Source organism: Duganella hordei, assembly GCF_040369125.1.
Classification (GTDB): domain Bacteria; phylum Pseudomonadota; class Gammaproteobacteria; order Burkholderiales; family Burkholderiaceae_D; genus Rugamonas; species Rugamonas hordei.
Genome location: NZ_BPWI01000008.1, coordinates 57,672 through 112,926, shown reverse-complemented (window position 1 = coordinate 112,926; position 55,255 = coordinate 57,672). Strand labels below are relative to the sequence as shown.

General features: G+C 63.0%; 54 protein-coding genes and 1 tRNA gene (2 of these 55 only partly in view). 24 read left to right on the top strand and 31 right to left on the bottom strand.

The annotated features are described in order from the left end of the window. From ABWW33_RS19225 to ABWW33_RS19200, 6 genes are all read left to right on the top strand, one after another. Positions 1-799 carry the 3' portion of a branched-chain amino acid ABC transporter permease gene (locus tag ABWW33_RS19225; protein WP_176654102.1) on the top strand. Its footprint begins 131 nt before the window's first position, so 799 of the gene's 930 nt are visible here — the last part of the coding sequence; the start codon falls outside the window, past its left edge; it ends in the stop codon at positions 797-799. Between the two features lie 12 nt (positions 800-811). Then, positions 812-2,029 carry an ABC transporter permease subunit gene (locus ABWW33_RS19220; protein WP_353403264.1) on the top strand — a complete coding sequence of 406 codons (1,218 nt, stop codon included), beginning with the start codon at positions 812-814 and terminating at the stop codon, positions 2,027-2,029. A gap of 11 nt (positions 2,030-2,040) precedes the next feature. Continuing rightward, entirely contained in the window at positions 2,041-2,811 is a 771-nt protein-coding gene (locus ABWW33_RS19215) for an ABC transporter ATP-binding protein (protein ID WP_176654104.1), read from the top strand. Then, positions 2,811-3,533 (top strand): ABC transporter ATP-binding protein, encoded by a 723-nt coding sequence (locus ABWW33_RS19210; protein WP_176654105.1) that lies wholly within the window; start codon positions 2,811-2,813, stop codon positions 3,531-3,533. The genes ABWW33_RS19215 and ABWW33_RS19210 overlap by 1 nt, the downstream gene beginning before the upstream one ends. Positions 3,534-3,675: 142 nt before the next feature. Beyond that, a complete protein-coding gene (locus tag ABWW33_RS19205) occupies positions 3,676-3,972 on the top strand; it encodes a type II toxin-antitoxin system MqsR family toxin (protein ID WP_353403263.1) in 297 nt (98 codons plus the stop codon). Then, a complete protein-coding gene (locus ABWW33_RS19200; protein ID WP_176654107.1) occupies positions 3,973-4,197 on the top strand; it encodes a type II toxin-antitoxin system MqsA family antitoxin in 225 nt (74 codons plus the stop codon). It abuts the gene before it with no gap. A gap of 53 nt (positions 4,198-4,250) precedes the next feature. Here ABWW33_RS19200 and ABWW33_RS19195 read toward each other — a convergent pair whose 3' ends face one another. Next, positions 4,251-4,811 (bottom strand): phasin family protein, encoded by a 561-nt coding sequence (locus tag ABWW33_RS19195; protein ID WP_176654108.1) that lies wholly within the window; start codon positions 4,809-4,811, stop codon positions 4,251-4,253. A 328-nt stretch (positions 4,812-5,139) separates the two neighbouring features. On the opposite strand from ABWW33_RS19195, the gene ABWW33_RS19190 reads away from it, so the two are divergent. From ABWW33_RS19190 to pbpG, 3 genes are all read left to right on the top strand, one after another. After that, positions 5,140-6,048 carry a DMT family transporter gene (locus ABWW33_RS19190; protein WP_176654109.1) on the top strand — a complete coding sequence of 303 codons (909 nt, stop codon included), beginning with the start codon at positions 5,140-5,142 and terminating at the stop codon, positions 6,046-6,048. Between the two features lie 10 nt (positions 6,049-6,058). Then, positions 6,059-6,754 carry a nitroreductase gene (locus ABWW33_RS19185; protein WP_176654110.1) on the top strand — a complete coding sequence of 232 codons (696 nt, stop codon included), beginning with the start codon at positions 6,059-6,061 and terminating at the stop codon, positions 6,752-6,754. A gap of 139 nt (positions 6,755-6,893) precedes the next feature. Beyond that, positions 6,894-7,958, top strand: coding sequence for a D-alanyl-D-alanine endopeptidase (pbpG, locus tag ABWW33_RS19180; RefSeq protein WP_176654111.1), 1,065 nt, complete (start codon positions 6,894-6,896; stop codon positions 7,956-7,958). Here pbpG and ABWW33_RS19175 read toward each other — a convergent pair. Then, on the bottom strand, positions 7,940-8,719 hold the full coding sequence (locus tag ABWW33_RS19175) for an IclR family transcriptional regulator (RefSeq protein WP_176654112.1): 780 nt from the start codon (positions 8,717-8,719) through the stop codon (positions 7,940-7,942). The two genes, pbpG and ABWW33_RS19175, sit on opposite strands and share 19 nt — an antisense overlap. 104 nt (positions 8,720-8,823) lie before the next feature. Between ABWW33_RS19175 and ABWW33_RS19170 the strand changes: the two genes are divergently transcribed. The 9 genes from ABWW33_RS19170 to ABWW33_RS19130 all read left to right on the top strand — a co-directional run bounded on the left by ABWW33_RS19170 (position 8,824) and on the right by ABWW33_RS19130 (position 16,299). Further along, on the top strand, positions 8,824-9,207 hold the full coding sequence (locus tag ABWW33_RS19170) for a diacylglycerol kinase (RefSeq protein WP_353403262.1): 384 nt from the start codon (positions 8,824-8,826) through the stop codon (positions 9,205-9,207). Positions 9,208-9,306: 99 nt separating this feature from the next. Continuing rightward, the gene (locus tag ABWW33_RS19165; protein ID WP_353403261.1) at positions 9,307-10,308 is read left to right on the top strand and encodes a sulfate ABC transporter substrate-binding protein; all 1,002 of its coding nucleotides are present in this window, start codon (positions 9,307-9,309) and stop codon (positions 10,306-10,308) included. 2 nt (positions 10,309-10,310) lie between these two features. Beyond that, a complete protein-coding gene (locus ABWW33_RS19160; protein ID WP_353403260.1) occupies positions 10,311-10,886 on the top strand; it encodes an RBBP9/YdeN family alpha/beta hydrolase in 576 nt (191 codons plus the stop codon). Positions 10,887-10,910: 24 nt separating this feature from the next. Next, the gene (locus ABWW33_RS19155; protein ID WP_353403259.1) at positions 10,911-11,549 is read left to right on the top strand and encodes a peroxiredoxin; all 639 of its coding nucleotides are present in this window, start codon (positions 10,911-10,913) and stop codon (positions 11,547-11,549) included. Positions 11,550-11,628: 79 nt separating this feature from the next. Next, positions 11,629-12,402: a sulfite exporter TauE/SafE family protein gene (locus tag ABWW33_RS19150; RefSeq protein WP_176654117.1), complete on the top strand. Its 774-nt coding sequence runs from the start codon at positions 11,629-11,631 to the stop codon at positions 12,400-12,402. Between the two features lie 187 nt (positions 12,403-12,589). Next, positions 12,590-13,399, top strand: a complete 810-nt coding sequence (gene cysT, locus ABWW33_RS19145) for a sulfate ABC transporter permease subunit CysT (protein ID WP_413448453.1) — start codon at positions 12,590-12,592, stop codon at positions 13,397-13,399. After that, positions 13,399-14,289, top strand: coding sequence for a sulfate ABC transporter permease subunit CysW (gene cysW, locus ABWW33_RS19140; RefSeq protein ID WP_353403257.1), 891 nt, complete (start codon positions 13,399-13,401; stop codon positions 14,287-14,289). The genes cysT and cysW overlap by 1 nt, the downstream gene beginning before the upstream one ends. A 4-nt stretch (positions 14,290-14,293) precedes the next feature. Further along, positions 14,294-15,364: a sulfate/molybdate ABC transporter ATP-binding protein gene (locus ABWW33_RS19135; protein ID WP_176654120.1), complete on the top strand. Its 1,071-nt coding sequence runs from the start codon at positions 14,294-14,296 to the stop codon at positions 15,362-15,364. Continuing rightward, a complete protein-coding gene (locus ABWW33_RS19130) occupies positions 15,361-16,299 on the top strand; it encodes a CysB family HTH-type transcriptional regulator (RefSeq protein ID WP_353403256.1) in 939 nt (312 codons plus the stop codon). Before ABWW33_RS19135 ends, ABWW33_RS19130 begins: the two co-directional genes overlap by 4 nt. Positions 16,300-16,350: 51 nt before the next feature. Here the strand turns inward: ABWW33_RS19130 and ABWW33_RS19125 are convergent, their stop codons facing one another. Beyond that, positions 16,351-18,717: a TonB-dependent receptor plug domain-containing protein gene (locus ABWW33_RS19125; protein ID WP_353403255.1), complete on the bottom strand. Its 2,367-nt coding sequence runs from the start codon at positions 18,715-18,717 to the stop codon at positions 16,351-16,353. A 116-nt stretch (positions 18,718-18,833) separates the two neighbouring features. Next, complete coding sequence (locus tag ABWW33_RS19120) at positions 18,834-19,727, bottom strand: LysR family transcriptional regulator (RefSeq protein WP_176654124.1); 894 nt, start codon at positions 19,725-19,727, stop codon at positions 18,834-18,836. Positions 19,728-19,847: 120 nt separating this feature from the next. On the opposite strand from ABWW33_RS19120, the gene ABWW33_RS19115 reads away from it, so the two are divergent. Continuing rightward, the gene (locus tag ABWW33_RS19115; protein WP_353403254.1) at positions 19,848-20,600 is read left to right on the top strand and encodes an SDR family NAD(P)-dependent oxidoreductase; all 753 of its coding nucleotides are present in this window, start codon (positions 19,848-19,850) and stop codon (positions 20,598-20,600) included. Between the two features lie 92 nt (positions 20,601-20,692). Here ABWW33_RS19115 and ABWW33_RS19110 read toward each other — a convergent pair whose 3' ends face one another. The 5 genes from ABWW33_RS19110 to ABWW33_RS19090 form a co-directional block, all read right to left on the bottom strand. Next, positions 20,693-21,739: an aldo/keto reductase gene (locus ABWW33_RS19110; RefSeq protein WP_353403253.1), complete on the bottom strand. Its 1,047-nt coding sequence runs from the start codon at positions 21,737-21,739 to the stop codon at positions 20,693-20,695. 9 nt (positions 21,740-21,748) lie between these two features. Beyond that, positions 21,749-22,789 (bottom strand): quinone-dependent dihydroorotate dehydrogenase, encoded by a 1,041-nt coding sequence (locus ABWW33_RS19105; RefSeq protein WP_353403252.1) that lies wholly within the window; start codon positions 22,787-22,789, stop codon positions 21,749-21,751. A gap of 33 nt (positions 22,790-22,822) precedes the next feature. Then, positions 22,823-23,551 (bottom strand): arginyltransferase, encoded by a 729-nt coding sequence (locus ABWW33_RS19100; RefSeq protein ID WP_176654128.1) that lies wholly within the window; start codon positions 23,549-23,551, stop codon positions 22,823-22,825. An 85-nt stretch (positions 23,552-23,636) separates the two neighbouring features. Further along, positions 23,637-24,365, bottom strand: coding sequence for a leucyl/phenylalanyl-tRNA--protein transferase (aat, locus tag ABWW33_RS19095; protein WP_176654129.1), 729 nt, complete (start codon positions 24,363-24,365; stop codon positions 23,637-23,639). A gap of 18 nt (positions 24,366-24,383) precedes the next feature. Then, positions 24,384-24,956 carry an NUDIX hydrolase gene (locus ABWW33_RS19090; protein ID WP_176654130.1) on the bottom strand — a complete coding sequence of 191 codons (573 nt, stop codon included), beginning with the start codon at positions 24,954-24,956 and terminating at the stop codon, positions 24,384-24,386. Positions 24,957-25,124: 168 nt separating this feature from the next. Between ABWW33_RS19090 and ABWW33_RS19085 the strand changes: the two genes are divergently transcribed. Beyond that, positions 25,125-25,201, top strand: a tRNA-Met gene (locus ABWW33_RS19085). Positions 25,202-25,309: 108 nt separating this feature from the next. Then, positions 25,310-25,969 carry an acyltransferase gene (locus tag ABWW33_RS19080; RefSeq protein WP_353403251.1) on the top strand — a complete coding sequence of 220 codons (660 nt, stop codon included), beginning with the start codon at positions 25,310-25,312 and terminating at the stop codon, positions 25,967-25,969. Between the two features lie 75 nt (positions 25,970-26,044). Here ABWW33_RS19080 and pepA read toward each other — a convergent pair whose 3' ends face one another. The 7 genes from pepA to ABWW33_RS19045 form a co-directional block, all read right to left on the bottom strand. Then, positions 26,045-26,938 carry a flocculation-associated PEP-CTERM protein PepA gene (gene pepA, locus ABWW33_RS19075; RefSeq protein WP_176654132.1) on the bottom strand — a complete coding sequence of 298 codons (894 nt, stop codon included), beginning with the start codon at positions 26,936-26,938 and terminating at the stop codon, positions 26,045-26,047. A 226-nt stretch (positions 26,939-27,164) separates the two neighbouring features. Further along, positions 27,165-29,912 (bottom strand): XrtA/PEP-CTERM system TPR-repeat protein PrsT, encoded by a 2,748-nt coding sequence (gene prsT / locus ABWW33_RS19070; RefSeq protein WP_353403250.1) that lies wholly within the window; start codon positions 29,910-29,912, stop codon positions 27,165-27,167. A 105-nt stretch (positions 29,913-30,017) separates the two neighbouring features. Continuing rightward, positions 30,018-31,046 (bottom strand): MerR family transcriptional regulator, encoded by a 1,029-nt coding sequence (locus ABWW33_RS19065; protein ID WP_353403249.1) that lies wholly within the window; start codon positions 31,044-31,046, stop codon positions 30,018-30,020. A 15-nt stretch (positions 31,047-31,061) separates the two neighbouring features. Continuing rightward, on the bottom strand, positions 31,062-31,913 hold the full coding sequence (locus ABWW33_RS19060) for a class I SAM-dependent methyltransferase (protein WP_353403248.1): 852 nt from the start codon (positions 31,911-31,913) through the stop codon (positions 31,062-31,064). Between the two features lie 66 nt (positions 31,914-31,979). Further along, positions 31,980-32,885 (bottom strand): DNA-3-methyladenine glycosylase 2, encoded by a 906-nt coding sequence (locus ABWW33_RS19055; protein ID WP_353403247.1) that lies wholly within the window; start codon positions 32,883-32,885, stop codon positions 31,980-31,982. Next, positions 32,882-33,772 carry a DMT family transporter gene (locus tag ABWW33_RS19050; protein WP_176654137.1) on the bottom strand — a complete coding sequence of 297 codons (891 nt, stop codon included), beginning with the start codon at positions 33,770-33,772 and terminating at the stop codon, positions 32,882-32,884. The genes ABWW33_RS19055 and ABWW33_RS19050 overlap by 4 nt, the downstream gene beginning before the upstream one ends. 112 nt (positions 33,773-33,884) lie before the next feature. After that, positions 33,885-34,907 (bottom strand): XdhC family protein, encoded by a 1,023-nt coding sequence (locus ABWW33_RS19045; protein WP_176654138.1) that lies wholly within the window; start codon positions 34,905-34,907, stop codon positions 33,885-33,887. Between the two features lie 45 nt (positions 34,908-34,952). On the opposite strand from ABWW33_RS19045, the gene ABWW33_RS19040 reads away from it, so the two are divergent. Next, a complete protein-coding gene (locus ABWW33_RS19040) occupies positions 34,953-35,084 on the top strand; it encodes a hypothetical protein (protein WP_353403246.1) in 132 nt (43 codons plus the stop codon). Positions 35,085-35,105: 21 nt separating this feature from the next. On the opposite strand, the gene ABWW33_RS19035 is transcribed toward ABWW33_RS19040, so the two are convergent. The 15 genes from ABWW33_RS19035 to ABWW33_RS18965 all read right to left on the bottom strand — a co-directional run bounded on the left by ABWW33_RS19035 (position 35,106) and on the right by ABWW33_RS18965 (position 52,161). Next, entirely contained in the window at positions 35,106-35,495 is a 390-nt protein-coding gene (locus ABWW33_RS19035) for a surface-adhesin E family protein (protein WP_176654139.1), read from the bottom strand. A 15-nt stretch (positions 35,496-35,510) separates the two neighbouring features. Beyond that, positions 35,511-36,623 (bottom strand): M48 family metalloprotease, encoded by a 1,113-nt coding sequence (locus tag ABWW33_RS19030; RefSeq protein ID WP_353403245.1) that lies wholly within the window; start codon positions 36,621-36,623, stop codon positions 35,511-35,513. A gap of 20 nt (positions 36,624-36,643) precedes the next feature. Next, positions 36,644-37,093: a dUTP diphosphatase gene (gene dut, locus ABWW33_RS19025; RefSeq protein ID WP_176654141.1), complete on the bottom strand. Its 450-nt coding sequence runs from the start codon at positions 37,091-37,093 to the stop codon at positions 36,644-36,646. Then, positions 37,094-38,317: a bifunctional phosphopantothenoylcysteine decarboxylase/phosphopantothenate--cysteine ligase CoaBC gene (gene coaBC, locus ABWW33_RS19020; RefSeq protein ID WP_353403417.1), complete on the bottom strand. Its 1,224-nt coding sequence runs from the start codon at positions 38,315-38,317 to the stop codon at positions 37,094-37,096. Positions 38,318-38,336: 19 nt separating this feature from the next. Further along, entirely contained in the window at positions 38,337-38,843 is a 507-nt protein-coding gene (gene lspA / locus ABWW33_RS19015) for a signal peptidase II (RefSeq protein WP_353403244.1), read from the bottom strand. A 65-nt stretch (positions 38,844-38,908) separates the two neighbouring features. Continuing rightward, positions 38,909-41,776 (bottom strand): isoleucine--tRNA ligase, encoded by a 2,868-nt coding sequence (gene ileS, locus ABWW33_RS19010; protein ID WP_353403243.1) that lies wholly within the window; start codon positions 41,774-41,776, stop codon positions 38,909-38,911. A 63-nt stretch (positions 41,777-41,839) separates the two neighbouring features. After that, on the bottom strand, positions 41,840-42,811 hold the full coding sequence (locus ABWW33_RS19005) for a bifunctional riboflavin kinase/FAD synthetase (RefSeq protein WP_353403242.1): 972 nt from the start codon (positions 42,809-42,811) through the stop codon (positions 41,840-41,842). 112 nt (positions 42,812-42,923) lie between these two features. After that, on the bottom strand, positions 42,924-44,111 hold the full coding sequence (locus ABWW33_RS19000; RefSeq protein WP_353403416.1) for a tetratricopeptide repeat protein: 1,188 nt from the start codon (positions 44,109-44,111) through the stop codon (positions 42,924-42,926). 107 nt (positions 44,112-44,218) lie between these two features. Continuing rightward, positions 44,219-44,647, bottom strand: a complete 429-nt coding sequence (locus tag ABWW33_RS18995; RefSeq protein WP_218087932.1) for an ExbD/TolR family protein — start codon at positions 44,645-44,647, stop codon at positions 44,219-44,221. 59 nt (positions 44,648-44,706) lie between these two features. Continuing rightward, on the bottom strand, positions 44,707-45,135 hold the full coding sequence (locus ABWW33_RS18990) for an ExbD/TolR family protein (protein WP_353403241.1): 429 nt from the start codon (positions 45,133-45,135) through the stop codon (positions 44,707-44,709). Between the two features lie 6 nt (positions 45,136-45,141). Beyond that, positions 45,142-46,047, bottom strand: coding sequence for a MotA/TolQ/ExbB proton channel family protein (locus tag ABWW33_RS18985; protein ID WP_218087933.1), 906 nt, complete (start codon positions 46,045-46,047; stop codon positions 45,142-45,144). An 85-nt stretch (positions 46,048-46,132) separates the two neighbouring features. Further along, a complete protein-coding gene (locus tag ABWW33_RS18980; RefSeq protein ID WP_176654145.1) occupies positions 46,133-46,792 on the bottom strand; it encodes an energy transducer TonB in 660 nt (219 codons plus the stop codon). Between the two features lie 525 nt (positions 46,793-47,317). After that, the gene (locus tag ABWW33_RS18975; protein ID WP_176654146.1) at positions 47,318-48,868 is read right to left on the bottom strand and encodes a SpoVR family protein; all 1,551 of its coding nucleotides are present in this window, start codon (positions 48,866-48,868) and stop codon (positions 47,318-47,320) included. Between the two features lie 23 nt (positions 48,869-48,891). Further along, the gene (locus tag ABWW33_RS18970) at positions 48,892-50,160 is read right to left on the bottom strand and encodes a YeaH/YhbH family protein (protein ID WP_176654147.1); all 1,269 of its coding nucleotides are present in this window, start codon (positions 50,158-50,160) and stop codon (positions 48,892-48,894) included. Positions 50,161-50,238: 78 nt separating this feature from the next. After that, positions 50,239-52,161, bottom strand: a complete 1,923-nt coding sequence (locus tag ABWW33_RS18965; RefSeq protein ID WP_176654148.1) for a PrkA family serine protein kinase — start codon at positions 52,159-52,161, stop codon at positions 50,239-50,241. A gap of 498 nt (positions 52,162-52,659) precedes the next feature. On the opposite strand from ABWW33_RS18965, the gene ABWW33_RS18960 reads away from it, so the two are divergent. Both ABWW33_RS18960 and ABWW33_RS18955 read left to right on the top strand, forming a co-directional pair. Continuing rightward, positions 52,660-53,673, top strand: a complete 1,014-nt coding sequence (locus ABWW33_RS18960; RefSeq protein WP_353403240.1) for an adenosine deaminase — start codon at positions 52,660-52,662, stop codon at positions 53,671-53,673. A 6-nt stretch (positions 53,674-53,679) separates the two neighbouring features. Further along, on the top strand, positions 53,680-55,255 hold the 5' portion of the coding sequence (locus ABWW33_RS18955) for an ABC transporter permease (RefSeq protein WP_353403239.1). 962 nt of this gene lie beyond the right edge of the window; the window shows 1,576 of its 2,538 coding nt (coding positions 1-1,576); its start codon is at positions 53,680-53,682; its stop codon lies off the right edge, out of view.

The following is a 55,255-nucleotide window of genomic DNA, read 5'->3' as shown; positions in this document are numbered from 1 at the left end:
GATAGGCGCGATGACCGGCCTGACCATTCTCAAATACCTGAACGAATACGCCCCGGACCTGCCCGGCTACGTCAAGCTGGCGATCGCCATCGGCGGCGCCATCCCGGTCTGCATGCTGGTCAACATCATCATCGAGCGGGTCGCCTACCGCCGCCTGCGCAACGCGCCGCGGCTGGCGCCGCTGATCACCGCCATCGGCGTGTCGATCCTGCTGCAAACCTTCGCCATGATGATCTGGACCCGCAACCCGCTGGCCTTCCCGCAACTACTGTCGTCCGAGCCGATCACCATCGGCGGCGCGCTGATCTCGCAAACCCAGATCCTGCTGCTGGTGCTGGCGGCGCTGTCGATGACCGGCCTGGTGCTGTTGGTGGAAAAAACCAAGATGGGCCGCGCGATGCGCGCCACGGCGGAAAATCCCCGCGTCGCCGGCCTGATGGGCGTCGACTCCAACAAGGTCATTGTCGCCACCTTCGCGCTGGGCGCGGCACTGGCCGCCGTGGCCGGCGTGATGTGGGGCGCCAACTACGCGTCGATCCAGTTCGCGATGGGCTTCGTGCCCGGCCTGAAAGCCTTCTCGGCCGCCGTGCTGGGCGGCATCGGCAACATCTACGGCGCGATGATAGGCGGTATCGTGCTCGGCATTATCGAGAGCCTGGGCGCCGGCTACATCGGCGACCTGACCGGCGGCTTCCTCGGCAGCCACTACCAGGACATCTTCGCCTTCGTCGTGCTGATCATCGTGCTGACGGTGCGCCCGTCCGGCATCATGGGCGAACGCGTCGCGGACCGTGCATAAGAGGGGAACAATATGGCACTTCTGAATTTCGACACCACCCGCAACCCGCGCAAGGCCTACAGCAGCATGGCCGTCGTGCTGATCGGCCTGCTGATCTTCCCGTTCGTGGCCGCGCAGTTCGGCAACTCGTGGGTGCGCATCATCGACATGGCGCTGCTGTACATCATGCTGGCGCTGGGCCTGAACATCGTGGTCGGCTTTGCCGGCCTGCTGGATCTGGGCTACATCGCGTTCTACGCGGTGGGCGCCTACATGACCGGCCTGCTGGCATCGCCGCAGTTCGCCACCTTGCTGGAATCGCTGATCAATGAATACCCGGCCATCGGCAACACGCTGGTGGCCATCCTCGGACCGGACATCCAGCAGAACGGCATCCACCTGTCGGTATGGGCCATCGTGCCGCTGGCGGCCGCGCTGGCCGGCCTGTTCGGCGCCCTGCTGGGCGCGCCGACCTTGAAGCTGCGCGGCGACTACCTGGCCATCGTGACCCTGGGCTTCGGCGAGATCATCCGCATCTTCATGAACAACCTCAACGAGCCGATCAACTTCACCAACGGTCCGCAGGGCATCAACCTGATCGACCCGATCCGCGTGTTCGGCGTCAACCTGGCGGGCGAGGCGGGCTCGCGCGCCAATGTGGTGATCGGCGGCTTCTCCATGCCGTCGGTGAATGCCTACTACTTCCTGTTCCTGATCTTGTGCGTGGCGATCGTGTTCATCACCTCGCGCCTGCAGCACTCGCGCCTGGGCCGCGCCTGGGTCGCGATCCGCGAAGACGAGATCGCCGCCAAGGCCATGGGCATCAACACCCGCAACGTCAAGCTGCTGGCGTTCTCGATGGGCGCCTCGTTCGGCGGCGTCGCCGGCGCCATGTTCGCGTCGTTCCAGGGCTTCGTGTCGCCGGAATCGTTCTCGCTGACCGAGTCGATCGCCGTGCTGGCGATGGTGGTGCTGGGCGGTATCGGCCACATCCCGGGCGTCATCATGGGCGGCGCGCTGCTGGCCGCGCTGCCGGAAGTGCTGCGCCACGTGGTCGAGCCGCTGCAGGAAAAATTGTTCGGCCACGTGCTGATCGAAGCCGAAGTGCTGCGCCAGCTGCTGTACGGCCTGGCGATGGTGCTGATCATGCTGAACCGTCCGGCCGGCCTGTGGCCCGCGCCCAAGCATGAAGACCGTCCCGACGGCGACTCCGATACCAAAGATCAATCGTCCGGCACCGTGGCGGCTTGAGGAAGACAGAAATGAGTGAACAGGTAATTCTCCACATCGCCGGCGTCAACAAGCGCTTCGGCGGCCTGCAGGCGCTGACCGATGTCGGCATCAAGATCATGAAGGGCCAGATCTACGGCCTGATCGGCCCCAACGGCGCCGGCAAGACCACCTTCTTCAACGTCATCACCGGCCTGTACCAGCCGGACACCGGCACCTTTGAGCTGGCCGGCAAGCCGTACTCGCCGTCGGCGCCGCATGAGGTGGCCAAGGCCGGCATCGCCCGCACCTTCCAGAACATCCGCCTGTTCGGCGAGATGACCGCGTTGGAAAACGTCATGGTCGGCCGCCACGTGCGTTCGCACCAGGGCGTGTTCGGCGCCGTGTTCCGCCACAAGGCCGCGCGCGAGGAGGAAGCATCGATCCGCAAGCGCGCGCAGGAGCTGCTGGACTTCGTCGGCATCGGCCAGTTCGCCAGCCGCACGGCGCGCTTCCTGTCGTACGGCGACCAGCGCCGGCTGGAGATCGCCCGCGCGCTGGCCACCGATCCGCAACTGCTGGCGCTCGACGAACCGGCGGCCGGCATGAACGCCACCGAGAAGCTGGCGCTGCGCGAGCTGCTGGTCAAGATCAAGAACGAAGGCAAGACCGTGCTGCTGATCGAGCACGACGTCAAGATGATGATGGGCCTGTGCGACCGGCTGATGGTGCTGGAATACGGCAAGCCGATCGCCGAGGGTCTGCCGGCGGAAATACAAAGCAATCAGGCGGTTATCGACGCCTACCTGGGAGGATCGCACTAATGGGCGACAATGTTCTTAAAGTATCGGGACTGAAAGTCGCGTACGGCGGCATCAAGGCCGTCAAGGGTATCGATCTGGAAGTGAACAAGGGCGAGCTGATCGCGCTGATCGGCGCCAACGGCGCCGGCAAGACCACGACCTTGAAAGCCATCACCGGCACGCTGCCGCCTTGCAAGGTCGAAGGCACGGTGACTTACCAGGGCGAATCGCTGAAGGGCAGCAAGTCGTTCCACCTGGTCGAGAAGAAACTGGCGATGGTGCCGGAAGGGCGCGGCGTGTTCACCCGCATGTCGATCCAGGAAAACCTGATGATGGGCGCCTACACCCGTGACGACAAGGCCGGCATCGAGGCCGACATCGCCAAGTGGTTCGATGTGTTCCCGCGCCTGAAGGAGCGCGCGGCGCAGATGGCGGGCACGCTGTCGGGCGGCGAGCAGCAGATGCTGGCGATGGCGCGCGCGCTGATGTCGCATCCGAACCTGCTGCTGCTGGACGAGCCGTCGATGGGCCTGTCCCCGATCATGGTCGAGAAGATCTTCGAAGTGATCCGCAACGTGTCGAAAGAGGGCATCACGATCCTGCTGGTGGAGCAGAACGCCAAGCTGGCGCTGCAGGCCGCGCACCGCGGCTACGTCATGGACTCCGGCCACATCACGATGACCGGCAACGCCAAGGACATGCTGGACGATCCCCGCGTCAAAGCCGCCTACCTCGGCGAATGAGTCTGGCTGCTTAGAGAAAACCGGAGCTCGCTCCGGTTTTTTTATGCTTGCGGCTGTTTGTCCGCAAGATGTTTGCATGTGCTCGTGCGCTAATGACTAGCAGGATTCCCCTGTCGAATTTAGCCCGGTAGGTTAAGATTGCATGGAAGAGCGCACGCCCCATTGCAGATTGTCGGTCGTCAAAACCCTGATTGCTGCCGGAAGAGTCAAGGCTACTTTTTCTGCACTGGCAGGCGCGGCGGCGCTTGGATTCAACTTCCAGGAGGTGCTTGAAGTTGTGATGGCGCTTAGGCCGCGAGATTTTCATAAAAGCATGACCACCTATGCAGACCATCGCGTCTGGCAAGATGTTTATCGTCCGGTGACAACGGCCGGTAAAGTCTATCTGAAGCTTACAGTCATTGATGATGTACTGATTGTGTCATTCAAGGAGTTGTAGATGAAATGTCCTATCTGCGGCGAAGCTGAGTTGATACACGGCACGCGCGACATTCCCTATACATATAAAGGTGAAACTATTGTGATTCGTGCGGTCACGGCAGACTTGTGTCCGGCCTGCGGCGAAAATATTCTCGATGCTGCCGAATCGTCTCGTGTGAATTTTGCGATGTTGGAATTCAACAGGCTAGTCAATGTTTCAAATGAAAAAAAAGCCCGGGCGTGATGACCGGGCTTTTTTCACAGGAACAGGCACCCTACCGTGCCGGACGTCCTTAATTACTTCTTCGCTGGAGCAGCCTTGGCGGCGGCAGCGGTGAACTGATTCACGGCCGAGCTCAGGTTCGACTCGATCGACTCAACAGCTTGCTTGGCGGTCTTGGTGAACTGCTCGTAGCCGGCGTTGGCGTTGCCGATTGCCGATTTCAGCATGGCAACAGCGTTTTCCGAACCAGCTGGGGCGTTCTTGCTCACTTCTTCCACCAGCGAGATGACTTTGCGGTTGGTTTCAGCGATTTGCGTTTCTGCAGCTTTGCTGAATTCAGCGCCGGTGCTCGAAGCGATGGTCGCCAGGTGACGGCCGTAAGCGATGGTTTTTTCTGCGCTAGGCTGGGCTTGTGCCGAAGCCAGCGAGAAGAATTCTTGTGGATCCTTGGCCGACAGCAGTTGCTTGGTGGTGATCGACGACTCTTCCAGCGATGCCTTGGCAGCGGTCAGGTTCAGGTCGACAAACTTCTCCACGCCTTCGAACGCTTTGTTGGTCAGGGCCGAGAAGATCGCGAATTGAGCTTCGAAGTTAGCTTTGGTCGCATTGGAAAATTGCTCAGGAATCGAAAACATATAAATCTCCAGGAAAGTAGTCATTGATTAAGTACTGCCGTTTCTAACCGTCGGCGAGAAACAGAGAACCCACGTTTCAGACCGAACATATTGTGCAACGCAACAAACCCGATTTTACGGCCTTCAGAAATTAAGTCAAGCGATTTTTTGTGCGTTGCATCAAAGAATGGACTCTATCCAAAGCAAAGTGTTTTCTTGTAGAAACATCCACACTGGGGGCCGCCGCCGATGGCATTCGGGCCGCCGTGATAGACTGGCCTCATCCACAGTCGGCGCCCCAATGCGGCGCCGATTTACTTTCATTTAGCTAGTGAATATTCCTGCCGATATGCCCAACTCCACCAAGGCCGCAGCGACCGCGCAGCACGCCACCTTCCTGTCGCCGCTACCGTTGTTTTTTGTACTATTGTGGAGCAGCGGATTTATCGTCGCCAAGTTCGGACTGCCGTACGCGCCGCCGCTGACTTTCCTGGTGATGCGCTTCGCCGGCGTGCTGCTGTTGCTGGTGCCGGCCGTGCTGCTGCTGAAGGCGCCCTGGCCGCATGGCCGGATCTGGCAGATCGCGCTGGCCGGCCTGCTGGTGCAGGCCGGCTACCTGATCGGCGTCTGGTGCGCGATCAAGCTCGGCATGCCGGCCGGCTTGACGGCGCTGATCGTCGGCATGCAGCCCATCCTGACCGCCTTCGCGGCGCCGCTGATCGGCGAAAAAGTGCGTCCGCGCCAGTGGCTGGGTCTGCTGTTCGGCATAGTCGGGGTGGGGCTGGTGGTGGCCGCCAAGATCAAGCTGGCCGGCCTGTCGACCGAGGCCATCCTGCTGTGCGTGTTCGCGCTGCTGTCGATTACCGTCGGCACCTTGTATCAAAAACGCCATTGCCCGCAGTTCGACCTGCGCACCGGCACCGTCATCCAGTTCGCCGCCTCCCTGGTCGTCGTGCTGCCTTTGGCTATCATATTCGAAGGTCTGGGCGCGGATTTTGCTGCGGTGCAGTGGACGCCGCGCTTCATCGGCGCCTTGCTGTGGTCGGTGCTGGGTTTGTCGATCGGCGCGATTTTCCTGCTGTTCGCGCTGATACGCCGCAGCGACGCCACCCAGGTCACCAGTTTGTTGTATCTCACGCCGCCCACCACCGCCATCATGGCCTGGCTGATGTTTGGTGAAGCTTTCAACGCCCTCGGCATATTGGGAATGGTGCTGGCGGTGACAGGCGTGGTATTCGTCGTCAAAAAACCAAAATAAGCGAGGCTTCATGATTTCTACTCCCGACCAGCAAGCCGTCGATGCGGCAATCACCTCCCGCCGCTCGATCCGCGCCTACCTGCCGCAGCCGGTGGCGCGCGAGGATGTGGCGCAGATCCTGCGGGTGGCGGCGCGGGCGCCGTCCGGCACCAATACCCAGCCCTGGAAAGTCTACGTGCTCGACGGCGAGCGCAAACAACAGTTGAGTTCTGCGATTCTGGCCATACATAATGATCCAGAGCAGGCGAAACTGCACACCGAGGAATATGCGTACTACCCGCGCGAATGGGTGTCACCTTTCATCGAACGCCGGCGCAAGGTCGGCTGGGACTTGTATGCACTACTGGGGCTGACCCGCGACAACAAGGCCGGCATGGCGGCCCAGCACGGCCGCAACTATGAATTCTTCGGCGCCCCGGTCGGCTTGATTTTCACAATGGACCGCATCATGGAGCAGGGCTCCTGGCTGGACTACGGGATGTTCTTGCAGAACATCATGGTGGCGGCTCGGGCGCGCGGGCTCGATACCTGTCCGCAGGCGGCATTTACCCAGTATCATCGAGTCATCGGACAAGTGCTGGACTTGCCGGAAAATGAAATCGTGGTGTGCGGCATGGCGCTTGGTGTGGCTGATCCGACAAAGATTGAGAATACTTTGATCACAGACCGTATGCGGGTTGAAGAATTTGTTAAATTTGTCGATTAGAACTAGCTTGTTAAAACCGTATTGCGTCATTGCAACCAATGATGCGTTCAATGTTAAATATGCTTGCGCTCGTGCAGCGTTTTGCTACACTGCAACAGGTGCTTCGCTTTCGTGGTATTGCTCTTTTCCGGGGATATGAATGTATAAATTAGCTTTAAGTGCGCTCATTTCACTGATGTTCGCTTCCACGGCGGTGACCGCGACGGCTGCGACGGACGCCGATGCCGCGCCGAAGAAACATCAGACCAAGAAGAGCAAGGTCCGCCAGCCTCTGCGCATCGCCGCCGCCGATACCGGCGAGCGGGTGATCAAGCGCGTCATCAAGGTGAATGGCCGCCGCAAGGTGGTGTACCAGCGCATGATGGTGGCCGCGCCCGCCGTGCCGACCATGGGCGACCTGGCCGGCTTGAACATGACCCACGATCCGCTGGACCTCAAGTCCAACGTCGCGCTGGTGCTGGACCAGGCCAATTCCGAAGTGCTGTTTGAAAAGAATTCGAACGTCGCCTTGCCGATCGCCTCGATCACCAAGATGATGACCGGCCTGGTGGTGGTGGAAGCCAAGCAGGACATGGATGAAGTGCTGACCGTGACCGACGAGGATGTCGACCGCGAGAAGTTCAGCAGCTCGCGCCTGAAGGTCGGCTCCCAGCTGACCCGCGCCAACATGCTGCACGTCGCCCTGATGAGTTCGGAGAACCGCGCAGCGTCCGCGCTGGGCCGCAACTATCCGGGTGGCAAAGCCGCGTTTGTCGAAGCGATGAACGCCAAGGCCCGCGAGCTGGGCATGGTCGACACGCACTACGTCGATTCCAACGGCCTGTCGAAAATGAATGTGGCCAGCGCGCGCGACCTGGCCAAGCTGGCGATGGCGGCGTATCAGCAGCCCATCCTGCGCCAGTACTCCACCGACGCCAAGGCCATGATCGAAACCAATGGCCGTCCGATGCAGTTCGGCACCACCAATCACCTGGTGGCCAGCCCGGACTGGACTATCGGCCTGCAGAAAACCGGATTCATCAATGAAGCCGGCCGCTGCCTGATGATGCAGGCCGTGATCGAGGGCCGCTCGGTGATCATGGTGTTCCTGGATTCCAAGGGCAAGCAGTCGCGTACGGCCGATGCCGGCCGCATGCGCAAGTGGCTGGAGGCGTTGAAGCCTGCAACCCTGGTCAGCAGCCCGTCTTATTCGACCGGGATGTAACCCAGCGTGGCGGAGATCTGGTTGGCGGTCGTGACCAGGTCGTCCAGCCACTCGTCCTGCAGACGGTCGGCCGGCGCCGAGATCGACAGCCCGGCAATCAGCTTGCCGCTGTCGTCGTGGATGCCGGCGGCCATGCAGCGCACCCCCAGCTCCAGCTCTTCATTGTCGCGCGCGTAGCCGCGCGATTTCACCAGGCTCAGCTCGCGTTCCAGCTTGGCCAGGTCGGTGATCGAATTCTTGTTGTGCCCGGCCAGCCCGGTCCGCGTGGCGTAGGCGCGGATGGCTTTCGGCTCGTCCACCGACAGGAACAGCTTGCCGGTCGAGGTTAGGTGCAGCGGACCGCGTCCGCCGATGGCGCGCACCACCTGCATGCCCGAGCGTTCCGAGAACGCGCGGTCGATGTAGACGATCTCGTCGCCCTGGCGCACCGACAGGTTGATGGTCTGCTGGGTCTTTTTGTGCAGTGCACGCATGAAATCCAGCGCGGCCTCGCGCACCGACAGCCGGCTCTTGACCACATTGCCCAGTTCCAGCAGCCGCATGCCGAGCCGGTAGGTGCCCGGCTCGATGCGGTCGACAAAGCGGGTCAGCACCATATCGTTGAGGATGCGGTGCGCGGTCGACGGGTGTAGCCCGGAAACCTTGGATAATTCCTTCAGGCTCACGGGGTCGGGGTACTTGGCCAGGGCATCGAGCAGCGCCACCATGCGCTCGATCACCTGGATAGTGGTCTTTTGCTCGGGAACGGTTTCGATTTTCATGATGTGGTTGGTGCAGTGCGGTATGCGATACTTACTTTATACCATAATGTGAAAAAAATGGGAATTAATGCATAATGATGCATTCTATTTTTTCCGGCGCATCCATGGAACCAGTGAGCGAATTCAAGAGCAAGAGCGGCCTGAAACGTATCTATTCGGCCTGTTTGTATTCCATCGACGGCTTCAAGTCGGCGTGGAAGCACGAGCATGCTTTCCGCCAGGAGGTCAGTGTGTTTGTGGTGGGCACCATCATCGCGCTGGTGCTGCGCATCTCGGCGTTCGAGAAACTGATGCTGATCGGCGTGCTGATGCTGATATTGATCGTGGAACTGATCAATTCATCGATCGAGGCGGTGGTGGACCGCGTGTCGCTGGAGCGCCACCCGCTGTCCAAGAACGCCAAGGACTTCGGCAGCGCCGCCGTGTTGCTGACCTGCCTGCTGGCGACGGCCGCCTGGGCCGTCGTGTTGTTCAACCGCTTTTACTGAATCCTTTATTCGGTTTTGGCATATTGAACTGCTAAAAGCTTAGTTCTCATTTATAAGGGACGGCATTAACCTGAAGACCTTCACTACTAGGGGAATCAGATGCTGTCCAAAAAAATAATCGCCGCCGCCGTTTTCGCCGTAACCGCTGCCGTGCCGGCATTGGCCGCCGAAATCACCTTGCTGAACGTGTCCTACGATCCGACCCGCGAGCTGTACCAGGACGTCAACGTCGCCTTCGCCAAGGAGTGGAAAGCCAAGACTGGCGACACCGTCAAGATCAAGCAATCGCACGGCGGTTCGGGCAAGCAGGCGCGCTCGGTCATCGACGGCCTGGAGGCGGACGTGGTGTCGCTGGCGCTGGCCTACGACATCGACGCCATCGCCGAGCACAAGCTGCTGGCGCCGGACTGGCAGAAGAAGCTGGCGCACAACAGCACGCCATACACCTCGACCATCGTGTTCCTGGTCCGCAAGGGCAACCCCAAAGGCATCAAGGACTGGAACGACCTGGTCAAGCCGGGCGTAGCCGTCATCACGCCGAATCCGAAGACCTCCGGCGGCGCCCGCTGGAACCACCTGGCCGCCTACGGCTACGCGCTGCGCCTGCCGGGCGGCAGCGAAGCGTCCGCCAAGGACTTCCTGACCAAGCTGTACAAGAACGTGCCGGTGCTCGACTCCGGCGCGCGCGGCGCCACCACCACCTTTGTCGAGCGCGGCATCGGCGACGTGCTGATCGCTTGGGAAAACGAAGCGCTGCTGGCGATCAAGGAACTGGGTCCGACCAAGTTCGACATCGTCGCGCCGTCGGTCTCCATCCTGGCCGAACCGCCGGTGGCCGTGGTCGACAAAGTGGCCGACAAGCGCGGCACCCGCAAGGTGGCCGAGGCTTACCTGAACTTCCTGTACACCGACGAGGCGCAGGAAATCATCGCCAAGAACTACTACCGTCCGGCCGTGGAAAAGGAGGCGAAGAAATACGCCGGCCAATTCCCTAACGTCAAGCTGTTCAAGCTCTCCGAAGTGGCTGGCGACTGGACCAAGGCGCAGAAGACCCACTTCGCCGACGGCGGCCTGTTCGACCAGATCTACCAGCCGAAGTAATCATGGACGGTGTGCTGAGCCAGTTTCGCGTGTTGATTGCTCCCGGTCTGCATGGCAGCGGACCGGAGCACTGGCAAAGCCGCTGGCAGCGCCTGTTCCCGGCCTTCGAGCGAATCGAGCAGGACGACTGGGATGTGCCGGACCTGCCGCGCTGGTCGGCGCGCGTGGACCGCCAGCGCCGCGCCGTTGTCAACACTGGCGACGATCCGCGCCCGCTGCTGATCGTCGCCCACAGCTTCGGCAGCCTGGCCGCCGTGCACAGCGTGGCGCGCGATCCGGCCGGCGTGGCCGGACTGCTGCTGGTGGCGCCGGCCGATCCCGACAAATTCAATGTGGCGGCGCTGCTGCCGAAGCAGGCGCTGCCGGTGCCATCCGTCATGGTCGGCAGCACCGACGATCCGTGGATGGCCGCGCCGCGCGCCGAACTGTGGGCGCGGCACTGGCACAGCCGCTTCATCAACGGTGGTCCGCTGGGCCACATCAATGCCGAGTCGGGGCTGGGCGATTGGCCGGAAGGGCTCGAAATATTGTATTTTTTAGCAGAAAAGGCGCAAAATAACGCGCTGACGGCCCACTGACTCACAATTACTCTGGAGATGACCATGACCCTGCGTTTAGGCGACACCGCCCCTGATTTCGAACAAGACTCTTCCATCGGCAAGCTGCACTTCCACGAGTGGGCTGGCAATTCGTGGGTGGTGTTGTTTTCGCACCCGGCGGATTTCACGCCCGTCTGCACCACCGAGCTGGGCCTGACCGCCAAGCTGAAACCTGAATTCGACAAGCGCAACGTCAAGGCGATCGCGCTGTCGGTCGATCCGGCCGAATCGCACAAGGCCTGGATCAGCGACATCGAGCAGACCCAGAACACCGTGGTCGGCTTCCCCATCATCGCCGACGAAGACCGCAAGGTCGCCACGCTGTACGACATGATCCATCCGAACGCCTCGGCCACGGCCACCGTGCGCACGCTGTTCGTCATCGACCCGAACAAGAAGGTGCGCCTGAGCATCACCTATCCGATGAGCACCGGCCGCAACTTCGACGAAGTGCTGCGCGTGATCGATGCGCTGCAGCTGACCGACGGCTACACCGTGGCCACTCCGGGCAACTGGAAAGACGGCGACGACGTCATCATTCCGCTGACCGTGCAAGACCCGGAAGTGCTGAAGCAAAAGTATCCGAAAGGCTATACCGCCGCCCGTCCATACTTGCGCGTCACGCCACAACCCAATAAATAACGCATAAGCAAATAAGCATTCCGTTGTTTGGAAGTTTCCCTAGAGTAGTTTACTCTGCGAGCTACTCTTGGGGAATTGCATGGATTTGTCCTTTGTCGCATCTGGTTTCGCGGTCGGCCTGCTGGTCGGCATGACGGGCGTGGGCGGCGGCTCGCTGATGACGCCGCTGTTGACGCTGTTGTTCGGCGTGTCGCCGGCGGTCGCGGTCGGCACCGACCTGGCGTTCGCCTCGCTGACCAAGGGCGTCGGCACCTTCACCCACCGCATGCGCGGCACGGTGCACTGGGAAATCGTGCGCCGGCTGTGCATCGGCGCCTTGCCGGCCGCCTTGCTGGCCAGCTTTGCGCTCAAGCATTTCGGCACCCTCAACCAGGAAATCGGCCAGGTGATCCGCTACATGATCGCCGGCTCGGTGATGTTGACCGTGGTCGCCTTACTATTCAAACGCAAGATGCTGGCCTGGATCACGGCCCGTCCCGAACGGCAGCTGCAGGGCAGCGCGCTGACCACCGCCACCATCGTTGCCGGCGCCGTGCTGGGCACGCTGGTGACGATCTCGTCGATCGGCGCCGGCGCCATCGGCGCGACCCTGCTGGTGATGCTGTATCCGCGCCTGAGCGCGGCCGAAGTGGCCGGCACCGACATCGCCTACGCCGTGCCGCTGACCGCGATTGCCGCCGTCGGCCACTGGTGGCTGGGCTCGATCAACTGGTCCTTGCTGCTGACCTTGCTGGTCGGCTCGCTGCCGGGCATCACCATCGGCGCCTACGCCGCGCGCGCCGTGCCGGAACGCCTGCTGCGCGGGCTGCTGGCCTTCACCCTGGTGGCGGTTGCCGCCAAGCTCGTATCTTGAACGGATTTCCGGATCGATATACCGGAATCGTCTAATCAAATGAAAAAAGCTTCGTTTGTATTATGAAGCGTAGATGAGATTATGCAGCCCTTATAGAAGAATTTGTAATAAGGGAGCATACATGTCCGCAGTTCTCGCAGCGCCCGCCACGGCCCCCGTTGCGTCCAGAGGAGCGCCGTACCGCGTGATGCCGGGTTTCCGGCTCTCGCTGGGATTTACCATTTTCTACCTGACGCTGATCGTCCTGATCCCGCTGTCGGCCGTGTTCCTGAAGACGTTCACGCTGACCTGGGAAGCGTTCTGGCACGCCGTGACGTCGGACCGGGTGATGGCCTCGTACCGCCTGACCTTCGGCGCCTCGCTGATCGGCGCCTTCATCAACGTCATCTTCGGCGGCATCGTCGCCTGGGTGCTGGTGCGTTATGAATTCCCCGGCAAGCGCATCGTCGACGCGCTGGTCGACCTGCCGTTCGCGCTGCCCACCGCCGTGGCCGGCATCACGCTGACGGCGCTGTACTCGGCCAACGGCTGGTTCGGCCGCATCCTCGAAGGCATGCTGGGCCTGAAGGTGGCGTTCACGCCGATCGGCGTGGTCATCGCGCTGACCTTCATCGGCCTGCCGTTCGTGGTGCGCACCGTGCAGCCGGTGCTGGAGGACGCCGAGCGCGAACTGGAGGAGGCCGCCGCCAGCCTGGGCGCCAACGCCTTCCAGACCTTCTTCCGTGTGGTGTTCCCGACCATCCTGCCGTCGCTGATGACCGGCTTCGCGCTGGCCTTCGCCCGCGCCACCGGCGAATACGGCTCGGTGATCTTCATCGCCGGCAACATGCCGATGGTGTCCGAGATCACGCCGCTGTTCATCATCACCAAGCTGGAGCAGTACGACTACGCCGGCGCCACCGCTATCGCCGTGGTGATGCTGATCGTTTCCTTCCTCATGCTGTTGACCATCAACCTGTTGCAAGCCTGGGCTCGCGGAAAGTCGGGGAATAAATAATGAGCGGCGTTCCAACTACTCCGGTGCGGCGCGGCGAACTGCCGTCGGCCCCGCAAATCCTCGAACCGCTGTGGGTGCGCGGCGCGCTGATCGCCATCGCGCTGACCTTCCTGACCTTGTTCCTGTTCGTGCCGCTGGTGGCTGTGTTCGTCGAAGCCTTCCGCAAGGGCTGGGAAGCCTACGTGTCCGCCATCGTCGAGGAAGACGCGATCTCGGCCATCAAGCTGACCCTGATCACCGCCGTCATCGCCGTGCCGCTGAACCTGGTGTTCGGCGTGGCGGCGTCGTGGTGCATCGCCAAGTTCGAGTTCCGCGGCAAGAGCATCCTGCTGACCCTGATCGACCTGCCGTTCTCGGTATCGCCGGTGATCTCCGGCCTGATCTACGTGCTGCTGTTCGGCGCGCAGGGCTGGTTCGGCCCATGGCTGCAGGAGCACGACATCAAGATCCTGTTCGCGGTGCCGGGCATCGTGCTGGCGACCATCTTCGTCACCTTCCCATTCGTCGCGCGCGAGCTGATCCCGCTGATGCAGGCGCAGGGCAGCGAGGAAGAGGAGGCCGCCATCGTGCTGGGCGCCTCCGGCTGGGACACCTTCCGCCGCGTCACGCTGCCCAACATCAAGTGGGGCCTGCTGTACGGCGTGATCCTGTGTAACGCCCGCGCGATGGGCGAGTTCGGCGCGGTGTCGGTGGTATCCGGCCACATCCGCGGCGAGACCAACACCGTGCCGCTGCAGGTCGAGATTCTGTACAACGAATACAACTTTGCCGCAGCTTTCGCCGTGGCGTCCCTGCTGGCCCTGCTGGCGCTGGTGACGCTGGCCCTGAAATCCTTTATCGCCTGGCGCTTGAACGAATCCATCGCCGACGACGTGCGCCCTACGGAGTAATACCATGACCATCGAAGTTAAAAACATCAACAAGCGGTTCGGCGATTTCGTCGCCCTGAACAATGTGTCGCTGGACTTTCCGCAGGGCGAGCTGACCGCGCTGCTGGGGCCGTCCGGCTGCGGCAAGACCACGCTGCTGCGCATCATCGCCGGCCTCGAGCATCCTGACTCGGGCCAGGTGCTGCTGGACGCCAACGACGCCTCCCACCGCCATGTGCGCGAACGCCAGGTCGGCTTCGTGTTCCAGCACTACGCGCTGTTCAAGCACATGACCGTGTTTGAAAACGTCGCCTTCGGCCTGCGCGTCAAGCCGCGCGCCGAGCGGCCGTCGGAAGACCAGATCCGGCGCAAGGTCAAGGAGCTGCTCGAGCTGGTGCAGCTGGACTGGCTGGCCGACCGCTATCCGCCGCAACTGTCGGGCGGGCAGCGCCAGCGCATCGCCCTGGCGCGGGCGCTGGCGGTGGAACCTCGCGTGTTGCTGCTGGACGAACCGTTCGGCGCGCTGGACGCCAAGGTGCGCAAGGAGCTGCGCCGCTGGCTGCGCCGCCTGCACGACGACCTGCACGTGACGTCGATCTTCGTCACCCACGACCAGGAGGAGGCGCTGGAAGTGGCCGACCAGGTGGTGCTGATGAACAAGGGCAATGTCGAACAGATAGGCGCGCCGAGCGAGGTCTACAACCATCCGGCCTCGCCGTTCGTCTACGGCTTCCTCGGCAACGTGAACATGTTCCACGGCCGCGTGCAGGACGGCGTGCTCGCCAGCGGCGACGCCTCGTTCACCGTGCCGGGCCAGCCGTCGGCCGACGGCAACGGCACCGCCTACGTGCGTCCGCACGACCTGGAGATCGACCGCTACACGCCGGGCGCGGAAGGCATCGTGGTCAAGCTGCGCCGCGCGCATGCGATCGGCCCGCTGGCGCAACTGGACCTGGAGCGCGGCGACACCGCCGAGCTGATCGAAGCGGTGATGTCCAACGAGCGTTTCAGCCATCTGCAATTGAAGGAAGGCGAAACCCTGGTGGTGCGCCCCAAACGCCTGCATGTGTTCGTTGACGGAGGAGCCGCCATATGAATTTTCAACAATTGCGCTCCATCCGCGAAGCCGCGCGACGCGGCTACAACCTGACCGAAGTGGCGAACGCCCTGTTCACCTCGCAGCCTGGCGTCAGCCGCCAGATCCGCGAACTGGAAGACGAACTGGGCGTGGTGATTTTCGAACGCAACGGCAAGCGCCTGACCGGCATGACCGAGCCGGGCAAGGGCATCCTGAAGATCATCGACCGCCTGCTGATCGAGGCGGAAAACCTGCAGCAGGCCAGCCTGGAATACACCGGCCAGCAAAGCGGCACGCTGAGCGTGGCGGCCACCCACACGCAGGCGCGCTACGCGCTGCCGAAAGTGGTGCAGAGTTTCCGCACCGCCTATCCCGACGTGCGCATCGCCCTGCAGCAGAGCGCGCCCGAGCACATCGCCGAATGGATCTTGTCCGGCAAGACCGACATCGGCATCGCCACCGAGGGCCTGTCGCAGTTCCCCGACCTGGTGTCCTTCCCTTGCTACCGCTGGAGCCATTTGATCGTGGTGCCGGACGGCCATCCGTTGCTGTCGCGCTCGCCGATCAGGCTGGAAGACCTGGCCGAGTTCCCGCTGATCACCTATGACGTGGGCTTCACCGGCCGCGGCCATATCGACGCGGCGTTCGCGGCGGCCGGCGTCAAGCCCGACATCGTGCTGACGGCGATGGATTCGGACGTCATCAAGCAGTACGTCGCGCTCGGCCTGGGCGTGGGCATCGTGGCGTCGATGGCCTTCGACCACGGCCGCGACAAGGGCATGCGCGCGGTGGAAGCGTCGCACCTGTTCGCGCAAAACACCACCCGGCTGGCGGTGCGCCGCGGCGCCTACCTGCGTTCGTACGCCTACCATTTCATCCAGCAATTCGCGCCGGACCTGACCCGCGCCGACATCGACGCCGCCTTGAGCGGCGGGGATATCGGGAATGTCTGATTGGCGGCCGGACCCGGTATGGGGCCGGCCGCTGCGTGCCGCCGTGTTGGCTTACCAGCTGTAGCCGGCCTTGGCGTAGTAGTAGCGGCCGTTGAAGCCGTTCGGCGCGAAGCCGCTGTACGGATTGATGCCGTTGTTGTTGAGGTTGCCCGCCGACGTGACCTGGTCCGGATAACGGTTGGTCACGTTGTCGACGCCCGCGCTCAAGCGCCAGTTCTTGCCCAGCTTGACGCTGCCCGACAGGTCCAGCACCCACTGCGGATCGTAGACCTGGTCCAGCGTCGCGTTGTTCTGCGGCACGGTGAAGCTGCCGTAGCGCGTCACCACGCCGCGCGCGCTCCACTGGCCCAGCGTCCAGTCGGTCGCCAGGCTGAACTTGTCCTTGGGCGAGCCGACGGTGATGCGGTTGATGGTCTGGCGGTCGATCAGGGTCAGGCCGTTGGCGGTCAGGATGGCCGGATTGTCGTTGACGTGCTCCAGCGAATTCTTGTTGTGGTTGTAGGCCGCGGTGAAATCGTAGCGGCCGCTCGAGGTATCCCAGCGATAGGTGCTGACCACGTCGACGCCGGTGGTGCGGGTGTCGATGGCGTTGGTGAAGTAGCGGCCGGCGCCGACCAGGATGCCCTGCTTGGCCAGCGCCGTCTGCAGCGCCGGCGACAGCGTCATGTTGGCCGACAGCGCGATGCGGTCGTCGATGTCGATGCGGTAGGCGTCGACCGTGGTGTTCCAGTTGCGGGTGGGCGACAGCTGCAGGCCGAGGCTGTAGTTGCGGGCCTTCTCGGCCTTCAGCGGGGTCGCGCCCAGCGCCGCCGCGGCGGCGCTGCCGACCGCGAAGGTGCCGGTTTCAATCGGCGTATTGACGCCGTTGACCACCGAGAAATTGGTGGTGGTGATGGTGTAGAACTGCTGCGCCAGCGACGGCGCCCGGAAGCCGGACGACGCCGTGCCGCGCAGCGACACTTCGGGCGAGAACGCATAGCGCGCCGAGCCCTTGGCCGAGGTGGTGTTGCCGAAATCGCTGTAGCGCTCATGGCGCAGCGCAGCCGACGCCGAGAACTGCCTGGTGATCTCGGCTTCGAAGTTGGCGTAGATCGATTCGTTGTGGCGGCTGTTGCTGCCGGCGTTCACCGGGCGGAAGCCGGAGAAGCCCTGCGCGCCGGTGCCGGTGTAAGACGCCTCGTCGCCGGCGCCGATTTTATATTCCTCGTGGCGTGCCTCGACACCCAGCGCCACCGTCAGCGGGCCGCTGAAAGCCTGCACCGGGAACTCCCTGGCGACGTCGAAGTTGAACAGCTGCTGCGTGTTGGTCAGCTTGCCCGCGTAGAAGTGGGTCGGGCTGGCCGCGCCCAAGGTCTGGTTGACGGTGTGGTCCAGGTCCAGCTTGAACTCGTTGCTGCCGTAGTTCAGGCTCGCGTCCCAACGCCAGCCGGCCGCTTCGCCGCGCAGGCCGGTCACCAGCGACTGGTCGGTCGATGTGCTGTTCTCCAGCGGCAGGAAGCCTTCCGGGAACAGCGGCGTGCGCTGCGCCGTGCCGTTCAGCGCGGTGCGCCAGGTGGCGGCGGCCGACGTGTCGCGCTGGCCGTAGTTGGCGAAGGCGTACCAGTCGATGTCGTCGTTGACGCGGTACTGGCTGTTGACGAACAGCGTGCGCGGCTTGGTTTCAGGATCGCCGAAGCGTTGGTTGACCTTGCCGTAGCGCGGTTCGGCCGGATTGCGGAAGTCCGGTCCGGCACGGTTGGTCGGATCGCGGTCGGCCGCCTCGACGGCGACGCGCACCCAGCCCTGGTCGCCCAGGTTGAAGCCGGTCGAGCCGCGCACGGTTTTCTGCTTGCCGTCGCGCTTCTGGTATTCGCCGAAGCCGACTTCGACTTCGCCGCCGCCCGCGCCTTTTTTCAGGATGATGTTGATGACGCCGGCGATCGCGTCCGAGCCGTACTGCGCCGCAGCGCCATCGCGCAGCACTTCGATGTGGTCGATGGCCGACAGCGGGATCGCGTTCAAGTCCACCGGCGCCGAGCCGCGGCCCTGGGTGCCGTTGACGTTGACCACCGCCGACGTGTGGCGGCGCTTGCCATTGACCAGCACCAGCGTCTGGTCCGGCGACAGGCCGCGCAGCTGGGCCGGACGCACGGCATCGCTGGCGTCGGCGCCGGAAGGGCGCGGGAAATTCATCGACGGCAGCAGGCGGCCCAGCACGGTGGCCAGCTCGGTCGAGCCGCTGGCCTGCAGCTCGCGCGCGCCGATGATGTCGATCGGCGATTCCGAATCGACGGTGCGGCGGTTCTTCGCATAGGTGCCGGTGACGACCACCGACTGCAGCTCGCCGTCGGCGACGGCTTGTTGGGCAAAGGCGGGGGTGAAAATGGAGGCGATCAGGCTGCTGAGCAGCAGGGGACGAGCGATGTGGCGTGAACTCATGTGGCGGTCTCTCTGGTTAGTGATGACTTGAGCTTATCAGTGCGCAAACCTGCTGCCCACGAATGGTTGCGTCTAATGATATTCAAGAACTGGATAACGTGCAGGAAACAACAACTTTATTGAATTCCCATGTGCTGCAGGTTGCCGGCATAGAAGTCGGCAAACGCGCGCGCGGCCGGTTTGGCGGCGCGGCCGGCGGCGAACACGGCATGCAGCTCGATGGCGCCCATGTCCCAGTCGGGCAGCACGCGCACCAGCGTGCCGTCGCCGAGCTCCTTCAGGCAGGCGCCCAGGCTCATCGAGGCGATGCCGATGCCGGCCACCGCCGCGGCCGTCGACACCTCGTTGACCGACACCGACAGCTGGCCGTCCACGCGCACCGACTGCGTCTTGCCGTCCCTGGTGAACTTCCACGGCGCGGCCAGCCGGCCGGGGCCGGCGATGATCGAATGCCGCGCCAGGTCGGACGGCGTTTGTGGCGTGCCGGCGCCGGCCAGGTAGGCGGGCGAGGCGGCGATCACGCGCGGTACGGCACCGAGGCGCTGCGCCACGGCGGTCGAATCGGGCAGGGAGCCGAAGCGCAGGCCGACGTCGACGCCTTCGGTGACCAGGTCCTGGCGCAGGTCGTCCAGCAGCAGTTCCACGCGCAGTTCGGGATGGCGCTGCAGGAAGCCGGGCAGCTTGGGCATCACGCCGCGGATGGCGAAGCTGGAGGACACGCCGACGCGCAGCAGGCCGCGTAGCTCGCCGGTGCCGCGCGCGGCCTGCTCCGCCTCGTCCAGGGCCGCCAGCACCGGTTCTATGCGGGCCAGGAAGTCGATGCCGGCCTCGGTCAGCGTGACGGCGCGGGTGGTGCGCACCAGCAGCGCGGCGCCGATGTGTTTTTCCAGGTTGGCGATCAGGCGCGAGACGGTCGGCTGCGGAATGTGGAGTTCGCGGCCGGCGGCCGAAAAACTGCCCTTGCGGGCGACGCGGACAAACAAGCGGAGGGTGAAGAGATGGTCATTCATGTGATTAATCCACTAGGTGAATAAATCATAGACGATTTTAGCGGCTACCGCAGGATTTATGCATGAGAGATGATCACTTCATCGGCAAGCATTCCGCTGGCCAATTTAAAGGAAATCATCATGTCTCAGAAAAAACTGGCAGGTAAAGTCGCCGTGGTCACCGGCGCATCGAAGGGCATCGGCGCGGGCATCGCCAGGGAATTGGCGGCGCAGGGCGCGTCGGTGGTGGTGAACTACGCGTCCAGCGAGCAGGATGCGGCCAAGGTGGTGGCGGAGATCATCGTCGCCGGCGGCAAGGCCATCGCGGTCAAGGCCAACGTCGCCATGCCGGCGGATATCGACAAGCTGTTCGCGGCCGCGCGCACCGCGTATGGCCGCCTGGACATCCTGGTCAACAACGCCGGCGTGTATGCGTTTGGCGGATTGGAGACGGTGACGGAGGAAAGCGTGCGCAGCATGTTCGACATCAACGTGACGGGTCTGCTGCTGTCCAGCAAAGCGGCCGTGGCGATGTTCCCTGCCGAAGGCGGCAGCATCGTCAACATCGGTTCGGTGGTGGGGGAGTTGCCGCTGCCGGGGGCGTCGGTCTACACCGCCACCAAGGGCGCGGTGAACACCATCACGCGCGGGCTGGCGAAGGAGCTGGGCGGCCGCAAGATCCGCGTCAACGCTGTCAATCCCGGCGCGACCGATACCGAAGGTTTCAACGCGGCCGGCATGAAAGGCGACCTGTCGGACATGATGATCGCCCAGACGCCGCTGGGTCGCCTGGGCACGCCGGCCGACATCGCCAAAGCCGTCGCCTTCCTCGCCTCCGACGACGCCGGCTGGATCACCGGCTCGCTGCTGGACGCCGCCGGCGGCTGGCGTTAAAACTGGGGTCAGATCCGAAAATTGGACACGAACTCCGCCGTAGCGGCCGCTACGGCGGAGTTCGTGTCCAATTTTCGGATCTGACCCCGGATTTACTGGCCGGGGTTGGTGATGCTGGCGTGGATGGCGTCCACCTGCGCCAGCACTTCCGCCGGCAGTTGCAGTTCGTAGGCGTCGATGTTTTCCTTCAGCTGCGCCAGGGTGGTGGCGCCGATGATGGTCGAGGCCACGAACCAGCGCGAATAGCACCACGCCAGCGCCAGTTGCGTCGGCGTGATGCCGTGGTCGCGCGCCAGCTTCGCATAGCGCGCCACCGCTTCCAGCACCGCCGGCCGCAGATAGCGCGGGCTCCACGTCGTCGGGAAGATCGTCAGCCGGCCGTGCGCCTTGGCGTCGTCGTGGTACTTGGCGGTCAACTGGCCGAACGCCAGCGGGCTGTAGGCCAGCAGACTGACGTTCTCGCGGTAGCAGGTCTCGTCCAGCAGGCTGGTCTCGTAGTGCCGCGCCGTCAGGTTGTACAGGTTCTGGATGGTGGCGATGCGCGGCAGGCCCTTCATCTCGGATTGCTTGATGAACTCGTTCACGCCCCAGCACGATTCGTTCGACACGCCAATCGCGCCGATCTTGCCTTCCTTGATCAGCTCGCCCAGCGTGGCCAGCGTTTCCTCCACCGGCACGCAGTCGCGCTCCAGCTTGGGATTGAAGGCGTTGGCGCCGAAGATGGGCACGTTGCGGCTGGGCCAGTGCAATTGGTATAAATCGATATGGTCGGTTTGCAGCCGCTGCAAACTGGTGTCGACCGCCGCGCGCAGGTTGGCCGCGTCGAAGTTCTGCTTGCCTCCGCGCACCCAGCTGATGTTGGGATTCGGTCCGGCCGCCTTGGTGGCGATGACCACCTTGTCGCGCGCGCCGGTCTTCTTCAGCCAGCTGCCGATGAAGCGCTCGGTCGCGCCCTGCGTGGCCGGGCGCGGCATCACCGGGTACATTTCCGCCGTGTCGATGAAGTTGATGCCGCGCTCCAGCGCGTAGTCCAGCTGGCTGTGGGCGTCGGCTTCGGTATTTTGCTCGCCGAAGGTCATCGTGCCCAGGCAGATCCGGCTGACGTTGAGCGAGCTCGAGCCAAGTTGTATCTTCTGCATGCTGCTTCCTTATTTCAAGCGGATCGCGTCGGCGCAATCGCGTATCAGCGCCGGGCCGGCGTAGATCAGGCCGCTGTACAGCTGCACCAGCTGCGCGCCGCACTCCATTTTTACTTTGGCGTCCGCGCCGCGCATGATGCCGCCGACGCCGATGATCGGCAGCGCGTCGCCCAGCTCGGCCTTCAGCAGGCGGATCACGGTGTTGGACAACTCGAACACCGGCGCGCCCGACAGCCCGCCCGCTTCGGCGCCGTGCGGCATGCCGGCGACGGCGTCGCGGCTCAAGGTGGTGTTGGTGGCGATGACGCCGTCGATCTTGTGGCGCAGCAGCGCGTCGGCGATGTTCTTGACCTGATCGCCGTCCATGTCCGGCGCGATCTTCAACGCCAGCGGCACGTAGCGCTTGTGCTGGTCGGCCAGGCGCAGCTGGGCCTCCTTCAAGGTGCCGAGCAGGCCGTCCAGTTCCGAGCCGCCCTGCAGCTGGCGCAGGTTCTTGGTGTTCGGCGACGAGATGTTGACCGTCACGTAGCTGGCGTAGGGATAGACTTTTTCCAGGCAGTGCAGGTAGTCGTCGGTGGCGCGCTCGATCGGCGTGTCGGCGTTCTTGCCGATGTTCAGGCCCAGCACCCCGGCCTTGTCCTGGTAGAAGCGCGACGACTGCACGTTGGCGACAAACGCGTCGACGCCGCCGTTGTTGAAGCCCATGCGGTTGATGATGGCCTTCGCCTGCGGCAGGCGGAACATGCGCGGCTTGGGATTGCCCGGCTGTGCGCGCGGCGTCACGGTGCCCACTTCGATCGAGCCGAAGCCCAGGTCGGCCAGCGCGTCGATGTAGGCGCCGTCCTTGTCGAGGCCGGCCGCCAGGCCGACCGGATTTTTAAACGTAATGCCCATCACGGTGCGCGGATCGGCCTTGGGCTGGCCGGCCAGCCTGGTCAGGCCCAGCGCGGCGGCGCGTTTCAGTGCGGGGAGGGTGAAATGGTGGGCGGCTTCGGCGTCCATCGAGAACAGCAGCGGACGGGCCAGCGAGTACAGGAGTTTTTCGGACATGGGGGAGCTCTGGTTATAGTTCCCCGTATTTTATCAGGCGTCCAGCACGCTCCACGTGCCCTTGATGCGCGCCTCCAGCGGTTTGAAGTTGGTCTTGTAGGACATCTTCGGACTTTCCTTGATCCAGTAGCCCAGGTACACATAGGGCAGCTGCAGCTCGCGCGCCTGGGCGATCTGCCACAGCACGTTGAAGGTGCCGAACGAGGCGCCCTCGACGTCGGGATCGAAGAAGGTGTAGACCGACGACAGCCCGTCCGACAGCACGTCGATGATGCTGACCATGCGCAGCGTGCCGTCCGGCTCCCGGAACTCGACCAGCCGGGTGTTGACGCGGCTTTGCAGCAGGAATTGCGCGTACTGGTCGCGGCTGTCCTGGTCCATGCCGCCGCCGGCGTGGCGCTTGCTCTGGTAGCGCAGGTAGAGGTCGTAGTGCTCGTCGGAGAACGACAGCGTGGCCACGCCCGCCATCAGGTGGCCATGCCTGACCCAGGCGCGGCGCTGGCCCCGGCTGGGCTTGAACTGGTCGGCCACCACCCGCACCGGGATGCAGGCCTGGCAACCGTCGCAATATGGCCGATAAGTAAAGATGCCGCTGCGGCGGAAGCCGTTCTTGACCAGCTCCGAATAGACGTCGGCGTTGATCAGGTGCGACGGCGTAGCCACCTGCGAGCGCGCCTGGCGCGCGTCCAGGTAGCTGCAGGGATAAGGCGCCGTGGTGTAAAACTGCAGCGTCGCGAAAGGCAGATCGTTCAGGTGCGTCATGCACGTCCTATCGAAGGCGGTCTATTTAGACCTTCTGAGTTCCAATCATAGCGCTTAGTCCAGGACAGCGCTTGTCACCTTTAGCTTAACTGTCCGCAGCCAGCGGTGCAATGGGTTCCCACAAGGTGATCTGCGGCAATTCAATACTGTTGCGCAGATGCGCCAGGAATTGCGCGCGCGGGATGGGCGAGGCGCCCAGCGAGGCCAGGTGGCCGGTCTCCTGTTGGCAATCGATCATCTTTACCCCGTGGCTACGCAGGAAGCGCACCAGGTAGGCCAGCGCGATCTTGGAACCGTCGGTGACGCGGGCGAACATCGATTCGCCGTAGAACATCCCGCCGATCGACACGCCGTAGGCGCCGCCGACCAGCTGGCCGTCCAGCCACAGCTCGGACGAGTGGGCGTAGCCGAGGCGGTGCAGGCCGGTGTAGCCGGCGATGATGTCTTCCGAGATCCAGGTGCCGGGTCCGTCCCGGCGCGGCGCGGCGCAGGCCCGCATCACCTGTTCGAAGGCGCTGTCGAAGCGCACCTGCCAGCGGCCGCCGGCGCTCATCTCCCGTTCTACCTTGCGCAGGGTTTTCCTCAGGCTGTCCGAGATGCGGAAGTTGTCCGTCATCAGCACCATGCGCGGATCGGTGCTCCACCACAGGATGGGCTGGCCTTCGGAAAACCAGGGGAAGATGCCGTGCTTATACGCCGTCAGCAGGCGTTGCGGCGACAGGTCGGCGCCGGCCGCCAGCAGGCCGGGTGCGTCGATGGTCAGCGCCTCACTGACGTCCGGGAAGGGACTGTCGGGATCGAGCCATGGGATCATATTACCGCGTCAAGTAGGTTAAAGATCCGTACGCATGGGACGGGTGATGTCCTGGGTGTGGAAGCCGTAGCTGCCGCCCTCCCGCATTTTGACGCGGTCGGCGAAGAACAGTTCCAGCGTGGTGCGGATGGTCGGGAAGGCCAGGTCGTCCCACGGGATTTCCGCCTCCGAGAACAGCTGCACTTCCAGGCTTTCCTCGCCGGGCGCGAAGTCGAGGTCGAGCAGGGTGGCCAGGTAGAACATGTGGACCTGGTGCACGCGCGCCACGTTCAGCAGCGTGAACAGATTGCCCAGCGCGATGTTGGCGCCGGCTTCTTCCTGGGTTTCGCGGATTGCCGCTTCGCTGGTGGTTTCATTGTTTTCCATGAAGCCGGCCGGCAGGGTCCAGTAACCGTGGCGCGGCTCGATCGCGCGCTTGCACAGCAACACTTTCAGCTCGCCGTCGCGTTCCCACACGGGGATCGAGCCGAGGACCATTTTCGGGTTCTGGTAATGGATGGTGGCGCACTGGCCGCACACATAGCGGGGGCGGTTGTCGCCGGCAGGTATGGCCAGGCTGACGGGGGAGGCGCATTCGGAACAGAATTTCATAGGTAGCTCAAGTCGGTATGGGTGCTCACTTTGGCTACTTTACACCGATTGGCGCCGGCGCGGCATGGCCTATGCCTATAGGTAACTGCATTTATTCGGACTATCGCAGACGATTTCGGGATTAATATTGCCTAACATGCGAATTTGCCCTATAATGATTACATCAGACGCGGGGTGGAGCAGTCTGGCAGCTCGTCGGGCTCATAACCCGAAGGTCACAGGTTCAAATCCTGTCCCCGCAACCAAATTCGAAGCCGTTGATACCGTCAGGGATCAGCGGCTTTTTCGTTTTCAATTCCGCGACTGTAAGACCTCCCTTTTCCTATAATCGATGCTCTTATAGGGAGTTTTTCATGCGAAAAATCAGACCGTCCGCCATAGTCGTTTTCCTGTCCATGCTGGCGCTGGTATTGATGCTCTCGCTGCTGAGCGCCTACTGCGGCGTGGGAAGCATTCCCCGCCTGGGCGATTTCAGGGGCGTGGCCGTCAGCGCGGCAGCGGTGCTCCTGGTCTACCTGTACGGCATGCTCATATTTCGTATTTTCATGTGGGCGATGCCTCTACACGAAGGAAATATCGAGTTCGGCTCCAGGCAGGAATTCATCTATCAGGTGTATGTCTTGTTTTACCTGATACTTTTTAATTCCCTGATACGCGGCGGGATTATTCCGATCCCTATCATGCGGCTGATCTATCTTGGACTGGGCGCGCGCCTGGGCGACAACACCTACAGTTCGGGCATCATCTACGATCCGTCGTTTGTGACGATAGGCGCCAACAGCGTGGTCGGCGAAACGGCCTTGCTGGTGCCGCATGTGATCGAAGGCGATACCTTGGGCCACTATCTGATTACGATAGGCGACCATGTGACGATAGGCGCCCATGCGGTCGTCTTGTCCGGCGTGACGATAGGCGACAACTCGATCGTGGCAGCCAATTCGCTGGTCGTCAAAGGCACGCACATCGGGAGCGGCGAAATATGGGGAGGCAGCCCGGCGCGCCGCCTGAAATAGAGACAGGCCGGGCATGAAAAAAAAGGCCGGTGCGCCCCAGCGCACCGGCCTTCGATTGCAAGCCCGGACCACGGACTATTTTTGTTTTTCGCGCCGGCGGCCGAACGAGCCCATGCCGAAGATGCCTGCGGCAACCAGCGCCAGGGTGGCTGGCTCAGGCACGGGCGTGAACTGCTGGCCACCATCCACATTCAACACGAATTGCGAGTCGGTATTCGGACCGGTGGCGATGCCATTGACCAGGAGCGGACGCGTGAAGCCAGGTGCGTCCGGTCCGGGGAATTGCAGCGTCGTGTCGAAGCGGGTGCCGGCCAGGGCTGGCGAAACATAGGCCGCATTGGTAAACAACACGGTGCCGACCAAGGTGGCCGAGCCAACGCCGGTGGCGCCGGGGGTGCCGGACGTGCCGGTCGCCAGGAAGGTCGACAGCTCCGAATCCCAGCTACCCGACAGCATCACCGCGCCATCCGTGAATCCGGTTCCGGCCGCTTGATTGGCATCGGGCGTGTTATCGAAATAAACCGTCCAGTTGCTGCTGGTGGCGGGAGTGAACGTGATCGCAACCGTGGAGCAACCGGCGTTAAGGCAAGTGGCCCGCTCATGCAAGGTGGCGATCGTCGTCAGTTCATAGGTACCGACTGCGGGACCGGGCGGGGCTACACGCAGATCCGGCGTGGCCGACGTGGTGCCGATGGCTGCGGCGAATGCTTGATACGTCAGGGTGAAATCGGCGAAATCGCCGGCATTGTTAGCCGGGGTGAGCGTAAAGCCCTGAACCAGGCCCGCGCCGTTTTGATGCCAGTCGATGCCCGTGAAATTTTGCAGAATGCCGTCACCGCCTAAAGCCTCTCCCGGATTGCCGGAAATTAGCACGTTGGCGGCGCTGGTGGTGTCCAGCGTTGTAGCCTGGGCCGCGCCGACCGAAAAGAGCGCTCCCAGCAGAGCGCTGAGAATGGTAAGTTTTTTCATTTTGTTTCCTTCCTAGATGAATGGAGAGTCGCTACGCAACGGTGTGGGTTTCGATACCTTGCCGGCCGGTTGGAACCAGCCAGCTATCCACTACTAAGCAAATGCCACGCCATGTTTGGAAGGATTTCTAAGTGGCTGTTTTAAAACAGTTTTTTAAAAATTTCCGGAATATTTTCGGCTCTTCGCGCAAAGATGTAAAAAAAGCCGACAGTACCCCGGAGTGTAGTTACAAGGATTCCAGCATCGCCTTCACTTCGGGACGCTTCGGGAAGTCCTTGTTGGCGGCCAGCAGCTGTTCGAATTGGGTGCGTGCGGCGCGCTTGTCGCCCGACTTCATCAGGCCCAGGCCGAGGTGGTAGCCGATTTCGGTCGCATCGGGCGCCAGCGCCCTGGCTTTTTGAAGCAGGGGCAGGGCGCGGGCCGTATCGCCTTTCTCGAGCAATATCCAGCCCAGGGTATCAAGGATGCCGGGGCTGGTGCCGGCCAGTTGGTAAGCCCGTTCGGCGGTCGCCAGGGCCCGTTCATCCTTCTCGTGCTGGTAGGCCCAGGCCAGGTTGTTCAGCGCCACGACATTTTTCGGGTCTTGCCGGATGACGGCCTCGAATAGGCTGATCGCCGGCTTATATCGTCCCTCCGCCAAATTGGCGCTGGCAAGGTAGAGCCGGACGCTGAGATCGGTCGGGTGCTGCTGCAACCACTGGCCGGCTTGAAGGTCCGCTTCCTTGGTTTTGCCCGCCAGAAGCAGGGCTTGGTGGATCTTGATCGCCAGGGGCGCCAACTTGCTCATCTTAAATGCCCGCTCGTAGGCCTGCAGCGCCTCTTGCGGTTTATGCTGGGCCATCCAGATGTCGCCCTCCAGCGTCAGCCCGGCTGGCAGATCGGCCCGCTGGCGCTGTACGGTCTGGGCGATGGCCAGCGCTTCCGGGTAGCTTTTACTTTCCACTAATAAGGTCGCCGCGAGGACCTGGGCTTCGAACCAGTCTTCCTTCAACCGCAATGCTTTCTTGACCGAAGCAAGGGCGCCGTCCTTGTCCTTGAGCGCGACCTGGGCATAGGCGATGCTCAGTTGCACGGCGGCCGAGGCAGGTTGCAGTTCGGCCAGTCTGGTATAGCTTTCCAGCCCGGCATCGTAATTGCCGTTCGCGATCTGGATCCGTGCCAGCAGCGCGAGCGTGTCGGGATTGTTCGGATGCGCCGTCTGCAGCGCTTGCGCCAGCTTCAGCGATTTTTCCTTTTCGCCGGAACGCTGGTAAAGATTCGCCAACAGCAATGCCGGCGTCAGGGCGTCGGGACGTTCGCTGGTGGCGCGTTCCAGCCAGCGCACCGCTTCCGCGTTGTTGTTCTGTGCGAAGGCAAGCTTGGCCAATGCCGTCATCAGGCCCACGTTCTTCTTGTCCTTGGCGAGCGCAGCTTCGTAGCGCTGGCGGGCCCGTTCGGGTTTTTTTTCCGCCAAGTCCATTTGCGCCAGATTTTCCAGGGCCGGCAGATAGGCCGGGTCCAGCACCAGCGCCTGCTCGAAGCCGGCGCGCGCACCGGCCAGGTCGTTTTTGGACAGCAGGATGCCGCCTTTCATGTTTTTCACCAGCGGATTCTTGCCGTCGCGCCGTTCCATTGCCTCAACCGCCAGAAGTGCCTTGTCATATTCCTTGTTGCGCAAGTGGGTCATCGCCAGCAGGATGCCGGCCCGGCCGCTCTTGTCGTCCAGGGCGGTTGCCTGTTCCAGCTCGCCGACTGCGCGTGCCGATTCCCCGGCGCCCAGGCGGCTCAATCCCAGCGACGTGTGCAAGCTGGCCGTTTGCGGTGCGAGGTCGCTCGCCGCCTGGAAGTAGTCGGCCGCCTTGGCGAAATGCCTGGCCTGCATCTGCGCCTGTCCCGCCAGGGCCAGCAGCTCCACGTCCGTTCGATTCGCCTCCAGCAGCGGGTCCAGCACGGCGATGGCATCGTCGGCCTTGCCGCCCTTCAAAAGGAGTCCGGCCAGGCGCTTGCTGGCGTAGACATGGCGCGGATTTGCGTCGAGAAATTTGCGCATCGATAACTCTGCTTCCAGATACGAGCCCATGGCCAATTGCACGGAACCCATCAACAGGATGCTGGGCATGTGCTCGGGCATCACCCGCAATATCTGCTGCAAGGCATCGCGGGCCGCCGGATATCTCGCGTCCTGAAAGTCGAGCAAGGCCTGGGTGTAGATCACCGGCAGGGTGCCGGGCGCGTTCTTGCGGGCGGCGTCGATCTCGGATCGGGCCTCGGCCAGCTTCTTGGCCTGGATCAGGAGGGTGGCGCTGTCGATATGGGCTTGGGTATTGTTCGGCTGCAAGGTCAGAATTTGCTTGTATGCCAGCAGGGCCGCCGCGTCTTTTCCCTGCAGGCGCAATAAGTCGCCCTTGAAGCGCAGGCACTCGATATTGTCGGGATGCTTGGCCAGCGCGCGTTCGATAGTTTGGGTGGCAAGGTCCAGGTGTTGCGACAAGGCGGCGATCTTTGCCAGGCCCAGCATGGCCTCGGGCAGATCCGGGTTTTTCACCAGCAACTCGTCGAACAGTGCCTGGGCCTGCGCCGTCTCGCCCAGGCCCAGATACGCGTTGGCGCGCAATACCAGCAGTTCCGTCTGGTGCGGGCTGGCCGGGTCCGGCTTGACGTCGTCGATAAGTTTCTTGAATTGCCCCTGCATCAGCATCACCTTGCCCAGGCGCGGCATGAGTTCCACGTCCCCGATGCCCAGCTCCCCGGCCTTGCGCATTTCTTTTTCGGCCGACGCGGTATCGCCCGATTCGATATAGACCTCCCCCAGCAGGAGGCGGGCGCGGGCATTGTCGGGCGCCTTCTGCAGGGCATTTTTCAGTTCGATGATGGCGGCCTTGGTTTCGCCTTTGGCACGATATTGCCGGGCTTCGGCCATCAAGGCGTCGGTGTCGCGCGCGGTGTTGCAGGCGGTTAGCGTCAACGTCAGCAGCAGCAGGGCTGCGCGCGGCACGCGTCGGCCGGTGGAATCTACGGGGGGGCGGGGCATACTGGTCTCCTGGGCGGTGGGCACCTCCGCGATGTTAGGACACAATATGGAGCATCACCTTACGTTCGATCAAGCCAGCGTGGCGTAGGACAGGCGGATGTAGTCAAGCATGGCGGGAGTGACCCAGGTGCCGTTCAACAGCGCGGGTTCCTGGTCGTGCGCGGCGCGGATCTTGGCCAGCGTGGCCGGATCGCCGCCGATCTGCGCCAGGTAGAGCACCATCCACTGGCGCGCCAGCGCTTGCGCCGACGGCGCGTCGTGCGGGATCCCGGTTTCCAGATGCCGATGCACGGCGGCGATCAGCGCAATCCATTCGTTCTGGTTCTTGCCGCTGTTCTCACGCATGCCGCGCATCTCGTCGGCGCTCAGGTACTTCGCGTAGATGCACAGCTTGCGCGCGCCAAACGCCGCCGACACATACTGCTTCAGCGCCGGCGTGATGCGGGTGTGCTGCTGGGCCGCGGCCTCCTGGTCCAGCATCAGCGTCAGGCGGCGCGCGAACTCCGGATTGGCGGCGGTGTCGCGCTCCAACGTTTGCATCCAGCGTTCCGACAACGCGCCCGCTTGCGGGTCGTCCGCCGGCACGCCTTGCGCCATCAGCGTTTCCGCCTCGCCCACCAGCGCGATCCAGGCGGCGTTGCGGCGCGCATCCTGCTGCCAGAAGGGCAGGCGCCGCAACTCCTCCGGCGTGAAGTATCGTTCGTACAGGTTCATATGCTCCAGCGCCGCCAGCCAGTCTTCCAGTTCGGGATCGCTGCCGCTTGCCATTTGCTGTTGCAGTTGCGCGAGCTGCGCGCGCAGCTCGGTCGCCTGTTCGATCTGTTTGCCCAGCGCGGCGATCTGCTGCGCGACGATGTCGGCGAACGGCGCGTCGGGACTGGCGAGGAAGGTCGCGATGTCCGCCAGCGACATGCCGAACCGCCGCAGCGCCTGGATGTTGTGCAGCCGCGCGACGTCGGTGCGGTTGTAGAGACGGTAGCCGGAATCGGCGCGTGCCGACGGCGTCAGCAGGCCGATGCTGTCGTAGTGGTGCAGCGCGCGCACCGTCAGGCCGGAACGCGCGGCCAGTTCGCCGATCTTCAGTACTGATTTATCCATGCCGCATAGTTTACGTCAAACCGTGGCCCTGATCATGCGGAAGATGCCGCTCAGGCGCTGGCCGTTGTCGTGGCAGGCCAGATAGCGTTCTGTGAGCTCCTTCGGGCCGAAGTGTTCGACCTGGCTGTAGCCGAAGCGGCCCAGCATGTGCTCGAGCTTTTGCGGATCGAAAGAGCTGAGCAGGTGTTCGCCCTGCGCGGCCAGCGCCGTGGTCACCACTTGCAGGCCGGCGCGCTCGGCATCGGTCAGCTGGTCGTCGTGCACGCGGTAGTCGAACACGATGCTGCTGCCCGGCGCGCAATTGGCGATGTCCTGCAAGGTGTGCATCACCTGATCCGGGCGCAGATACATGGTGACGCCCAGCCAGGAATGGCAGGCCGGCTTGTCGTCGGCCAGGCCGGCCCGCTGCAGGTCCGCGCTCAGTGTATCGTTTTCAAAATCGGTGGCGACGTAGCGCAGCGCCGCGGGTTCGCCGATGTCCGCCGCGCGCAGGCAGTCGCGCTTCCATTGCTGCATGGCCGGCAGGTCGACTTCGAACAGGCGGGCGGATGGCGCGCAGTCGGCGCGGTAGGCATAGGTATCGAGGCCGGCGCCGAGGATCACGTATTGGTCGACCGCGCGGCGCTGTGCCTCGTACCAGCTGTCTTCGGCGAGGCGGGCGCGGACCGCCATCGTGGTGCGCATGGCGACGGAGAGCTGGTGGCGCTGGCGTACTCCATCGGCGCGCAACCGGGCTTCGGCATCGGCGCCAAGGATGCGCAGGGCGACAGAGTCGCGCAGGATCAGCGGCTCATCGAACAACTGGTGCGCGGCGCGCAGGGTGGCGGTCATCCAGGCGCTGGGCTTGGGGGCGGATGTGGGCTGCATGGTCATCTCCTTCACGATAATGCAGCCGATCGTAAAGCCTGACGTAGCGTCAGGCTCAAGCAAAATCTACTCGGGATCGCGAGGATGCAGGCTGGCCCACAGGTGGGCGGCGGCCATGGTGCGGTGAGGGCTGTATTGGGCGAGGATTTTTTCGGTGCGCGGCATGTCGGGCTTGGCGTCCTCGCCCAGCAAGGCTTGCAGCGCGGCGCGGATCGCCACGTCGCCGTGCAGCGAGCAGTCGGCGTAGCCATAGCCGCGCAGCAGGCCGTAGTTGACGGTCCACGGGCCGATGCCCTTGACGGCCAGCAGCGCGGCCGAAATCTGTTCGATGCTATTGGCTGGTGTGAGGTCCAGCAGCAGTTCGCCGTCGCTGACCAGGTGGGCCAGCCGCAGCAAGGTCTCGGCCTTGGCGCGCGAGAATTTGCGGCTGGTGAGGTCGTCGACGGTCAGGCGCGCCACGTCGGCCGCGGTGGGGTAGCACCACAAGCCGCTGCTGTGCTGGCGGCCGGCCTGCAAGATGAAGGTGCGGCGCAGCGAGATGGCGAACGACAGGTTGATCTGCTGGCCGATGATGGCCCATGTCAGCGCCTCGAACACGGTGGCCGACTGCACGATGCGCAGGCCGGGCTGCGCGCGCGTCAGCGGGCCGAACATCTTGTCCCCGGCGGCGAAGACGCTGAACGGTTCGGGATCGATGCGCAGGCCGAGGATGCTTAGCGCCGCCTCGCGCACCTGCTCCTGCGGGGCCTTGGACAGCTTGCCGTCGGCGTGGACGGTGCAGCCGGCGCTGGTCGGAGTTGAGACGCTGTCGGGCACGATCTCCAGCACCACCGGCACGTCGCCGGCCAGCATGCCTTTGCGCAGCCGCTCGGGACTCACTTCCTCGGCCACGCTTTCGGTGTCGCGGCTGTGGAAGGCCAGCACGTCATGCAGGCGGTAGTTTGCCGGCAGGGATAGGGTAAAGGGCTTCACGCCGTCTTGGCCTTGCCGAGGAAGCCCAGGCTCGGGCGGAAGCCGGTCACCAGCGCGGTGCCGGCGATGACCACGGCGGCGCCGACGAAGGTGTACCAGCCGACGCTCTCGCCGAGGAACAGCATGCCCCACAGGATGCCGAACAGGGGGCTGAGGAAGGTGACCGTCAGCGCCGACGACGGGCCGACGTCCTGGATCAGCCGGAAGTAGATCAGGTAAGCCACGCCGCTGCACAGGATGCCCAATGCGAGCACCGCGCCCATGATGCCGATGGTCGGTTCGCCCGGCGCCGGGAAGAACGGCAGCGCCGGCAGCACCAGCAGCGTCGACGCCCACATTGAGCCATGCGCGTTGGAGAACGGCTCGACGGCCTTGGCCTGCTTGGCGTAGTTGCTGGCGATGCCGTAGTTGAAGGAGGCGAACAACACCGCCGCGATGGCGATGCCGGCGCCCGGCTTGGTGGTCACGTGGTCGAAGCCGACCAGCAGCGCGACGCCGCAGGCGCCCAGCAGCAGGCCGAACATCACCTTGGCGCTGACCATGCTTCGGGTCCAGATGGCGGCGATCAGCGTGCCCCACAGCGGCGTGGTGGCGTTCAGCACGGCCAGCAGGGAGGCCGACAGCGTGCGGGCGGCGAAGGCGAACATCAGGAACGGGACGGCGGAGTTGAACAGGCCGAGGATCAGGTAGTGCTTCCAGTTCTGGCGCAGGTTCAACGGCTTTTTCAGCACCAGCGCGATCACCGCCAGGAACAGCGAGGCGAACAGCACACGGTATTCGATCAGCACGGCGGCGCCCAGCACCGGCGCGGCGATCCGCATGAACAGGAAGGAGCCGCCCCAGATGGCGGCGAGGAAGATCAGGCGTAGCAGATTGGCGGTGCTCATGCGGATTCCAATTGTAGGTGCGGCGCCGGACAGCGCGGCGTCGCTATTGTCCCGCACTCGCGTGCGGCGGGCCAGCCGGTTCTTGCTTTTGAATTGTCCAGGCTTGCGCTTTTTATACCGCGCCGCTGTCGACCGCGCAGACTGCCTCGCCTGGCGCGACCGGCGAGGCGGCGTGCGGCACCAGCATCCCCGTTGGCACGCCGTTTTTAATCGCGGTCATCTCGGCCAGGATGGAAATCGCGATCTCGGACGGCGTCTTGCTGCCGATGTACAAGCCGATCGGCCCATGCAGGCGAGCCAGCTGTTCCGCCGTCAGGTCGAATTCCAGCAGCCGCTCGCGGCGCTTGCTGTTGTTCAGGCGTGAGCCGATCGCGCCGACATAGAAGGCGTCCGACTTCAGCGCCTCCATCAGCGCCAGGTCGTCCAGCTTCGGATCGTGGGTCAGCGCGACCACGGCGCTGCGGCGGTCGAGCTTCATGTCGATCACGATATCGTCCGGCATGTCGTGCACCAGCTGCACGCCGTCGACGTGCCAGCCGGCGCGGTATTCCTCGCGCGGGTCGCAGACGATGACGTGGTAGTCCATGGCCGTGGCGATCTGCGCCAGGAAGCGCGACAACTGGCCGGCGCCGATGATCAACAGGCGCCAGCGCGGGCCGTGCAAGGTCACCATGGCGCGTTCGCTGACCTGCATCTGCGCGCCCGGCGCGGCCTTGGCCAGTTCCACTTCGCCGGTCTGCAGATCGAGCCGGCGCTGCACCAGCTCGTGCTGTTCCAGCCGCACCAGCAGTTCGGCGATGCGGCTGCGCCCGGACAGCGGCTCGATCGCCAGTTCGATGGTGCCGCCGCAGGGCAGGCCGAAGCGGTGCGCCTCGTCGGCGGTGATGCCGTAGCTGACGATTTCGGGAATGTCGCGGCTGATGCCCTCGTCGCGCACGCGGGCGATCAGGTCGTCCTCGATGCAGCCGCCCGAGACGGAGCCGATCACCGTGCCGTCTTCGCAGATGGCCAGCGTGGCGCCCACCGGACGGGGACTGGAGCCCCAGGTCTTGATGACGGTGATCAGTTCGCAGCGGCGCCCGGCGGCGATCCATGCTGCGCTGGTTTTGAGTACTTCGAGATCGATACTGTCCATGGATGGAATATACTACGCCTCTACAAAGCTTGCAGGGACTGCCCCATGACCAACCCAAAGGAAGACGACGGCTCGCCTAAATTCGGCCGTTTGCTGATCGTGCTGATACTTGCCGTGCTGCTGTGCGCCGGCCTGACCTGGCTGATGGGGAATGTGTTTCCCAATTTTCCCAACTAAGTTCCCAACTAAGTTCCCCGGCTAGCCCTTGCAGACGGCCGCCAGCGCGTTGTCGAACGGGCTGTCCGGCACGATGTCTTCCGGGCTGAATTTCTCGTATTTGTAGTTTTCAACCGGCTCGCCCTTGCCCATGGCTTCCGGATAGTAGATCTGCGACAGCAGCACAGTGGTGCGGTCCTCGCAGGAATACACGTGCAGCGCCTTGACCGAGCGGTAAGGCTTGCCCTCGGGCGTGATTTGCGGCTTGCTGAAGGTGTGCATGGACCAGACCTTGCGGGTCTTGTCGGCCTTGATGATGCTGCCCTTGTCGATGTAGAAGACGTCCGTCTTGCCGCCGCCTACCCGCGCCCATTGCGCCGCCTGAACCCCTCCGCACATCAGTATCAACATGAATGCCAACAAGCGGCGCATGGCTGTCTCCCGGTTTTACGGCATCAGTGTTTTCTTGGCCGCCTGCTTGCCCTTGATTTCGACGATGGTCTGGTCGATCACGGTGAGGCGCTTGCCGATGGCGGGATGGGTGGCAGTATAACCGTTCAGCACCGTCGCCGGATATTGGGCGGCCATGCGCTGCCAGAAGGCGTGCGCGTGATCGAGGTTGTAGCCGGCGCGTGCCACCATGTACAGCGACAGGTAGTCGGCCGCCGTGTCCAGATCGGCCGGCACCGGCTTGACGCCGGCGCTGCCGATCAGCATCGACAGGTCCGGCCGCACGGCGACCAGGTTGTCGATGATGCTGCCGACGGTGTAGGCCTGCTTGGTGATGGCGGCGTGGCCCAGCACATTGTGGGCGATGTCCTTGGCCAGCACGTAGGCGATGTTCTCGTCGGTTTGCGCGAAGTTGACCATGCCGCGCGTGATCATCACGCGCTGGCCGTCGGAATAGGAATTGATGTTGTCCGAATTGCCGATGTCGATCTTGAAGGCGCAGGCGCGGGTGACCGGCACGTTCAGTTCCTGGTTGCGGCCATTGCGGGCGACGATCAGGTTCAGCGACTGGTGGCCCGATACCAGCGGGCCGAGGATGCCGGCCGCCTGCGTTTCGGCGTTCTGGCCGGTCGGCAGGCTCTTCGCTTCGGCCGCCACCAGGCCGTCGCCCTTGCGCAGGCCGGCGCGCGAGGCGCCGCTGCCGGACAGCACGCTGGCCACTTCGAGGCGGTCGCCGTAGTTCAGCACCGCTTGCGCGGCGTCGACGAATTCGCCGGTGTACGAGTATTTGTTCTTGGCGGTGAAGCCGAGCAGGTTGCGCGCCTGCGTGCGGCACAGGTCCGCATTGTTGATCAGCAGGGGACCGGCGATGCGGTACAGGCGGTCCTGCAACGCCACCATCTGGCCCAGCGCCTCGCGCGCGGCCGCCATCTTGGCGGTGACCACCGGCGGTTCTTCGTTGATGACGCGGGCCACCACCGGCGCCGGTTCGGGCGCCGCGGGTTTGGATTTGAAGACCGAGCAGGCCGATAGCAGGGAGACCGCCGCCACGGTGGTCAAACGCCAAGACAACGAAGCGAGTTTATTGATTTTCTTTGTCTGCTGGACCATCCCGGTCTCCGTATGTTTTTTTAGTGTTTTCCAGTGCTGCCGAAGCCGCCGGCACCGCGTTCGCTGGTGTCGAACTCCTCGACCACGTTGAAACCGACCTGCAGCACCGGCACGATGATCAGCTGCGCCAGGCGTTCCATCGGGTTCAGCGTGAAGGCGCTGTGGCCGCGGTTCCAGGTCGAGATCATCAGCTGGCCCTGATAGTCGGAGTCGATCAAGCCTACCAGATTCCCCAGCACGATGCCGTTTTTGTGGCCCATGCCGCTGCGCGGCAGGATCATGGCGGCGTAGCCCGGATCGGCGACGTGGATCGCCAGGCCGGTCGGAATCAGCACGGTCTGGCCGGCTTCGATGACCATAGGCGCGTCGATGCAGGCGCGCAGGTCGAGACCGGCGGAACCCGGGGTGGCGTAGGCCGGCAGCTGGTCTTTCATGCGCGGGTCGAGGATTTTGACGTCGATGTTTTTCATTTATTTGGCAAATAAGGAGTGCTGGGAGATCCGTTTGGAGATCTCGGAAATCAGTTGGCGCGCCAAGGTCAGTTTGTCGGCGCGCGGCAAAATGGTGTGGCCGTTCTCGTCGAACAGGATGATGGTGTTGTCGTCCTGGCCGAAGGTGTGGTGGCCGATATTCCCGACCAGCAGGGGGATGCCTTTTTTCTCGCGCTTGTCGGCGCCGAACTGGATCAGGTTTTCCGATTCGGCGGCGAAGCCCACGCAGTAAGGATAGCCGGCCAGCGTGGTGCGGGCGGCGACGGTGGCCAGGATGTCCGGGTTTTGTTCGAACTTCAGGTCCGGCACCGAGCCGTCCGGGTTCTTTTTCAGTTTCTGCTCGCTGGAATTGGACACGCGCCAGTCTGCGACGGCGGCCACCGCGATGAAGATGTGCTGGTGGTCGACGTTGGCCATCACCGCGTCGTGCATCTGCATGGCGCTTTGCACGTTGATGCGGGTGACGCCGAACGGCGCCGGCAGCGCGGTCGGGCCGGACACCAGGATCACTTCGGCGCCGGCTTCGCGCGCGGCGCGGGCCACGGCGTAGCCCATCTTGCCCGAGGACAGATTGGTGATGCCGCGCACCGGGTCGATCGGTTCGAAGGTCGGGCCGGCGGTGATCAGGATGCGCTTGCCCGCCAGGACCTTCTGCTGGAACGACGCGATCAGCTCTTCGAGCAGCTGCGCCGGTTCCAGCATGCGGCCCATGCCCACTTCGCCGCAGGCCTGGTCGCCGGCGGCCGGTCCGAAGATGACGATGCCGTCCTCGCGCAGCTGCTGCGCGTTGCGCTGGGTGGCCGGGTTCTGCCACATCTCCACGTTCATGGCGGGAGCGACCAGCAGCGGCACGTGGCGCGGACGCGCCAGGCACATGGTCGACAGCAGGTCGTCGCAGACGCCGTGCGCCAGCTTGACCATGAAGTCGGCGGAGCAGGGCGCGATCATGATGGCGTCTGCGTCGCGGGTGACGTCGATGTGGGCCATGTTGTTGTCCACGCGCGGGTCCCACTGGCTGCTGAACACCTTCTGGCCGGACAGCGCCTGCATGGTGACGGCGGTGATGAAGTGGGCCGCGGCGTCGGTCATCACGACCTGCACCGAGGCGCCGGCCTTGGTCAGCGCGCGGCACAGTTCCGCCGCCTTGTAGCAGGCCACGCCGCCGGACAGGCCGAGGACGATTTTCTTACCGGTGAGTTCCATCATGGTGCTACCTCAGTGGTTAACGATTCACCCGGCGCAGCTCGTCCAGGATGAACAGGCCGGCGCCAAGACAGATGGCCGAGTCGGCGAGGTTGAACGCGGCGAAGTGGCCGAATCCCTGCCAGTGGAAGTCCAGGAAGTCGATCACATGGCCGTAGATCAGGCGGTCGATGACGTTGCCGATGGCGCCGCCCAGGATCAGCGACAGCGCCCACGAGAACATGCGCTGGCCACCGTGCTTTTTCAGCAGGATGATGATGTAGATCGCCGCGCCGATGCCGATGGCGGTGAAGAAGTAACGCTGCCAGCCGCCGCTGTTGGAGAGGAAGCTGAAGGCCGCGCCCTTGTTGTAGGCCAGTACCAGGTTGAAGAACGAGGTGATGACTTTCTCTTCGCCGAGCTGGAAGGTCTTGGCGATGGTGATCTTGGACAGCTGGTCGAACAGGATGACGATGGCGGCAATGCCCAGCCAAGGCGTGAGGCTCGACGAGGATTTGGTCGGGAAGATTTTTTTAGTGGTGGCCATAAAATATTCGGTTGGTTCGTGGCGACGGTGCCGCTGATCGGGGTTGGAGATCGGCGGCCATCATATTAAGCGAACTTGCGTTTTTCGCCCGCACCAAACAGATTGCTGTGGCAGCGGCCGCACAGGGTCGGATGGTCCGCATGCGAGCCCACGTCGGCGCGGTAGTGCCAGCAGCGCTCGCACTTTTCAGCCGCCGAGGCGACCACTTCGACCGCCTCGTCCGCTTCGTTCTCCACCTGCACCGCCTGCGCGGCGGAGGTGATGAAGACGAACTTCAGGTCGTCGTCCAGGCTGGCCAGCAGCTGGTACTTGGCGCCGGCGGCCTTGATCGACAGCTCCGCCTGCAGCGACGAGCCGATCGCGCCCGAGGTGCGCAGGTCTTCCAGCTGCTTGGTGACGTCGGTGCGGACCGCGCGCAGGGCGGTGTACTTGTCCAGCAGGGCGGCCGCGTCGGCCGGCTGCGGCAGCGTCCACCAGGTTTGCGTGAAGATGGTCTCGTCGCTGGCCTTGTAGGCTTCCGGACCGGCAAAGATGGCCCAGGCTTCCTCGGCCGTGAACGACAGCGCCGGCGCCATCACGCGCAGCAGGCTTTGCGTGATGTGCCACAGCGCGGTCTGCGCCGAGCGGCGCGCCGGCGACGTCACGGCGGACGTGTACAGGCGGTCCTTCAGGATGTCGAGGTAGAAGCCGCCCAGGTCTTCCGAACAGTAGTTCTGCAGCTTGGAGTAGACCGGCTGGAATTCGTACTGCATGTAGTGCTCGGCGATTTCCGCCTGCAGCGCGGCCATGTTGGCGATCGCGTAGCGGTCGATCTCCAGCATCTGGTCGATGGCCACGGCGTCCCTGGCTGCGTCGAAGTCCGACAGGTTGGCCAGCAGGAAGCGCAGCGTGTTGCGGATGCGGCGATAGGCTTCGGTGACGCGCTTGAGGATCTCGTCGGAGATCGACAGCTCGCCCGTGTAGTCGGTGGTGGCCACCCACAGGCGCAGCATGTCGGCGCCCAGCTTGTTCCAGACATCCTGCGGCGCGACGGTGTTGCCGACCGACTTGGACATCTTCTTGCCTTCGCCGTCGACCACGAAGCCGTGCGTCAGCAGGGCCTTGTACGGCGGCGCGCCGTTCAGCATCGACGACGTCAGCAGCGACGAGTGGAACCAGCCGCGGTGCTGGTCCGAGCCTTCCAGGTACAGGTCGGCAGGGAAGGCCGACTGCTCCTTGTGCGAGCCGCGCAGGACGGTCTGGTGGGTCGAGCCGGAGTCGAACCAGACGTCCAGCGTGTCCTTGTTCTTTTCGTAGATGGCCGCTTCCTCGCCGATCAGGTCCTTCAGGTCCAGCGCCAGCCAGGCGTCGATGCCGCTCTTCTCGATCAACTGGGCGACCTGCTCCAGCAGCTCGGGCGTGCGCGGATGCAGCGCGCCGGTTTCCTTGTGCACCACGAAGGCCATCGGCACGCCCCATTGGCGCTGGCGCGACAGCGTCCAGTCCGGACGGTTGGCGATCATGCCGTGCAGGCGCGCCTGGCCCCAGTCCGGGAAGAACCGGGTTTCGGCGATGCCCTTGAGCGCGGTTTCGCGCAGCGTATGGCCGCCGTCCTTCGGCTTGACGTCCATGCCGGCGAACCACTGCGAGGTGGCGCGGTAGATGATCGGCGTCTTGTGGCGCCAGCAGTGCATATAGCTGTGGTCGAACATCTTCACTTCGAACAGCGCGCCCACTTCCTTCAGCGCGGCGCAGATCGGCTTGGACGCCTCCCAGATCGTCATGCCGCCGAACAGCGGCAGCGAGGCGGCGAATTTGCCGTCGGCCATCACCGGGGTCAGGATCTGCTCGTCCTTCAGGCCGTGCGCGCGGCACGAGATGAAGTCGTCCAGGCCGTAGGCGGGCGCCGAGTGCACCACGCCGGTGCCGCTTTCGGTGGTCACGTATTCGGCCAGATACATCGGCGACAGGCGGTCGTAGAACGCGTCCGACGCGTGCAGCGGGTGGCGGAAGCTGATGCCGCCCAGCGCCGCGCCGTGGCAGGTGGCGATGGTGGTGCCTTCGAGCTTGTAGCGCGCCAGGCAGGCCTCGACCAGGTCTTGCGCCAGGATCAGCAGCAGGGGCTGGCCGTCACGCTCGGTCTGCACCAGCGAGTAGATCACCTCGGCGTTGACGTTCAGCGCCTGGTTGGACGGGATGGTCCATGGGGTCGTGGTCCAGATGACGACGAAACCGTTCTCGGTCGGCAGCTTGTCCAGGCCGAAGGCGGCGGACAGCTTGTCGAACTCGGCGAACTTGAAGCCGACGTCGATCGCCGGGTCGCGCTTGTCCTGGTATTCCACCTCGGCCTCGGCCAGCGCGGACTGGCAGTCGAAGCACCAGTTGACCGGCTTCAAGCCGCGATAGACGTAGCCTTTTTCCAGCAGCGTGCCGAGGGCGCGCAGTTCGTCGGCCTCGTTCGAGTAATTCATCGTCAGGTAAGGATTCTGCCATTCGCCCAGCACGCCCAGGCGGATGAAGTCCTTGCGCTGGCGGTCGACCTGCTCCAGCGCGTAGGCGCGGGCCTTGGTCAGCACTTCGGCGGTCGGCAGGTTCTTGCCGTATTGTTTTTCGATCTGGATCTCGATCGGCATGCCGTGGCAGTCCCAGCCCGGCACGTACGGTGCGTCGTAGCCGGCCAGGCCGCGCGCCTTGACCACCATGTCCTTGAGGATCTTGTTGACGGCGTGGCCGATGTGGATGTCGCCGTTGGCGTACGGCGGGCCATCGTGCAGGATGAACTTGGGACGGCCGGCGGCGGCCTTGCGCACGCGCTCGTAGATTTTCTTGTCTTGCCATTCCTTGACCCAGTTCGGCTCGCGCTTGGCCATATCGCCGCGCATCGGGAACGGGGTTTCGGTCATGTTGACCGGGTATTTGCTTTCAGGCTTCTTTGCAGATTTGTTGTCGGACATGGTTTTTCTTCAGTGATGTATTCGGGGTGTCTGTGTAGCCGGCGCGCGTAGCTGGTCGCGCGGCTAAATTCGGTCGGTGGCCGTGATCGCGCCTACGCGCTCTTTGAAAAAGTCGCGGGCGATGGCGGCATCGCGGTCGATGGCGGCGGTCAGCGTCGGCAGGTCGACGTATTTTTCCTCGTCGCGTATCTTGTGCAGGAACTCGACGCGCACCTGCTTGCCGTAGCAGTTTTCGGCGAAGTCGAACACGTGCACCTCCAGCAGCACGCGGCCGCTGTCGTCGACGGTCGGGCGCACGCCCAGGCTGGCGACGGCCGGCAGCGGCTGCGCGGCCAGGCCGTGCACCTGCACGATGAAGATGCCGGACAGGGCGGGGCGGTGCGGCACGCGCAGGTTCAGGGTCGGGAAGCCCAGGGTGCGGCCCAGCTTCTGGCCGTGGATCACGTGGCCGGAGATCGCATAAGGATGGCCCAGCAGCGCCTGGGCGTGCCGGAAGTCGCCCTCGGCCAGCGCGGCGCGCACGGCGGAGGAGGAGATGCGGATGCTGCCGTTCATCACGGTCGGCAGGGTCTCGACGTGGAAGCCATAGTGCTTGCCCGCTTCCAGCAGCATCTGCACGTTGCCGGCGCGGCGGGCGCCGTAGCAGAAGTCGTCGCCGACCATCAGCCATTTGACGTGCAGACCCTCGACCAGCACTTTTTCGGTGAATTCCTGCGGCGTCAGGGCGGCGAAGGGCGCCGAGAAGTGCTCGACGATGACGCGGTCGATGCCGTTGTCGGACAGCGATTGCAGCTTGTCGCGCAGGTTGGCGATGCGCGGCGGCGCCTTCGACAGGTCGCCGGCCTTGTGCGCGAAGAATTCGCGCGGATGCGGTTCGAAGGTCATCACGGCCGCCTCCAGCCCGAGGCCGGTGGCGGCCGCGCGCACGCGGCCCAGCAATGCCTGGTGGCCGAGGTGGACACCGTCAAAGTTGCCGATCGTGAGCGCGCAGGGCGCGCGCGCCGCTGCATTGGGAAGACCTCGAAATACCTTCATGGGAATCTGCTAAGAACTATCGCGAAATAGAGGATTATACGGGGAATCCCTCGAAGCGAAAAAAAAGCGCTGCCGGCGGACCGGGCAGCGCTTTTTCGCGGCAACTCCCGAATTACATCGGGTGGTTGATGTTCAGGGTCCAGTAGCGGGCCAGGTCGGCGGCGCCGTCCTTGCCTTTGACCGATTTCAGCGTCGACAGCGCGGCGGCTTTCTTGCCGGCGATCGATTGGGCGATGCCCTGGTGCAGTTTCACGGTTTCAGGATACTTGGCCGTGCCCAGCTTCACCGCCTGGTCCATCAGCGCCAGGCCCTTGTCGGCCTTGCCTTGGGAAACCAGCGCGTAGCCCATGTTGGCCAGCGCGTCGGCGTCCTTGTTCTTGACGGCTTCGGCTTCGTTGGCGGCTTGCTTGGCGTCGAACTCGGCCTGGGTCTTGGTGGCCAGGTCTTTCAGGCGCTGGTGGCGGGCGGCGTCGGAACCGGTGCCCAGCGCGCCTTTCTTGTAACCCTGGTCGATGATCTTGATGGCTTCAGCAGGATTGCCCGCTTGCAGCGCCAGCTGGGACATCTCCATGTACTCGCCCGGCTTGGTCAGCAGGCCGTTGGCCAGGCGCAGGCGCAGCACGTCCAGCGACAGCGTCGACGAGAAGCCCGGCTTGCCCGACACGCGGTTCAGCAGGTCGGCCCAGTAGCTGGTCTTCGGGTAGGCGCCGGCCAGGCGTTCCAGCGTCTGCACGTAGCCTTCCTTGTCGTTCTGCTTGAGCTGGATGTTGGCCAGCATCTGCAGCGACGCTTCCGAACCGGCTTTCGACGATTGCAGCTCCTTGGCCGCTTCCGAGTATTTGCCGCTGATGTAGTAGGTCTGGATCAGCAGCTCATGCATCTGGCCGTCGTTTGGATTGTCTTTCAGCGAACGCTGGATCCAGGTGATGGCCTTTGGGTAGTCCTTGGCGCGGTAATAGATGCCGGCCAGGGCCTGGGTGAATTTTGGTTGTTCGGCAGGCGACAGCTTGCCGGAATTGATGACCGCTTCGAAGGCCTTGGCGGCGGCGTCGTTATCGCCAGCGGCAGCTGCGGCCGAAGCGCGGGTGCGCTCGATCAAATAGGATTCGTGTGGGGACTTGCCACCGACAGCGTCGGCTTCTTTCAGTTTGGCGAGAGCTTCCTTGTTCTTGCCTGCCGCAGCCAGTTTCTGTGCTTCTTGCAATGGTTTGCCGATTTCAGCACGCACCGCGTCGGCCGCGTAGGCAACCGAGGAAAGACCAACCATAGGAGCTGCTGCAGTGAAACCAATAGCGGCCATTACCAGGCCGAGATGAGCGAGACGAAACTTGGTCATGGGTAAGTTTTCTTTCTTCAAAATGCGAAATAGGCAGGAATGGTCCTGCCTATCGTTGAACATAGAACTGATTATTGGAACTGTTCGTTGCCGACCAGGCCAATCTTGGTCACGCCGAGACGCTGAGCCGAAGCCATCACGCCTGCCACGACTTTGTACGACACCAGCTTGTTCGGACGCAGATGCACTTCCGGCTGGTCAGCTTGCGCTGCGACATCGGTCAGCTTCGCTTCCAGGGTGCCGCGGTCGGGAACGACAGCGTTATCCCACAGAATCGTGCCGTCGAAGTCGACGTCAATCGTGATCACCACAGGTTCCTTGGTAGGCGGTGGCGGGGTGCCGACCGGCATATTCAAGTTCACCGAGTGGTTGGCTTTTGGAATCGTAATGATCATCATGATAATCAGCACCAGCATCACGTCGATGAGGGGCGTCATGTTCATTTCCATCATTGGTTCCGGATCCGCGCCACCGCTTGGGGAGCCGACATTCATACTCATGGTGTTTCCTTTTAAGAAGGGCAGGCCCGGAGTCCAGGCCTGCGATGCACTAGAGGGAATTAACCCTTGTCAGGCGGTTCGGTGATGAAGCCGACCTTCTGAATACCAGCGCGCTGGGTAGTGTAAATAACCTTGCCGATAGCTTCGTAGCGAGTTTCTTGGTCGCCACGTACATGTACTTCCGGCTGAGGCAATTTGACCGCTTCCACCTTCAGATTGTCGAACAACTCATTCGCGTCGCGCATCCTCCGCTGATTCCAGTAGATATCGCCATCCTTGCTGACAACGATGTTGACATCTTCCGGCTTGGTCTGGATAACCTGGTTGGCTTCTTCCGGCAGCTTGATCTTGATCAGCTTCAAAACAACCGGGCTCGTGATCAGGAAGATAATCAGCAGAACCAACATGATGTCCACCAGGGGCGTCGTGTTGATTTCTGACATGACTTGATCTTCGTCTCCGCTATCGGAGCCTACGGACATCGACATGATTAATTATCCAATCTTTTTAGCGCCGGCTGCGCGGCCAGCTTCGCTGGTGGACATGGCGCCCGAGATCAGTACCGAGTGCACGTCAGCCGAGAACGAGCGCACGTCTTCCATTGCGGCCTTGTTACGACGGACCAGCCAGTTGTAACCCAGAACGGCAGGAACCGCGACGAACAGACCGAAGGCGGTCATGATCAGCGCTTCACCCACTGGACCTGCAACCTTGTCGATCGATGCGTTACCCGACATGCCGATGGCGATCAGTGCATTGTAAATACCCCAAACGGTACCGAACAGACCGATGAACGGTGCGGTCGAGCCCACGGTTGCCAGGAACGACAGGCCGTCTTGCAGACGCGACTGAACTTTGTCGACAGCGCGCTGGATCGACATGGTGACCCAGGTCGACAGGTCGATTTGTTCCAGCAGGGCGCCGTCGTGGTGCACGGTGGCCTTGGTGCCGGTTTCAGCGATGAAGCGGAATGGCGAACCGTCTTTCAGGGCAGCCGAACCAGCAGCGATCGACGATGCTTTCCAGAACTTGGCCGAAGTTTCTTTCGACTGTTTGAAGATCTTCATCTGGTCGATCAGTTTGGTGATGATGATGTACCACGAACCCATCGACATCAGCGACAGGATGATCAGGGTGCCGCGCGATACGAAACCACCGTTCCAGACAGCTTCGAAGCCGTATGGATTGTCCACTTCTTCTTTACCGCCCTTGGCGGCTGGAGCTTCTGCTGCAGGTGCTGGTGCTGCGGCCGCATCCGCTGCTGGAGCGGCTGCTGGTGCCGAAGCGGCTGCCGAGGCTGGCGCGTCAGCGAAAGCTGGTGCGCTTACCAGGGCGGTGGCTGCGGTCACGGAAAACAGCACAGCGGCCAGTACAGCGGACAAACGGGTATTCTTAAACATGCTTCCTCCAAATTGATAAAATAATCAGATCGCTGAACGTAATGACAACGAAAATTACTAGATGAGACGGTGCTCTGCCTCGGTTTTACTCCAGCGTCCAGACGTATTGCATCTGCATCCACGCTTCCGTCGGTTTCCCGTCGGTCAGACCCGGTTTGAATCGGCATTTACTGATGCCGGTTACCGCGGCCTTGTCCAAGTCCCTGAAGCCAGAGGATTTGACGATCTTGGAGTCGGCGACACGGCCGTCGGCTCCAATCAGGAACGATAAGGTCACCGTACCGGTTTCTTCGTTACGCAGGGAGGACTTGGGCCACTCCGGTTTCGCGCAAGTACTGAAGTCGGCCACTGCGGCGACGTTGACCGATTTTGCTGGTCCCGGCGGCGCTGCCGGCGGTGCCGGCGGCGTTCTTTGGATCTCGGTCGTCGCAGGTTTCACGTTGGTCGCGTTAGCGATCGTGTTCTGCGGCGGCGGAGGCTGCTGCACATTCACCTCAACTGGCGGGATGAAGGGCGGCGGTGGCGCTTTCATCTCTGGTGGAGGTGGTGGCGGTGGGAGTTCTTTCGGTGGAGGAGGTTTGACCTCCTCGATGATCTTGGTCTCCACTGGTGCGATCATCTTGCTCACCAGACGTTTACCCAAGCCCGTCACGATCCCATAAGCGACCAGGAGGTGCAACAAAACGACAATGGTAATGCCTGTAAAGTTCTTCCCGGTGCTTTTCTCGTTGTGCGTGAAATTCATGCCTGCTTTCTCCAATACCAACTCTTTTTGTTGCTACTAAACCCCAAAATGGCGACATAAAACAACAGCCGCATCCGGGACGTCGGCGAATTATACATACGAATTCTTGATTTTACATAGAATTTTCATCCCTAAAACCGGTTAAATTTCATAGGGTTTTCCTATATGGTAGCGCTCACTTTGCACTGTTCTAGATCAATCGGCAACACAGTTCTGCTCATTTTCGTGCGCCAACGCACCACGACATTACTTAGTTTTCCCTTAAGCCTAAAAACGGAATTTTATGCACGTAATTTTACTACGAGCAGTTGATAATTTGGCCGCAAAAGTTTCTTTTGTGAAATTATTGCGGATTCCCCGGTGCAAGAACATGCAGAAAAAGATTGACTTCCCGCCCGCTACATGCTTTCCACTAAAAAAAGCAGGGCCAGAACTATTCTTCTGACCCCGCGCCGCCGTCTCCGGCTATATCCCTTGCAAGAGCCGTGCCTGAAATCGGCGCCGGCGTTGCTGTATATATGTTGCTCAGCTCCCGCGCCCCCGTTTCTCGCGCTTGACCTCCATCGAGCTGACGACTTCGCCGTTCGGCCCCACGGTTTCCAGGTGCACGTCGAAGCCCCATAGCCGGGCCACGTGCTTGAGTACCTCGCCGGCCTGCTGGTTCAGCGGACGGCGCTGGAACTGCGTATGGCGCAGGGTCAGCGCGCGGTCGTCACGGGTGTTGACCGACCACACCTGGATATTCGGCTCGCGGTTGCCCAGGTTGTACTGCTCGGCCAGCTGCTGGCGCACATAACGGTAACCGAGGTCGTCATGTATCGCGGAGATTGCCAGTTTTTCGTTATTGTCGTCGTCCAATACCGCAAAGAAATGGAACTCGCGTATCAGCTTGGGCGACAGGTACTGGGCGATGAAGCTTTCGTCCTTGAAATTGCGCATCGCAAAGTCCAGCGTCTTGCGCCAGTCGCTGCCGGCGATGTCGGGGAACCATTCGCGGTCCTCGTCGGTCGGGTGCTCGCAGATGCGGCGGATGTCGGTCATCATCGCGAAGCCCAGCGCGTAGGGATTGATGCCGCTGTAATACGGGCTGTTGACCGGCGGCTGGTAGACCACGTTGGTATGGCTCTTGAGGAACTCCATCATGAAGCCGTCGCCCACCACGCCCTCGTCGTACAGCTGGTTGAGGATGGTGTAGTGCCAGAACGTGGCCCAGCCCTCGTTCATCACCTGGGTCTGGCGCTGCGGGTAGAAGTACTGCGAGATCTTGCGCACGATGCGCACCATCTCGCGCTGCCACGGTTCCAGCAGCGGCGCGTACTTCTCGATGAAGTACAGCAGGTTCTCCTCCGGCTCGGGCGGGAAGCGCGGCGCGGCCTTTTCCGCCTCCTCTTCCTCGCGCCGGGGCAGGGTGCGCCACAGCTCGTTGATCTGCGACTGCACATAGGCTTCGCGCTCCTTCTGCCGCGCCCGCTCCTGCGCCATCGACAGCTTGGCCGGCCGCTTGTAGCGGTCGACGCCGTAGTTCTGGATCGCGTGGCAGGAATCGAGCAGCAGCTCGACCGCGTCGATGCCGTGGCGCTGCTCGCACTCGGCGATGTAGTTCTTGGCGAACACCATGTAGTCGACGATGGCTTCGGCGTCGGTCCAGGTGCGGAACAGGTAGTTGCCCTTGAAGAAGGAGTTGTGGCCGTACGCCGCGTGCGCGATCACCAGCGCCTGCATGGTCAGGCTGTTCTCCTCCATTAAATAGGCGATGCACGGATCGGAGTTGATGACGATCTCGTAGGCCAGGCCCATCTGGCCGCGCTTGTAGCCTTTTTCGGTCGACAGGAAATGCTTGCCGAAGGACCAGTGGTTGTACGACACCGGCATGCCGACCGAGGTGTAGGCGTCCATCATCTGCTCGGCCGTGATGATCTCCAGCTGGTTGGGATAGGTATCCAGCCCGAAGCCTTCGGCCACGCGGCGGATTTCCTGGTGGGCCTGCTCGATCAGTTCGAAGGTCCACTCGGACTGTTCGGGCAGGGCGCGCGGATGGCGCGGCTTGGGGGGCGGAAATTTCGTCATGTCGTTCATATGCGTTCCACTAAATCGGCTGCCTATTTCGGCTGTTTCTTGAACAGTTCGCGGAACACCGGATAGATATCGGCCGGCGTGACTATTTTCTGCATGGCGAAGTGCGCGTGGTGGTCCGGCACCTGCGAGTACTGCTCCCACAGGTTTTGCGCCGGGCCGTCGGTGATCTCGACGTAGGTGTAGTACTGCACCTTGGGCATGATGGTGTTGATCAGCAGCTGGCGGCACAGCACCGAATCGTTGTCCCAGTTGTCGCCGTCGGACGCCTGCGCCACGTAGCTGTTCCAGCTGCCGGCGCCGTAGCGCTCGTCGATGATCTTGTCCAGCAGGTGCAGCGCGGACGACACCACGGTGCCGCCCGATTCGCGCGAGTGGAAGAATTCCTCCTCGTCGACCTCGGCCGCCGCCGTGTGGTGGCGGATGAACACCACCTCGATCTTGTCGTACACCCGCTTGAGGAACAGGTACAGCAGGATGAAGAAGCGCTTGGCGGTGTCCTTGCGGGTTTCGTCCATCGAGCCGGAGACGTCCATGATGCAGAACATCACCGCCTGCGTCATCGGTTTGGGCACCTTGACGCGGTTGGAATAGCGCAGGTCGAACGGGTCGATGAAGGGGATGGCCAGCAGCCGCGTGTGCAGATGGTGGATCAGTTTCTTCAGCTCGAGCACGCGCGGCGCGTCCAGCGGCGCGCCCTCGAGCAGCAATTCCTCCAGCTCGCGCTCGGCCTCGATGACGCGCTTGCGCGAACTGCCGCCGACCGCGATGCGCCGGCCCAGCGCGCCGCGCAGCGAGCGCAGCACGTGGATGTTGGACGGCGTGCCCGACATATTGTAGCCGGCGCGCTGGTTCTTGAATTCGGTGGTGGCCGTCAGCTGCGTCTTGATCATGTGCGGCAGCTCGAGGTCCTCGAAGAAGTAGTTCATGAATTCTTCGCGCGACAGCTCGAAGATGAAGTCGTCCTCGGTCAGCTGGTCGCTGTTGCCGGCCTTGCCGCGGCCGGCCCCGCCGCCGCCTTTGGGGCGGTTGATCTGGTCGCCCTTCTGGTATTCCTGGTTGCCGGGATTGATGGTTTCCCACACGCCGCCATGGGCGTGGCCGAAAGAAGGCTCGCCCACGTCCTTGACGGGGATGGAGACTTTCTCGCCGTTTTCAATATCGGTGATGGAGCGGCCCTTGATGGCGCGACCCACCGCGTCCTTGATCTGTGCCTTGTAGCGCCGTAGGAAGCGCTCGCGGTTGACCGCGGACTTGTTCTTGCCCTGCAAACGTCGGTCGATGAGATAAGTCAAAAGATGCCTCCTGCTGCGTTTGGTGCGGCGGTCGTAGCGAGGGGCGCGCCGCCGAGGCGCGCCCGGACTGCGGCCGTCTTAAGACGACTTCCTCACGCGCAAATACCATTCGCACAGCAAGCGGACCTGTTTGGCCGTATAGCCTTTTTCCACCATGCGCGCGACAAAGTCGGCGTGCTTGTTGGCGTCTTCGGCGCTGGCCTTGGCGTTGAACGAAATCACGGGCAGCAATTCCTCTGTGTTCGAGAACATCTTCTTCTCGATCACGGTGCGGAATTTCTCGTAGCTGGTCCACGAAGGATTCTTGCCGCCGTTGTTGGCGCGCGCGCGCAGACCGAAGTTGACGATCTCGTTGCGGAAGTCCTTGGGGTTCGAGATGCCGGCCGGCTTCTCGATTTTTTCCAGCTCGTTGTTCAGCGACTCGCGGTCGAAGCTCTCGCCGGTATCCGGGTCGCGGAATTCCTGGTCCTGTATCCAGAAGTCGGCAAAGGTCACGTAGCGGTCGAAGATGTTCTGGCCGTATTCGGAATAGCTCTCCAGGTACGCGGTCTGGATTTCCTTGCCGATGAACTCGACATATTTCTGGGCCAGGTGCTCCTTGATGTAGGAGAAGTATTTCTGTTCGGTCTCGGGCGGGAACTGCTCGCGCTCGACCTGCTGCTCCAGCACATACAGCAGGTGGACCGGGTTGGCCGCCACCTCGGTGTTGTCGAAGTTGAAGACCTTGGACAGGATCTTGAAGGCGAAGCGGGTCGACAAGCCGTTCATGCCCTCGTCGACGCCGGCGTAGTCGACATACTCGTGCATCGACTTGGCCTTCGGATCGGTGTCCTTCAGGTTCTCGCCGTCGTAGACCAGCATCTTGCTGAAGATGCTGGAGTTTTCCGGGTCCTTCAGGCGCGACAGGATCGCGAACTGCGCCATCATCTTCAGCGTTCCGGGCGCGCACGGGGCCTGGTACAGCGAGGAGTTGGCCACCAGCTTGTCGTAGATCTTGATCTCGTCGGTCACGCGCAGGCAGTACGGCACCTTGACGATGTAGATACGGTCGAGGAATGCCTCGTTGTTGCGGTTGTTGCGGAAGGTCTTCCATTCCGACTCGTTCGAGTGGGCCAGGATGATGCCGTCGAACGGGATCGCGCCGAAGCCCTCGGTGCCTTTATAGTTGCCTTCCTGCGTGGCCGTCAGCAGCGGATGCAGCACCTTGATCGGCGCCTTGAACATCTCGACGAATTCCATCAGGCCCTGGTTGGCCAGGCACAGGCCGCCGGAATAGCTGTAGGCGTCCGGATCGTCCTGCGAATAATCTTCAAGCTTGCGGATGTCGACCTTGCCCACCAGCGAGGAGATGTCCTGGTTGTTCTCGTCGCCCGGTTCGGTCTTGGAAATGGCGATCTGCTTGAGCACCGACGGGTAGCGCTTGACCACGCGGAACTGGTTGATGTCGCCGTTGAACTCGTGCAGGCGCTTGACCGCCCACGGGCTCGGGATGTTGCGCAGGTAGCGGCGCGGGATGCCGTAATCCTCTTCCAGCAGCACGCCGTCCTCTTCCTCGTTGAACAGGCCGAGCGGCGACTCGTTGACCGGCGAGCCTTTCAGGCAATAGAAGGGCACATGCTCCATCAGCGACTTCAGCTTTTCCGCGATCGACGACTTGCCGCCGCCCACAGGTCCCAGCAGATACAGGATCTGCTTGCGTTCCTCCAGCCCTTGCGCGGCGTGACGGAAGTAGGAAACCACTTGCTCGATCACTTCTTCCGTGCCGTAGAACTCGCGGAATGCCGGGTATATCTTGATGACCTTGTTCGCGAAGATGCGTGACAGCCGGGTGTCGTTGCGGGTATCGACCAGTGTCGGTTCGCCGATGGCGGCCAACATGCGTTCTGGGGCGCTGGCATAAGTCAGCCGGTCTTTTTTACAAAGTTCGAGATATTCCTTCATGGACATCTCTTCTTCTTTGGTCCGTTCGTACCGTGCGGCGTAGTTGTCAAAAATGGTCATTTGGGTGTCCTTTAATGTAAGCCTACTTGTCACGGGTCACCGGCAGTTTTGCCTGCCCTGGCCCTGGTCTGTGCATTCCCTTTCTGTATTATTTTTCTTATTGGCCAGCTTCCATTTGGTGGCACGGATTGCCCGTGCCGATGAGCTGGCTTTATCGCCGGTTGGCGGCTTTTATTTGTCGGTCGTAACGCTTCTTACGTCTATGAAATTGATTATTGCGCTATTGGTGCAGGAAGTCAAAAGATATGTCGTAATATCGTTAATACTCTTTCGTAAGCTGTTGATATGTAAAGATAATTTCCAAGAAAACAGTGTTCTTTTCGTGAGTTCAATGACATTTTTTTCGCTCATTTATGCCACAGTATCACGCCTGTGCGCGCCGTGCTGATCGCACCTCAAACAGATAAATTTTGCCGCAACTTGGCGGCCGCTGTCGCACTCTCGCATCATGCGCTAAGATGCGTTGATCCAGCCATCCGTCACAAGGGAAAAAGAATAATGTTGAACGAACAATTGCGCACCGTCGTGCAGCAGATGCCGAAGGCCGAACTGCACATCCACATCGAAGGCTCGCTGGAGCCGGAACTGATCTTCGCGCTGGCCCGGCGCAACAACGTCCAGCTGGCGTACGGCTCGGTGGAGGAATTGCGCGCGGCCTATGCCTTCACCGACCTGCAATCCTTCCTCGACATCTACTATGCCGGCGCCAGCGTGCTGCTGCAGGAGCAGGATTTCTACGACATGACGGCGGCCTACCTGAAGCGCGCCGAGCAGGACAACGTGCGCCACACGGAAATCTTCTTCGACCCGCAGACGCATACGGCGCGCGGCGTGCCGATCAAGACCGTGATCGACGGCATCCACCGCGCCTGCCAGGACAGCCCGGTCAGCGCCACGCTGATCCTCAGCTTCCTGCGCCACCTGTCGGAGGAAGACGCCTTCGCCACCTTGGAGGAGGCGCTGCCTTACCGCGACAAGTACATCGGCATCGGGCTCGATTCGTCCGAGGTCGGCAATCCGCCGGAGAAGTTCGCGCGCGTGTTCGCAAAGTGCCGCGAGCTGGGCTTCCACCTGGTCGCGCACGCGGGCGAGGAAGGCCCGCCGGCCTACATCGAGACCGCGCTCGACACGCTCAAGGTCGAGCGCATCGACCACGGCGTGCGCTGCCTGGAAGACGCGGCGCTGACGCAGCGCCTGGCGCGCGAGCAGATCGCGCTGACGGTGTGCCCGCTGTCCAACGTCAAGCTGTGCGTGTTCGAGCGCATGGAGCAGCACAACCTGCTGCAGCTGCTGGACGCCGGCATCGTGGCGACGGTGAACTCGGACGATCCGGCCTACTTCGGCGGCTACATGAACGCCAACTTCGTCGCCACCTTCGAGGCGCTGCCATTGGGCCTGTCGCATGCGCAGCGGCTGGCGCGCAACAGCTTCGCCGCCGCCTTCCTGCCGGCGCAGCAGAAGCAGAAGTTCCTCGATGAAGTCGACGCCTATTTCGCCGCCCTCGCACTGTAATCCCCCATGTTCAAACTCGCCCTGAAGATGACCGCGCGCGACTGGCGCGCCGGTCAATTGCGCTTCCTGCTGATCGCGCTGACGGTGGCCGTTGCCGCGCTGTCGGCCACCGGCTTCTTCATCGACCGCCTGCGCAGCGGTCTCGATCGCGACGCCCACCAGTTGCTGGGCGCCGACGTCGTCGTCAGCGCCGACCTGCCGGTCAACCCGGCGTGGCGCGCGGAAGCGGCCCGGCGCGGCCTGCGGATGACCGACACACTCAGCTTCCCCAGCATGGCGCAGGCGGGCGAGGGCGAGCAATCGACGTCGCTGCTGGCGTCGCTGAAGGCGGTCGGCCCCGGCTACCCGCTGCGCGGCCAGCTGAAGATCACCACCGACGCCGAACAGGCCGAGCAAAGCCAGGGCGCACCGGCCGCCGGCGTGCCGGCGCCGGGCACCGTCTGGATCGACGCCGGCCTGCTGGGCAGCCTGAAGACGCAGGTCGGCGGCCGGATCAAGCTGGGCGACAAGAGCTTCCGCATCGCCCAGCTGATCGCCTCCGAGCCGGACCGCGGCGCCAACTTCCTCGCCTTCGCGCCGCGCGTGATGTTCGCGCTGGCCGACGTCGAGGCGACCAATCTGATCCAGCCCGGCTCGCGCGTGTCCTACCGCCTGCTGGTGGCGGCGCCGGCGTCGCTGAAGAACGGCGCGGCCGTGGCCAGCGCCTACGAGCAATGGCTGCAGGCGGAAATCAAGAACAACAACACCAAGGGCGTGCGCGTCGAGTCGCTGGAGAACGGCCGGCCCGAAATGCGCGCCACGCTGGACCGCGCCGACCGCTTCCTGTCGCTGGTCGGCCTGTTGTCGGCGATGCTGGCGGCGGTGGCCGTGGCGATGGCCGCGCGCCGCTTCATGCAGCGCCACCTGGATGCCTGCGCCATGCTGCGCTGCCTGGGCCTGACGCAGAACCAGGTCACGCTGATGTACCTGACCGAATTCCTGCTGGTCGGCCTGGTGGGCAGCCTGATGGGCGTGGCGGTCGGTTTCGGCGGCCACTACGTGCTGCTGGAAGTGCTGGGCAAGCTGGTGTCGGCAGACCTGCCGGCGCCGACCATCTACCCGGCGCTGCAGGGTGTGGCCACCGGCATGCTGCTGCTGGCCGCGTTCGCGCTGCCGCCGATACTCCAGCTGCGCAAGGTGCCGCACAACCGCGTGATCCGGCGCGAGCAGGAGCCGCCGCAGGTGGCGGCGCTGGCCACCTATGGCCTCGGCATGGCCGGCTTTGTCGTGCTGCTGCTGTGGCAGGCGGGCGACGCGCAGCTGGCGCTGTACACGGCGCTGGGCTTCCTCGGCGCGTTCGCCGTGTTCGGACTGGTGGCCTGGGGCGGGCTGGCCGCGCTCAAGCCGCTGCGCCGCGCGATCGACCACCAGAGCTGGCGCTTCGCCGTCACGTCATTGCAGCGCCGTCCCGGCGCGACGGTGGTGCAGGTGGTGTCGCTGGCCTTGGGCATGATGGCGCTGCTGGTGCTGACCGTGGTGCGCGGCGACCTGATGACGGCCTGGCGCAACGCCACGCCGCCGGATGCGCCGAACCGCTTCATCA

What these genes read in the sequence shown, in the direction of transcription:
- ABWW33_RS19220 (WP_353403264.1), top strand. Translation starts at nt 812, where the DNA reads ATGGCACTTCTGAATTTCGACACCACCCGCAACCCGCGCAAGGCCTAC.
- ABWW33_RS19215 (WP_176654104.1), top strand. Translation starts at nt 2,041, where the DNA reads ATGAGTGAACAGGTAATTCTCCACATCGCCGGCGTCAACAAGCGCTTC.
- ABWW33_RS19210 (WP_176654105.1), top strand. Translation starts at nt 2,811, where the DNA reads ATGGGCGACAATGTTCTTAAAGTATCGGGACTGAAAGTCGCGTACGGC.
- ABWW33_RS19205 (WP_353403263.1), top strand. Translation starts at nt 3,676, where the DNA reads ATGGAAGAGCGCACGCCCCATTGCAGATTGTCGGTCGTCAAAACCCTG.
- ABWW33_RS19200 (WP_176654107.1), top strand. Translation starts at nt 3,973, where the DNA reads ATGAAATGTCCTATCTGCGGCGAAGCTGAGTTGATACACGGCACGCGC.
- ABWW33_RS19195 (WP_176654108.1), bottom strand. Translation starts at nt 4,811, where the DNA reads ATGTTTTCGATTCCTGAGCAATTTTCCAATGCGACCAAAGCTAACTTC.
- ABWW33_RS19190 (WP_176654109.1), top strand. Translation starts at nt 5,140, where the DNA reads ATGCCCAACTCCACCAAGGCCGCAGCGACCGCGCAGCACGCCACCTTC.
- ABWW33_RS19185 (WP_176654110.1), top strand. Translation starts at nt 6,059, where the DNA reads ATGATTTCTACTCCCGACCAGCAAGCCGTCGATGCGGCAATCACCTCC.
- pbpG (WP_176654111.1), top strand. Translation starts at nt 6,894, where the DNA reads ATGTATAAATTAGCTTTAAGTGCGCTCATTTCACTGATGTTCGCTTCC.
- ABWW33_RS19175 (WP_176654112.1), bottom strand. Translation starts at nt 8,719, where the DNA reads ATGAAAATCGAAACCGTTCCCGAGCAAAAGACCACTATCCAGGTGATC.
- ABWW33_RS19170 (WP_353403262.1), top strand. Translation starts at nt 8,824, where the DNA reads ATGGAACCAGTGAGCGAATTCAAGAGCAAGAGCGGCCTGAAACGTATC.
- ABWW33_RS19165 (WP_353403261.1), top strand. Translation starts at nt 9,307, where the DNA reads ATGCTGTCCAAAAAAATAATCGCCGCCGCCGTTTTCGCCGTAACCGCT.
- ABWW33_RS19160 (WP_353403260.1), top strand. Translation starts at nt 10,311, where the DNA reads ATGGACGGTGTGCTGAGCCAGTTTCGCGTGTTGATTGCTCCCGGTCTG.
- ABWW33_RS19155 (WP_353403259.1), top strand. Translation starts at nt 10,911, where the DNA reads ATGACCCTGCGTTTAGGCGACACCGCCCCTGATTTCGAACAAGACTCT.
- ABWW33_RS19150 (WP_176654117.1), top strand. Translation starts at nt 11,629, where the DNA reads ATGGATTTGTCCTTTGTCGCATCTGGTTTCGCGGTCGGCCTGCTGGTC.
- cysT (WP_413448453.1), top strand. Translation starts at nt 12,590, where the DNA reads ATGCCGGGTTTCCGGCTCTCGCTGGGATTTACCATTTTCTACCTGACG.
- cysW (WP_353403257.1), top strand. Translation starts at nt 13,399, where the DNA reads ATGAGCGGCGTTCCAACTACTCCGGTGCGGCGCGGCGAACTGCCGTCG.
- ABWW33_RS19135 (WP_176654120.1), top strand. Translation starts at nt 14,294, where the DNA reads ATGACCATCGAAGTTAAAAACATCAACAAGCGGTTCGGCGATTTCGTC.
- ABWW33_RS19130 (WP_353403256.1), top strand. Translation starts at nt 15,361, where the DNA reads ATGAATTTTCAACAATTGCGCTCCATCCGCGAAGCCGCGCGACGCGGC.
- ABWW33_RS19125 (WP_353403255.1), bottom strand. Translation starts at nt 18,717, where the DNA reads ATGAGTTCACGCCACATCGCTCGTCCCCTGCTGCTCAGCAGCCTGATC.
- ABWW33_RS19120 (WP_176654124.1), bottom strand. Translation starts at nt 19,727, where the DNA reads ATGAATGACCATCTCTTCACCCTCCGCTTGTTTGTCCGCGTCGCCCGC.
- ABWW33_RS19115 (WP_353403254.1), top strand. Translation starts at nt 19,848, where the DNA reads ATGTCTCAGAAAAAACTGGCAGGTAAAGTCGCCGTGGTCACCGGCGCA.
- ABWW33_RS19110 (WP_353403253.1), bottom strand. Translation starts at nt 21,739, where the DNA reads ATGCAGAAGATACAACTTGGCTCGAGCTCGCTCAACGTCAGCCGGATC.
- ABWW33_RS19105 (WP_353403252.1), bottom strand. Translation starts at nt 22,789, where the DNA reads ATGTCCGAAAAACTCCTGTACTCGCTGGCCCGTCCGCTGCTGTTCTCG.
- ABWW33_RS19100 (WP_176654128.1), bottom strand. Translation starts at nt 23,551, where the DNA reads ATGACGCACCTGAACGATCTGCCTTTCGCGACGCTGCAGTTTTACACC.
- aat (WP_176654129.1), bottom strand. Translation starts at nt 24,365, where the DNA reads ATGATCCCATGGCTCGATCCCGACAGTCCCTTCCCGGACGTCAGTGAG.
- ABWW33_RS19090 (WP_176654130.1), bottom strand. Translation starts at nt 24,956, where the DNA reads ATGAAATTCTGTTCCGAATGCGCCTCCCCCGTCAGCCTGGCCATACCT.
- ABWW33_RS19080 (WP_353403251.1), top strand. Translation starts at nt 25,310, where the DNA reads ATGCGAAAAATCAGACCGTCCGCCATAGTCGTTTTCCTGTCCATGCTG.
- pepA (WP_176654132.1), bottom strand. Translation starts at nt 26,938, where the DNA reads ATGAAAAAACTTACCATTCTCAGCGCTCTGCTGGGAGCGCTCTTTTCG.
- ABWW33_RS19065 (WP_353403249.1), bottom strand. Translation starts at nt 31,046, where the DNA reads ATGGATAAATCAGTACTGAAGATCGGCGAACTGGCCGCGCGTTCCGGC.
- ABWW33_RS19060 (WP_353403248.1), bottom strand. Translation starts at nt 31,913, where the DNA reads ATGCAGCCCACATCCGCCCCCAAGCCCAGCGCCTGGATGACCGCCACC.
- ABWW33_RS19050 (WP_176654137.1), bottom strand. Translation starts at nt 33,772, where the DNA reads ATGAGCACCGCCAATCTGCTACGCCTGATCTTCCTCGCCGCCATCTGG.
- ABWW33_RS19045 (WP_176654138.1), bottom strand. Translation starts at nt 34,907, where the DNA reads ATGGACAGTATCGATCTCGAAGTACTCAAAACCAGCGCAGCATGGATC.
- ABWW33_RS19040 (WP_353403246.1), top strand. Translation starts at nt 34,953, where the DNA reads ATGACCAACCCAAAGGAAGACGACGGCTCGCCTAAATTCGGCCGTTTG.
- ABWW33_RS19035 (WP_176654139.1), bottom strand. Translation starts at nt 35,495, where the DNA reads ATGCGCCGCTTGTTGGCATTCATGTTGATACTGATGTGCGGAGGGGTT.
- ABWW33_RS19030 (WP_353403245.1), bottom strand. Translation starts at nt 36,623, where the DNA reads ATGGTCCAGCAGACAAAGAAAATCAATAAACTCGCTTCGTTGTCTTGG.
- dut (WP_176654141.1), bottom strand. Translation starts at nt 37,093, where the DNA reads ATGAAAAACATCGACGTCAAAATCCTCGACCCGCGCATGAAAGACCAG.
- coaBC (WP_353403417.1), bottom strand. Translation starts at nt 38,317, where the DNA reads ATGGAACTCACCGGTAAGAAAATCGTCCTCGGCCTGTCCGGCGGCGTG.
- lspA (WP_353403244.1), bottom strand. Translation starts at nt 38,843, where the DNA reads ATGGCCACCACTAAAAAAATCTTCCCGACCAAATCCTCGTCGAGCCTC.
- ileS (WP_353403243.1), bottom strand. Translation starts at nt 41,776, where the DNA reads ATGTCCGACAACAAATCTGCAAAGAAGCCTGAAAGCAAATACCCGGTC.
- ABWW33_RS19005 (WP_353403242.1), bottom strand. Translation starts at nt 42,811, where the DNA reads ATGAAGGTATTTCGAGGTCTTCCCAATGCAGCGGCGCGCGCGCCCTGC.
- ABWW33_RS19000 (WP_353403416.1), bottom strand. Translation starts at nt 44,111, where the DNA reads ATGGCCGCTATTGGTTTCACTGCAGCAGCTCCTATGGTTGGTCTTTCC.
- ABWW33_RS18995 (WP_218087932.1), bottom strand. Translation starts at nt 44,647, where the DNA reads ATGAGTATGAATGTCGGCTCCCCAAGCGGTGGCGCGGATCCGGAACCA.
- ABWW33_RS18990 (WP_353403241.1), bottom strand. Translation starts at nt 45,135, where the DNA reads ATGTCGATGTCCGTAGGCTCCGATAGCGGAGACGAAGATCAAGTCATG.
- ABWW33_RS18985 (WP_218087933.1), bottom strand. Translation starts at nt 46,047, where the DNA reads ATGTTTAAGAATACCCGTTTGTCCGCTGTACTGGCCGCTGTGCTGTTT.
- ABWW33_RS18980 (WP_176654145.1), bottom strand. Translation starts at nt 46,792, where the DNA reads ATGAATTTCACGCACAACGAGAAAAGCACCGGGAAGAACTTTACAGGC.
- ABWW33_RS18975 (WP_176654146.1), bottom strand. Translation starts at nt 48,868, where the DNA reads ATGAACGACATGACGAAATTTCCGCCCCCCAAGCCGCGCCATCCGCGC.
- ABWW33_RS18965 (WP_176654148.1), bottom strand. Translation starts at nt 52,161, where the DNA reads ATGACCATTTTTGACAACTACGCCGCACGGTACGAACGGACCAAAGAA.
- ABWW33_RS18960 (WP_353403240.1), top strand. Translation starts at nt 52,660, where the DNA reads ATGTTGAACGAACAATTGCGCACCGTCGTGCAGCAGATGCCGAAGGCC.